The following is a 56,560-nucleotide window of genomic DNA, read 5'->3' as shown; positions in this document are numbered from 1 at the left end:
CACCGCGACATCAAGCCCGGGAACATCATGATCACCGACGACGGCGCGGTGAAGGTGATGGATTTCGGCATCGCCCGCGCGGTCGCCGACGCCAACAGCGCGATGACCCAGACGCAGGCCGTGATGGGCACCGCCCAGTACCTCTCCCCCGAGCAGGCCCGCGGGCAGATCGTCGACTCCCGCAGCGACATCTACTCGGCCGCCTGCGTGCTGTACGAGATGCTGACGGGGCGCCCCCCGTTCACCGGCGAATCGCCCGTGTCGATCGCCTACCAGCACGTGCGCGAGGACCCGGTCCCGCCGTCGACGTACAACCCGCGCCTGACCCCGGCGATGGACGCCGTGATCCTCACGGGCCTGGCCAAGGACCGCGACGAGCGCTACCCGTCCGCCGTTTCGTTCTCCCGCGACATCGCCGCGGTCGTCGCGGGCCGCGCCCCGCGCCTGACCTCGATCGTGGGGCTCACGCCCGCGCCGGACCGCCCCGAGAACGGCAGCGAGCGCACCACCGTGCTCGCGCCGATGGACCCCGCCACCGAGCTGCTCGGCGCGCCGGGCACCACCGTCCTGCCCGGCGCCGCCGCGGCGGGCGCGTATCCGGGGACCGGGCAGATCCCGGCGCAGGCCGGCGCCTACCCCGGAACGGGGCAGATCCCGGCGCAGGCGGTCGCGACCGGTTCCCAGCCGGTCGTCGCCGAGGCCGAGGATGAGCGCCGCAAGCGCCCCATCTGGCTGTTCGTGCTGCTGGGCCTCGCGCTCGCCGCCGTCGTGACGGCCCTGCTGCTGTACTTCCGCCCGTGGGACACCGCGCCGGACACGGTCGCCGTGCCCTCCGTCGTCGGGAAGACCGAGGCGCAGGCGCGCACGGCGCTCGAGGGGGCGGGGCTCTCGCCGCAGTTCACCCGCGAGGCGAGCACCGAGGTGCCCGAGGGCAGCGTCGTCAAGACCGAACCGACCGCGAACACGCAGGTGGCACTGAACTCGAAGGTCGCCGTCACCGTGTCCTCCGGGCCGGGGGCCGTGACGGTCCCGGACCTCGCGGGCAAGACGACCGACGAGGCGCGCGCCGAGCTCGAGGGCCTCGGGCTGGTCATGAAGGTGGGCGGCACCGAGGACTCCCTCGAGCGCGACGCCGGTCAGGTGACCCGCTCCGACCCGGAGGCGAGCGCGACCGCCAACCAGGGCGACACCGTGACGATCTGGACCGCCACGGGCAACGTGGCCGTCCCCAACGTCGAGGGCCAGTCGGAGAAGGACGCGAAGAAGACCCTCGAAGCGGCGGGGCTGACGGCCGAGGTGACCGACGCCGAGGATCCGACGATGGACCCGGGGACCGTCAAGAGCCAGAACCCGCCCGCCGGATCCAGCGCCGCCAAGGGCTCCGCGGTGCAGATCGTCGTCGTGCGCGAGGTCGGTCCGGTCACCATCCCGAACCTCACCGGGCACACCCCCGCGGAGGCGGAGCAGGCCCTGAAGGAGCTGGGGCTCGGCTTCACCCACCGCGAGGAGGCATCGGACGCCGTCCCGGCCGGAGCCGTGGTGGGCACGGACCCGGCGGCGAACCAGAAGGTCGACGCCGGCACCTCGGTCACGATCATCATCTCGACCGGCCCCACCCCGACGCAGGACCCCACCACCACGCCCGCGCCCACCGAGGACCCGACGACGACGGAACCGACACAGGAACCCACCACGCAGGACCCGACCACCACGCCGGCGCCCACCCAGGACCCGACCACGACGCCCGCGCCGGCGTCGGGCGGGACCGGGACCGAGCGCGGCAACAAGACGTCCAGCAACGGGAGCGCTCCCGGCTCCAACAGCGGCAACGGGAACGGGAACGGCTGAGCGCGCGTCCCTCACGGACCACTCCGGCCTCCGAGTTCGTCGATCAACAGCACCCCCTCGCTGACCTCCTCCCCGTCGATCAGCTGGAACCGACGGTTCCGTCGTTGAAGGGCATGTACGGGGCGATCGCCGGGAAGCCCCAGGCGAACAGCACGACGACGATCCCCGCGACGGCCGCGAGAAGGATCAGGACGCGCAGACAGAGCGGCCCGGGCAGACGGCGCAGCAGCCAGCCGTACATCACGCGCCCCCGTCGCCCGCGAGCTCGGCGGGGACGCCGTCGGCCTTGCGGGTCCAGGACGACAGCGTCCCGTGGACCACGTAGCGCTCCGCGGCCGAGTACATCGGGTGGCAGGCCGTCAGGGTGATCATCCGCTCCGTCGGCTGCCGCCCCGGGTGACCGGGCACCGGGGCGACCACGTCGACGCGGTCCGGGGTGACGATCTCGTGGTCGGTGACGGTGTAGACGTAATAGGCGTCGGCGGTCTCGAGGACGATCGGGTCCCCGGCCTGCAGCCGCGCGATGTCGTGGAAGGGCCGGCCGTACGTGGTGCGGTGCCCGGCGAGCGCGAAGTTCCCGACCTGACCGGGCATCGCCGTGCCGGGGTAATGGGCGGCACCGATCACGTTGAGCACGCCCTCGCGGGTGACGCCCTCCCCGACGGGGGTGACCGGCTCGTCGAACGCCGGGACGTGGAGGATCGCCCACACCGTGTTCTCGGGGGCGACGGGGACGAGCGGCGGGTCCCCCAGCTGGGGCGGCGCGATGGGGGCTGCGGCTCCCGAGCCCGACGCGCCGTCGGCTCCAGCGCCTGAGGCGCCGCCGGACCCTGCGTCCGCCGTCGCGTCGGCACCGGTCTGCGAGCCCGTGTCGGCGCCGGTCGCGCCGGCCTCGGATGCGGGGCTCTGAGCCTGCCACTGCGCCTCGAGCGCGGTGATCGCCGCCTCATGCTCCCCGCGTGCCTCGACATCCGTCCACCACAGCTGCCAGACGAGGAAGAGGGCCACGAGGGCGCCGAGGGTGATCATCAGCTCCCCGAGCACGCCGATCGCCCCGACGACGAGGCCACCGTGACGGCGGCGTCCGGTCGTGACGCCGGTATTCCGTGCGGACACGGTCCACCCCCTCCGCTCGGCGCTCCGAGCCTGCGGCTATACGCTAGTCCACGCCCGAGGCCGCCCGACCGCGCGGCCCGCACCCTCGTGGAACGGAGCCCCCGCATGGCGCGCAGCAAGCGCAGGCGCACCCAGACCGACCGCCCCTCGACGCGGCGCGCTGCCGACGACGCCCCCGAGGAGTCGCCGGACCTCGAGGACCTCGGCGACGCCGAGACGCCCGACGGCGATGCCGACGCGCTCTCCGCCGAGGCCGACGCGCTCTCCGCCGAGGCCGGCACCGAGGATGGGACCGACGCCCCGACCAGCGAGGACCGGGCGGGCCGCGAGAGCCCCGAGGTTGACGGGGACGCGGATGGAGACGCCGACGAGGCCTTCGACGGCTTCGACGACGAGATCCGCCCGACGCCGCGGAAGAAGCGCCGCCCGGCCGAGCCGACGCGCCGCAGCCGCAAGGACCGCGCGGGCTCCGCGCGCCCGGGCGCGAAGCGCCGCGACGATCGCGCCGAGGACGACGAGGACACGGACGACACGTCCCCCCGGGACTCCAGGCGCGGCCGCAAGGCCACCGTGCTGGACGTGCCGGAGAAGGCCAAGGACTCGTCCGCGACCGAGACCGCCCGCGCCCGCCGCGCCGCCGAGGCCGAGCGCACCCGCGCCGGTCGCCGCCGCGCCCCCGCCGCGACCGTGAACCCGGCCTGGCTCGCGCCCACCGCGGTGGCGCTGCTGATCCTGGGCCTCGTCTACCTGGTCGTCTACTACCTGTCCACCGGGCAGCTCCCCCTGCCCATCGGGAACTGGAACCTCGCCGCGGGCTTCGGGATCATGATGGCCGGCGGCGCCATGCTGATGTTCTGGAAGTGATGCTATGACCACCCAGCCCCCCGATGACCAGGCCCTGCGCAGCGACGACGAGGCCCGGCGCGCCGGTGAGCCCGCAGCGGAGCCGATCGTCGCGCCCCGCGAACCGCGGTCGGATGGCCGCGGCGATACCGAGGCGAACCCCACCCCGGGGTCGCATCCGTGGACCCGCATGGTGTCGATGGGCGACTCCTTCACGGAGGGGATCGGCGACCCCGATCCCGCGGTCCCGGGCGGGCACCGCGGCTGGGCGGACCGCACGGCCGAGCAGCTGGGCCGCGGCGTCGACGGCTTCTCCTACGCGAACCTCGCGATCCGCGGGCGGCTGTACCGGCAGATCCTCGACGAGCAGCTGCAGCCGGCCCTGGATCTCGGGCCGGACCTGGTGACGCTCTCCGCCGGCGGCAACGACGTGCTGCGCCTCGGCGACCCCGATGCGATCGCCGCCGAGATCGACAGCGCGGTCGAGCGGCTCCGGGCGGCCGGGGCGACCGTGGTGCTGTTCACCGCCCCGGACGTCGGCTCCACGCCGGTGCTGCGGGTGATCCGCGGCCGCGCCGCGATCTACAACGAGAACATGCGCATGGTCGCCAGCCGTCACGATGCGGCGATCGTGGACCTATGGTCTCTGCGCGACCTGACGCGCGAGTCCATGTGGGCCGAGGACCGTCTGCACTTCTCGCCGCTGGGCCATCAGCGCATCGCCGCCGAGGTGCTCGACACCCTCGGCGTGGACCACGACATCACCCCGGGCGACCCCGAGGACGGGCCCGGCCGCACCTGGCGGGCCGCGCGCCAGGACGACCTGCAGTGGGCGCGCACCCATCTGGGGCCCTGGGTGATGCGGCGCCTGCGCCACCAGTCCTCCGGCGACAGCATCCGGCCCAAGCGACCCGAGGCGTCGACGGTGTTCGGTCAGGGCATGCCGCCGGGGTCGGCCGCGTCCGCCCTGCCGGAGCACGAGGCCTGAGGATCCGGGGGACCTCGACCCGCCGCACGCCCTTCGGCGCGCCTCCCCCCTGCACCGAACGTCCATTCGACGTGGGACACCCGAGTCCTCCCGCATATGACCCCCATGGGCACTTCTCCCCACGGTGCGGAGGCCGCTCTCCCGGTATCGTGAGGTGAGCACGGCCACAGCCGCGGCCGACGCTGCAGACATCTCTATTCCCCGGGGGACCGCCATGGCCATCAGCACCTGGAGGCGCCGCATCGCGGCCCTCCTCATCCTTCCCTTCCTCCTCGTCCTCGCCGGCTGCGGCAAGTTCGACGGCACGATCGAGGTCAAGGACGCCGACACCCTGCACCTGACCTTCCTGATCGGCATCGACAAGAGCATGGGCGACATGGCCCAGATCACCTCGTCCCAGGCCATGTGCGACACCTTCACCGAGAACCAGGACGGCATCACGAGCGGCCCCGACCGGACCACCCCGGTCGACGATCCCGACATGTACGCGTGCGAGGTCGAGGGCACCACCACCCGCGATACCTGGGGCTCGGGCATCGAGCTCACGGAGTCCGACGGCGAGTACCACCTGGTGCTGGACGCGAGCTCGGCGGGCATGACGGGCGACGACGCCTCGATGCTCACGGGCCTCGACTTCAACCTGAAGATCACGTTCCCCGGCAAGGTCGTCTCCTCCTCGACCGGGACGATCGACGGCAACTCGGTGGTGTTCACCGACATCGACGAGCTCATGAACGGCGTCGACATCACCGCGAAGAAGAGCTCCAGCGGCCTGCTGTGGATCGTGCTCGCCGTCGGCGCGCTCATCGGCCTTGTGGTCCTCGGCGCCCTGATCCTCGGCGCCGTCCTGCTCCTGCGCCGCCGCGGCAAGAGCACTCCGGTCGCCGCTCCCGGCGGCTACGGCGCGGGCGCCTCGGCCCCGGCGGCTCCCGCCGCATACGGGGCGCCCTCGCCCGCAGCTCCCCCGGCCGCACCGGGCGGCTACGGCGCGTCCTCGCCCGGAGCACCGAGCCCGTACGGCTCGCCGCAATCGGCCCCGCAGACCGGTGGGGCCAGCTGGGCGGCCCCGTCCGCGCAGCCGCCCGCGCAGCCGCCGGCCTCCGGGAGCCACGCCGCTCCCCCGCAGGGCGGACAGGCCCCGCAGGCCCCGGGTATGCCGTCCGCGCCCGGCGCCCCCGCGGCGCCCGGTGCTCCGCAGCAGGGCCAGCCGTGGCAGAACCCGCCCCAGGGCGGGCAGGCGCCGCAGGCTCCCCAGCCCTGGGACCGCCCGCAGGGCTGACCGCTCCTCGCACCCCGTCGACTCCCCCGTCCGCCGCCGGGGACGGTCGGCGGGGTGCAGTGCGTCGGAGCACGGAAGGCGGCCGCGCCTCGGATCACGGGGACGGAGGGCAGTGCGCTGCGCGGGCGGCGCGGAGGATCGCTGGCGGGGTGCCTACCCCGTGGGCGTGTGAGGAGCCTCATGAGGCCGGGATTGGCGCCTCGGCCACCGTCGGACTACTATCGATCAGGTCGGCTTCGGCCGATGGGCGCCCGTAGCTTAACGGATAGAGCATCTGACTACGGATCAGAAGGTTGGGGGTTCGAATCCCTCCGGGCGCACCGAACGAAAGGCCCCTCACCAGCGGAAACGCTGTGGTGAGGGGCCTTTCGCATGCTCGGGTGCGGCACCCGCGGCCGCTGAGCCCACCCCTGCCGCCGAGCTTGCCCCTGCCGCTCCGTGCCTCCCATCGCCGCCGCTTCCGAGAACGCCTCGTCGAGAGGTGGCGGTATGGCGTGGGCTGCGACGATATCGTCGCAGCCCACGCCATACCGCCAGTGCTCGACAGCGGAGGTCGCCGACCGGTCGCCGGCGCAGACGGAAACGGCGGGGCGGGCGCCGTTGCCCACCCCGCCGTCCCCGCAGGTCCCCGGCCGGTGCGGCCGTGACCCACGACCGTGCCCCGTGCCCGCGGCCCGGTCGACGCCCCGCTCGCCATCCCCGGTCCAGCGGGACGCCGTCTCGCGTCCGCGGCTCAGCCGCGGACGGCCAGCTCCCGGCTCTCCGCCTCCGGATCGGCCGCACCGAACTCGGCCATCGCATCCACGAGCCAGCGGACGCAGAAGTCCGCGAAGGACTGGCGCGGGTACAGCCGCCACTCCTCCTCGCCGCTGCGATGCAGGTAGAGCGGCACGATGCCCAGCTGGGTGACCTCGGCGCGCCCGACGGGGAAGGCCCGCGGGTGCAGGTCCAGGTGGCAGCCCTTCTCCAGCACCGCCCGCGCGCTGGGCCCCGTCAGGACCAGGATCGTGCGGTTGGCCGAGAGGTCCACGGCCTGCCCGGCCGCACCCGGGGCGAGCGCCGCGGCGAACGGGGCCTCGGCGCCGGGGCGCTGATGCTCGGACACGTCGACGGCGAGGAACTCGTCGGGCGATAGCCACAGGACGTGCAGGCCCTGCGGATCGCCGGTGACCTCGCCGACGGCCGTCGGCAGGGGGAAGCCCAGCACGCCCTCGAGCGCCGCCGCACCCTCGGACCCGGGCACGGCCCGCATCCCGATCTGGGTGGCGAACGGGTGCTCCCGCACGGCCGCGCCGCGCTCCCCCGTCACCTCCGCGCCGGCCATGAGGTCGGCGAGGTGGGCCGCGGGCGAGACCCGCAGGCGGTCCAGCTCCTCGACGGACGCGATCTCCGGCACCCCGTCCTGGCCGGGCACGGAGGCATATGCCGGGGTCTCGGCCGTCCTCGGTGCTGTCTCGGTGGTGCTCTTCTCGTCAGCCATCTCGGCGCTCTCCTTCGGGGTCGACCAGGACGGGAGAGGTGATCTCCACGTCGATGAGCTCGTCGCCGAGCGGCGACTGGACGATCTCGCCGACGCGGTCGCGGCCGCGCTCGACGAGGGCGAGGCTGAAGGGGCTCTTCAGCTCCGCCGAGTCGTAGGACGAGGCGACCCAGCCGATCATCGGCACGGGGCCGTCCTGCGGCGTCACGGGCGTGCCGTGCTCGATGAGGTGGGCGCCCTCGGCCAGTCGGGTGGTGCGGTCCGTCGGCAGCAGCCCGACGAGCTGCTTGCGGTCGGTGCGCAGGTTGTCCTCGCGCTCGTAGGACCGCTTGCCGATGAAGTCCTTCTTGAGCTTGGAGACGATCCACTCCATGTTCGCGTCCTGCGGGGTGACCGTGCCGTCGGTGTCCTGGCCGACGATGATCAGGCCCTTCTCGGCGCGCAGCACGTGCATGGTCTCCGTGCCGTACGGGGTGATGCCGAACTCCTCGCCGGCCTCGGCGACCATCTCCCACACGGCGCGCCCGTAGAACGCCTCGACGTTGATCTCGAAGGCGAGCTCGCCGGAGAACGAGATCCGCGGGATCCGGGCCGGCACCCCATTCGCCAGCACCGTGTCCCGGAACTCCATGAAGCCGAAGCCCTCCTTCGAGACGTCCAGGCCCGGGGCGACCTTCGCGATGACGTCCCGCGAGCGCGGTCCGGCCACCGTGATCGTCGACCACTGCTCGGTCACCGAGGTGAAGACGACGTCGAGCTCGGGCCATTCCGTCTGCGACCACTCCTCGAGCCAGTCCAGCACCTTCGCCGCGCCGGAGGAGGTGGTGGTCATGAAGAAGGCGTCGTCGGCCTCGCGCAGGGTCACGCCGTCGTCGAAGATCATGCCGTCGGGCGTGCACATGACGCCGTAGCGGCCCTTGCCGACGGCCAGCTTGATGAAGCCGTTGGTGTAGATCCGGTTGAGGAAGGTCGCCGCGTCCTTGCCGCGGATCGCGATCTTGCCCAGCGTGGTGCCGTCCATGAAGCCGACGGACTCGCGGACCGCGGCGCATTCGCGCAGCACGGCCGTGCGCATGTCCTCGCCGTCCTGGGGGTAGTACCAAGGGCGCTTCCACTGGCCGACGTCCTCGAAGAGGGCGCCGTGCTCGACGTGCCACTCGTGCATGGCGGTGCGCCGCGCGGGGTCGAACAGCTCGCCGCGGCGACGGCCCGCGAGCGCCACGAACGACACCGGGGCGTAGGGGGCGCGGAAGGCGGTGGTCCCGAAGGAGCCGACGTCCTCGGCGCCGAGGATCGCGGCCATGACGCCGATCGCGGGGACGGCCGAGGTCTTGCCCTGGTCGTTCGCGGTGGAGATCGACGTGTAGCGCTTGATGTGCTCGACGTTGCGCATGCCCGCGCCGATCGCGCGCAGCACGTCCCGGACGCTCTGGTCGCGCTGGAGGTCGACGAGGTGGTCGCGCCACGCCTCCGGGTCCGCGCCCGGCTCGCTCGGCGAGCCCGTCGACGGTCCCGGCACGAGCCACAGGGGCGCCACCGGCCCGAAGGCCGGGGCATCCGCATCGCCCGCCGCGGGGACCTCGGCCATCCGCTCGTACCCGGCGGCCGTCGCGGCGGCGGCACCGGCCTCGGCACCGGCGCGCAGGGCGTCGGACAGGGAGACGGTGCCGGTCAGGGCGCCGGCGAGGTGCTGGTTCCTCATCGGCGCGGCGGGCACGAACGTCGCCAGGGCCTCGTCCCAGCGCAGGCGCCCCTGGGCCTGGGAGTGCAGGTGCACGACGGGGGCGATGCCGCCGGAGACGGCCAGCAGGTCGGTCTCGACGCTCTCGATGTCCGAGGCGATCGTCCCGTCGGCCGCGAGGTCGGCGACGCTGACGGAGCTCACGCGCCCGGCCGGCCCCTCCCCCGCGGTGTCGACGACGGCCGCGCCGAAGCGGCCCGCGACGCCGGTCGCCGCGAGGACGGCGCTCGCGCGCTCGCTCGGCGCGGTCCGGGAGTCGACGACGAGCGCGACCTCGGCGCCCGCGGCGACGAGGTCCTCGACGAGGTCGTAGGCGGTGTCGTTCGTCGTGGCGACCACCGTCCGCTCCCCGGCGAGGACGCCGTAGCGGTTGAGGTAGGTGCGCACGGCCCCGGCGAGCATGACCCCGGGCCGGTCGTTGTTCGCGAACACGATCGGGCGGTCGTAGGCTCCGGTCGCGAGCACCACCTGGGCGGCGCGCACGTGCCAGACGCGCTGGCGGGACACGCCCGCGCGCTCGGCGCGCGGCAGGTGGTCGGTGCGGTTCTCGAGCGCGACGACGTAGTTGGAGTCGTAGGAGCCGAACGCCGAGGTCCGCTGCAGGATGGTGACGTCCTCGCTCGCGCGCAGCTCGGCGAGGGTCCGATCGGCCCAGGCCATCGCGGCGGCGCCGTCGATCTCGGCGCTGCGGGTCGACAGCAGGGAGCCGCCGGCGACGCCCTGGTCGTCCATGAGGATCACGCGGGCGCCGGAGCGGGCGGCCTCGCGGGCGGCGGCCAGTCCGGCCGGTCCCGCGCCGATCACGAGCACGTCGGTGTGCACGTGCTTGTGGTCGTAGACCGCGGTGTCGGTGCGGGGGTCCATCGTGCCCAGCCCCGAGAGGTACCGGGCCTCGAGCCCGTCGACGGCCTCGACCGCGGTGGCCGACAGCATCGACTCGTCGACGCCGCCCTCGCCGCGCTGGGACACGTGGACGAGGGCATTGGGCTCCTCGATGCCGGCGGTGAGGATGCCGCGGGGGCGCGAGAAGTAGGTCGAGGGGCCGCAGTCGATGCGGCCGCCGGCGATCGCGGCGCTGGCGATGGTGTCCCCGGCGCACGCCTCGTAGGACGTGCCGTCGAGGGTGATGGTGACGGTGCGGCTGCGGTCGATGCCGTGGCCCGGTGCGCGCTGCGCGTCCAGACGGGTGCTCATCGCTGCCCTCCTTCGGGGGTCTGGGGAGCGGCGGCGGCCCGGGCGTCGTCGCGCCCGGGCTCGTCGAACCCGCGGGTGTGGAACGGCTCGGCGCCCTCGGCGGGGCGCTCGAGCCCGGGGATGTCGGGCCGCGGCTCGCCCATCCGGTAGACGGCGAGGAACTCGTAGGTGGCGGTGTCGCGCACCGCGTTGAACCACTTGCGGCAGCCGCCGGCGTGCTGCCAGCGCTCCGCGAAGGGGCCCTTGGGGTTGTCGCGGTAGAAGAGGTACTCGGCCCACTCGCGGTCGGAGAGGGCCGACGGGTCCTCCGGGTAGGCCACGTGGGCCTGGCCGCCGTAGTGGAACTCGACCTCGTTGCGGGGCCCGCAGTCCGGGCATTCGATGAGAAGCATGGGGATGACCTCCGGTGTCAGTGGGCCACGGCGGCGGCGCCGTGCTCGTCGATGAGGTGGCCGGACTCGAAGCGCTCGAGCGCGAAGGCCCGGTTGAGCTCGTGCGGCTCGTCATGGGCGATCGTGTGCGCGTAGGTGAAGCCGGAGCCCGGGGTGCCCTTGAAGCCGCCCGTGCCCCAGCCGCAGTTGACGTAGAGCCCGCCCACGTCGGTCTTGGAGACGACGGGCGAGGCGTCGAGGGTGACGTCGACGATGCCGCCCCAGGTGCGGATCAGGTGCGCCCGCGCGAAGATCGGGAACAGCTCGACGGCCGCGGCCATCTGCTCCTCGATGACGTGGAACGAGCCGCGCTGGCCGTAGCCGTTGAACGGGTCGATGCCCGCGCCCATCACGAGCTCGCCCTTGTGCGCCTGCGAGACGTACACGTGCACGTGGTTGGACATGACGACCGTCGGGTGGACGGGCTCGAAGAGCTCGGAGACGAGCGCCTGCAGCGGGTGGGACTGGATGGGCAGGCGCACCCCGGCCATCGCGGCGAGCACCGAGGAGTGCCCGGCGACGGCGAGCGCGACCTTGCCGGTGCCGATGCGGCCGTACTTGGTCTCGACGCCGGTGACGCGACCGCCCTCGACGACGATGTCGGTGACCTCGCAGTTCTGGATGATGTCGACGCCCATCGCATCGGCCTGGCGGGCGAAGGCCCAGGCCACGTGGTCGTGCTTGGCGATGCCGGCGCGCGGCTGGTAGGTGGCCCCCATGATCGGGTAGCGGATGTCGTCGGAGATGTTGACGATGGGGCACACCTCCTTGACCTGCTGCGGGTCCAGCCACTCGGCGTCGACGCCGTTGAGCTGGTTGGCGCGCACGCGGCGCACCGACTCGCGGACATCGCCCAGGGTGTGGGCGAGGTTCAGCACGCCGCGCTGGGAGAACAGGAAGTCGTAGTCGAGCTCGGCGGGAAGCTGCTCCCAGAGCTTGAGGGACTTCTCGTAGATCGCCGCGGACTCGTCCCACAGGTAGTTCGAGCGGATGATCGTGGTGTTGCGGGCCATGTTGCCGCCGGCGAGCCAGCCGCGCTCGAGGATCGCGACGTTCGTGATCCCGTGGTTCTTGGCGAGGTAGTAGGCGGTGGCGAGGCCGTGTCCGCCGCCGCCGACGATCACCACGTCGTACGTCTTCTTCGGCTCCGGGTTCCGCCAGAGGAAGTCCGGGTGCTCGGGGAGCATGTCTGCCATGTCAGGCCTCCTGCTGGGCGAGATGGGGGTACAGGGGGTGGGCGTCGGCCAGGGCGCTCACGCGCCGTCCGAGCTCGGCGAGGACGGCCTCGTCGGCGCCTCCCTCGGCGGTGCCGGCGATCAGCGCCTCGGCGATGATGTCGGCGACCTCGGTGAACGCATCGGCGTCGAAGCCGCGGGTGGCGAGCGCCGGGGTGCCGATGCGCAGTCCCGAGGTGACCATCGGGGGGCGCGGGTCGAAGGGCACCGCATTGCGGTTGACGGTGATGTCGATGCGGGCCAGGAGGTCCTCGCCCTGCTGGCCGTCGAGCACGGAGTCGCGCAGGTCCACGAGCACGAGGTGCACGTCGGTGCCGCCGGTCAGCACGGTGATGCCGCGCTCGGCGAGGTCGGGGCGGCTCAGGCGCTCGGCGAGGATCGCGGCGCCCTCGAGGGTGCGGCGCTGGCGGTCGGCGAACGCGTCGGAGGCGGCCTGCCCGAAGGCGACGGCCTTGCCCGCGATGACGTGCTCGAGCGGCCCGCCCTGCTGGCCGGGGAACACGGCGGAGTTGATCTTCTTGGCGATCTCCGCGTCGTTGGTGAGGATCATGCCGCCGCGGGGCCCGCCGAGCGTCTTGTGCGTGGTGGTGGTGACGACGTGCGCATGCGGCAGCGGCGAGGGGTGCAGCCCCGTGGCGACGAGCCCGGCGATATGAGCCATGTCGACCATGAGCAGGGCGCCGACCTCGTCGGCGATCGCGCGGAAGCGGGCGAAGTCGAGCTGCCGGGGGTAGGCGGACCAGCCGGCGATGATGAGCCTGGGCTGCGTCTCGCGGGCGATCGCGAGGCGCTCGATCTCGTCGACGTGCTCGCAGCCGCCGTAGTAGCGGCGCCCGGGGTAGCCCTCGGCGTACTTGTTGGTCAGGACGGATCCCTGGGCCTCCATGACGGCCCGGAAGGTGTGGTTCTCCGAGGCGATCATCTCGAGGCCGCCGCGCTGGCGGGCGAGCTCGGCGTCGATCAGGCGGGAGATCTCGGAGTCCAGCTCGGCGAGCGGGGCGGACAGGGCGGGATCGGCCGCGGCGGCCGTCGGCGGGGTGCTGGGCGAGCGCGTCTCGGGGCTGCTCGGATTCGACATGGACGCTCCTCATCGATGGTCGTCGAGCCTTGATATATCAAGGTGGGGCTCACGGTAGGATGCCCGAGGAAACAGTGTCAACAGGTTCCCGGACTCCGGATCTCCTCGCCGCGCCCCGAGCGCACCGGATCGAGGATCTCCCCAGGAAGGGCCTGACCGCCGAGACGAGGAGCAGACCCATGCGCCTTCCCGCGCCGCCCGAGGAGTCCACCGGGTCCGCCGCCGGCTCCTCCCTGTCCGCCCGCGCCTACCGGGAGCTGCGCGATCGGCTGATCCTGCTCGACATCGCCCCCGGCGAGCCGATCCACGAGTCGCACCTGATGGCGGAGCTGGGCCTGGGGCGCACGCCGCTGCGCGAGGCCCTCAAACAGCTCGAGCGCGACCACCTCGTCGTCTCCTACCCCCGCCGCGGCACGTTCGCCACCACCATCGACATCACCGAGCTCTCGAAGATCTCCGAGGTCCGCTCCGTGCTCGAGCCTTTCGCCGCGCGGCGCGCCGCCGAGAAGCGGGGCGGGGCCGTGCGCGGCGAGATCGAGCTCCTCGTGCCCGAGCTCTCCGCGGACTCGCTCGCCCGATCGGGATCGCGGCGCGATCTCATGCTCATGGGCATGCGCATCCACCGCCTGGTCCACCTCGCCACCGGCAACGACTACCTCGCCGAGACCCTGGGGCGGTACGCCGACATCGCCGCCCGCATCTGGTGCGTCTCGATCGACCGCCTGACGGACCTCACCGCGCACATCGCCGAGCACGCGGACCTGCTCGAGCAGATCCTCGACGGCGATGCCGAGGGGGCCGAGGCCACCTCCGCCGAGCACGTGGCCCACTTCGAGCGGGCGCTGCGCGCAGCCCTGTAGGCGCGCGCCGGACCGCGCGGAACCCCGCGACACCCCACCCGCCCCCGTCCGAGACGGGGGTGGGCAAAGCCGCGCGCCCTCGCTACACTTCAGCGCAATCGTGTTGCCTTCACCGCAACTTTGCAGGCTGGTATCCGACGATCGCACCGGAGACGTTCCCGCCCCGACCGCGCGACGACGCACGACGAACGGACTGGACATGACGCGCAAGCCTTCGCCCCCTCCCCCGACCACGGCCCCCGACTCCGCGTCGGGCCCACCCGGGGCGCCACCCCCGGCGGTGCCGCCGACAACGGCACCGGCCCCGCCGGAGCCACCGCCGAGGTCCCTCTCCCCCGCTTCCGCGGCCGGATCATCCCGCCTCTCGACCGCGCCGTCATCACCGCCGCGCCGCCGCTGCTGATCGTGGCCGCGATCATCGCCGTCGTGCTCGACCCCGGTGGTGCCGCCGACCTCATCTCGAGCGCCCGGACGCTCGTGACCCGGCACTTCACCTGGCTGTTCGTCCTCTACTCGATCGCCGCAGCCGGCGTGTGCCTGTGGCTCGTCTTCGCCAAGGTCGGGAAGGTCCGCCTGGGAGGCCCCCAGGCGAAACCGGAGTACTCGAGCTTCGCCTGGTACTCGATGCTCTTCGCCTGCGGGCAGGGAGTGGGCCTCATCTTCTGGTCCGTCGCAGAGCCGATCATGCTCAAGGAGGAGGCCCCCGTCATCCCCGCAGGCCCCAACCCCGGCACGGCGGGCATGGCATGGTCCTACTTCCACTGGGGCCTGACGGCCTGGGCGATGTACTGCATCGTCGCCGTGTGCCTGGCTTACTCCCACCACAACCTCGGCAAGACCCTCACCTTCCGCGAGGCCACCGTCGACATCCTCCCCCGCGCCGTGCAGCGGCCCGCGGGCGTGGTTGTCGAGCTGCTCGCGATCATCGCCACCGTCCTGGGCCTGGCCACCTCGTTCGGCTTCGCCGCGATCCAGTTCAGCTCGGGCCTGTCCGCGGCGCTGGGGATCTCCGCCTCCCCGGTGCTGTGGATCTCAGTCGTGCTCGCCCTCGGCGCCTTCGCGGCCTGCAGCGCCTTCCTCGGCGTCGACAAGGGCATGAAGAGGATCAGCGAGGCCAACTCGATCCTCTCGATCGTGCTCGTCGTCGGCGTGCTGGTCTTCGGCCCGATCGTCTACATCCTCTCGACCATGACGGAGACCTTCGGGGCGTTCTTCACGCACTTCGTCCCGATGAGCTTCTTCACCGACGCCTCTCTCGCACAGGGGTCCATCGCCTCCTGGGAGGACTCCTGGAGCGGCTGGTGGACCGTGTTCATCTGGTGCTGGGTGATCGCGTTCTCCCCGTTCGTGTCGGGGTTCATCGCCCGCATCTCGCGCGGCCGCACGATCCGCGAGTTCGTCCTGGGCGTGTGCATCGTCCCCTCGCTCATCGTCATGGTGTGGATCGGCGTGATCGGCTCCGCCGCCCTCTACTACGACTCCACGAGCTCCGGCTCGATCTCCGCGGACGTCGCCGAGGACACCTCGAGCGGCCTGTTCTCGATGCTCGGCATGATCCCGATCGTCGGGACCGTGCTGATGATCGTCGCGACCCTGCTGGTGGCCACCTACTACGTGACGAGCCTCGATTCGGGCACCTACGCGCTCGCCTCATTCGTCTCCGCCCCTAAGCGCGCCGGCGCCTGGTTCCGCGTGGTCCTCGTGGTCTCGATCAGCGCGGTCGCGATCTCCCTGCTGTCGATGGGCGGGACCTCGGCACTGGACACCGTCCAGACGGGCACCATCATCGGCGCCTTCCCCTTCACGTTCGTGATCCTGCTGATGATCGCCAACCTCGTCAGTCGCCTGCGCAAGCGCAACCGCGAGGTCAAGAAGCTGGAGAAGACCATCAACGATCCCCGCCCGCTGCCGGAGGACGAGCACGTGGACGCCGACGGGATCCCCCTCAAGCACGGGAGCGTGCAGTCATGACCGACCGGACCGGACCCGCCGCCTCCCCGACGTCGCCGGGCGCGGGCGCCGTCGTCGCCGCCGAGATCGATGCCGTGACGTTCGCCGAGCGCCTCGCCGCCGGCGCCCCCGTGCTGATCCCCGTCGGCGCGACCGAGCAGCACGGCCCGCACCTCCCGCTGGGGACGGACGCGATGCTGGCCGATGCCATGGCGCGCGGGGCCGCCGAGCACGTCGGAGGCCTCGTGATGCCCGCCTTCTCGTGGGGTTACAAGTCCCAGCAGCGCTCGGGCGGCGGCGACCACCTGACCGGGTCGACGAGCCTGGACGCCGCCGCGCTGATCGGCCAGACCCAGGATGTCCTACGCTCCCTGCTGCGCCAGGGCGCGCGGCGGATCGTGCTGGTCAACGGGCACTTCGAGAACACGCAGTTCCTGTACGAGGGGATCGATCTGGCCCTGCGGGAGCTCGATGCGGAGGCGCGGGACGCCTCCGCCGTCCTGCTCCTGTCGTACTGGGACTACGTGAGCGAGGAGACCATCGGGCGGGTGTTCCCGGACGGCTTCGGCGGCTGGGACGTGGAGCACGGCGGCGTGCTCGAGACCTCCCTCATGCTGCATCTGCATCCGCGCCTGGTGCGCATGGACCGCGCCCCCAGCCACGGGCCGGCGCAGCTGCGCCGCTTCGACCGCCTCCCGATCCACCCTGAGCGCACTCCCGCCTCGGGATGCCTGTCGAGCCCGATCGGGGCGAGCGCCGACAGCGGGCGCCTCCTGCACGAGCAGGTCGTCGCGGACCTCGGGGCGGAGCTGCTCTCCGAGCTCGGCGACGGGACGGCAGGGGCGGCCGCGGGCTGAGGCGCGACGCCGTCAGCGGCGGGGGACGTCGGCCCCCATGCGCCGGCTGACGGCGTCGGCGGCCGCGCGGGTCTGCATCCCGAGCTCCTCCAGCTGCGCGCGCGAGACGCGGAAGCGCGGGGCGGCCAGGAGCAGGGCTCCGACGCACAGACCGCGGTGGTCGAGGACGGGCGCCGCGGCCGCGGCCTCGTCGGGCAGGGTCTCGCCGTCGTTCAGGGCGAAGCCGGTGCGCCGCACCTCCTCGAGCCGCTCGAGGTAGACCTCCGCATCCATCGGCTCGTCGAAGCCCAGATCGCCGCGCGCGAGGAGCTCCCGCACGCGGGACTCCTCCTCCTGGGCGCAGAACACCTGCACGCTCGCGCTGAGGCCGGTCCCGTAGCGGGAGCCCAGCGCCGAGGTCTGCTTGACGTTGCGCTTGCTCGCGACCTGCTCGACCGACACGGACTCCTGGCCGTCCCAGACGGTCAGCGCCGCGGTCTCGCCGGTGCGGTCGCGCAGGGCCACGAGCTCGGGCACCGCGATGCGGCGCACGTCGAGCGAGGCGAGCAGCGGAGCGGCGATCCCGATCAGTCCGAGCCCCAGGCGGTAGCGGCGGGTCCGCTCGTCGCGCTCGACGATGCCCTCGGCCTCGAGGGTGGACAGGATCCGGGAGACGGAGGACTTGTGGAGGCCGACGCGGCGCGCGATCTCGGTGACACCCTGGTCGGGGGCGTCGCTCGTGAAGCAGCGCAGGACCTCGAAGACGTTGGCGATCACCGAGCCGCCGCGCTGGTCCTGGGCGCTGCGGGCGGTGGCGGTGGTGGGCATGGCGAGACCCTATCCCTCCTGGTCTGCGGGGCGGTGCGGAGAGCGCCTCGAGCGCGTCCGCCCCGGGATGCAGAGCCGCCCTCCGACAGGGGTCCGCGACGCGCCGCGGCCGCGGACGGAGGGTGATCCCGCTCCGTCCGCGGCCTCTCCTCATCCGGCCGCGGGGGCGTGTCCGCAACCGGTCGCTGCCCGGCGGCGGGGGCGTGTCCTCACCCGCCGCGGCCCCCGCAGCGCCTCAGGCGCTGATGATGTTGTGCTCGGGTCCGAAGGGGAACATCGTGATGTCCTCGGCCCCGTCCTCCCCGATCACGAGGATGTCGTGCTCGCGGTAGCCGCCGGCGCCCGGCTGCCCCTCGGGGATCGTGATCATGGGCTCCATCGAGACCACCATGCCGGGCTCGAGCACGGTGTCGATGTCCTCGCGCAGCTCGAGCCCGGCCTCGCGCCCGTAGTAGTGGGACAGCACGCCGAAGGAATGCCCGTAGCCGAAGGTGCGGTAGGGCAGGAGCCCGTAGCCGATGTAGATCTCGTTGAGGGCGGCGGCGATGTCCTTGCAGACGGCGCCGGGCTTGATGAGCTCGATGCCCGCCCGGTGGACCTCGACGTTGATGTTCCACAGGCGCAGCGACTCCTCGTCCGGCTCGCCGAAGAACAGGGTGCGCTCGAGGGCCGTGTAGTAGCCGGTGGGCATCGGGAAGCAGTTCAGGGAGAGGATGTCCCCCTTCTGGACCTGGCGCGTGGTGGCCCAGTTGTGGGCGCCGTCGGTGTTGATGCCCGACTGGAACCACACCCAGGTGTCGCGCACCTCGCGGTGGGGGAAGGTCTTGGCGATCGCACGGGTCATCGCCTGGGTCCCGGCGAGCGCCACCTCGTACTCCGGCACGCCCTCGTGGACCGCCGCGCGGACGGCCTCGCCGCCGAGGTCGCCGATGCGGGCGCTGTGCTTGATGACCTCGATCTCCTCGGCCGACTTGATCATGCGCCGGCGCATGGCGTCCTGGGAGACGTCCACCAGCTCCGCGCCCTCGAAGGCGTCCTGGAGACGCTGGCGGATCAGCATCGGGACGGTGTCGTCCTCGATGCCCAGGCGCTTCGGGCTGGTGATGCCGCGCTCGGCGAGGACCTGCTGGAGGGCGTAGTAGAAGTTGTCGCGCTGCCAGTCGGTGTAGACGATGTTCTCGCCGTAGCTGGTGCGCCAGGGCATGCCGGCATCGATGTTGGCGGTCACGGTGCAGGTGTCGTCGGCGGTGACGACCATGGCGTAGCTGCGGCCGAAGTACGTGAACAGGAAGTCGCTGTAGTACTTGATGCCCTGATAGCTGGTGAGGATCACCGCGTCGAGGTCCTTCGCCGCCATGATCTCGCGCAGGCCCGCCAGGCGGCGCTCGAACTCTGCGTCGGAGAACGTCAGCTGCTGCTTCTCGCCGATGTGCAGCACCTTGAGGCGCTCGAGGTCGGCGACGGACGTGGCGGGGGCGGTGTTCGGGTTCTGGGCGGTCATGGGTGTGCACCTCTTCCGGCTCGTGGCGGTCCGGCATCATCGCCTGACGCAACCGTGTTTCCTTCATTGCAACGCTAGGCGCCATGAGACCACGAGCCCCGAGGCCCGTCAAGAGCATCCGGAGCGCGGTCGCAGGGTTGACGCCAGAGACGTCAGAGTGCACTCTCGTGCAACGTCGTTGCCTTCTGCGCAACGCATACCGGATGCAGTGCCGCACCCACACCGAAGGAGGCGCCATGAGCGCCATGCCCCCTGGACCCGCACGCCCCTCCCCCGCGAGCCGGGTCCCCACAGCGCCGCCGCCGTCGGACGACGGCTACGACACGCTCAGCGGACGGCACATGCCGCATCGCATCGACCCCGCCACACGCCGCAAGGTGCTCCAGGCCAGCTTCATCGGCAACTTCGTCGAATGGTTCGACTACGCCGCCTACGGCTACCTCGCCGCCACGATCGGCGCCGCCTTCTTCCCCGAGGCCGACCGCGCCACCCAGCTCCTCTCGAGCTTCGCGATCTTCGCCATCTCCTTCATCGTCCGCCCCATCGGCGGCTTCATCTGGGGCTACCTCGGCGACCGCCTCGGGCGCCGCGCGGCGCTGGGCTGGTCCATCCTCATCATGAGCGGCGCAACGTTCCTCATCGCCCTCATCCCCAGCTACTCCTTGATCGGGATCCTGGCCCCGATCGCCCTGCTCATCCTGCGCCTGGTCCAGGGCTTCTCGGCCTCCGGCGAGTACGCCGGCGCCTCCGCCTTCCTCGTCGAGTACGCCCCGCCGCACCGTCGCGGCATCTACGCCGCGATGGTCCCCGCCTCCACGGCCACCGGGCTGCTGCTCGGCTCCCTCATCGCCGCCCTGCTCACGGCGACGCTGTCCGATCAGCAGATGGTCGACTGGGGCTGGCGCCTGCCGTTCCTGCTGGCCGCCCCGATGGGGCTCATCGGCCGCTACATCCGCACGCGCCTCGAGGACTCCCCCGCCTCGGTCGAGGCGATCCTGGCCGGGGAGCCGATGCCGTTCGTCGCCATCGGCGTCCCCGAGCTCGTGCGGAGGGAGTCGGCCTGACCGCACCTCGGGCCTCGGCCCCTCGCGCATGACGAAGGCCCCGCCCAGGGCGGGGCCTTCGTCATGCGGGCGTCGGGAGCGCCGCGTCAGGGCGTGATGATCTTGCCCGGGTTGAGGTTGCGGCCCGGGTCGCTCGCGGAGAACACGTCGTGCAGGATCGAGACCCCGACGGGCGTGATGTCGTCCTCGATCCACGGCTGATGCTCCGTGCCCACCGCGTGGTGGTGGCTCAGCGTGCCGCCGTGGTCGATGAAGGCCTGCTGCACCGCGTGCTTGAGGGTCGTGTACTCGGCCAGCGCCCGCTCCTTCGAGGAGTACGGGAAGGCGAACGTGAAGTACAGGCAGGCCCCGGAGTGGTAGCTGTGGCTCATGTGGCAGAACATGAAGCCCGTCAGGCCCATATCGTCGAGCGCCTTCTGCCCCGCCGCCATGACCTCGGTGTGCATCTCGTTCAGGCGCGACCACGGGGCCGCGGTGTCCGAGACGTCGCCGAACACGTCGTAGCTGAGCAGGAAGTCGCGCAGGTACGGGGTGTCGAACTTCTTCTGGTCGTAGATCGCGCCCGGGCCGGCGCCCAGCGAGATGCCGCCGTTGCGCTTGACGATCCCCCTGACCGTGCTCTCCTGGCGCGACACGGACTCCTTCGAGCCCTCGAAGCACACGTAGGCGATGCACATGTCCCCGTCGGTGTTCCAGCCCTTGCGCCGCAGGTAGGCGAACAGGCCGTCCTGCACCTTCCCGGCCACCTTGCCCTTGGTCGACGTCGGCTCCTTGACCATCGACAGCGAGAACGCGGTCTCGGGGCCGTCGGACAGGCGCGTGAACGTGGGGAACACGTCGGTGGCGCGGGCGATCGCGTGCATACCGCGGATGCCGTGCTCCCAGTCGGGGAACATGTAGGCGATCACCTGACGCTGCGCCGGCAGGCGGTGCACCTGCACGGTGACCTCGGTGATCACGCCCAGGCGCCCTTCGGAGCCGAGCACCAGCTCGCGCATGCTCGGCCCGTCGGACTGTCCCGGCAGGGCGGTGACGGCGAGGACGCCGCGCGGGTGGGCCAGGCGCAGGCCGCGGACGATGTCGGCGATGTCGCCGTACTTGTCGCTCTGCATGCCTGTCGAGCGCGTCGCGGCCCAGCCGCCGAGCGTCGAGTAGTTGAACGAGTCCGGGAAGTGGCCCAGGGTCCAGCCCTCGGCGTTGAGCTGGTCCTCGAGGTCGGGCCCGTAGGCGCCGGCCTCGACGCGGGCCAGCCCGGAGGTCTCGTCGATCGACAGCACCGCGCGCATGCGCCCCAGGTTGACGGTCACGACGGGGCGCTGCTCGGCGACATCCGGGGTGACGGAGCCGGAGATGCACGAGCCGCCGCCGAAGGGGATCAGCACCAGGTCCTCGTCGAGGACGAGGCGCAGGATCGCCTGCACGTCCTCCTCAGTGCGCGGGTAGACGACGGCGTCGACGATGCGCTCGAAGTCGCCCGTGCGCACCCGGAACAGGTCGGTGACGGAGCGGCCGAAGGAGTGGACCACGCGCATCTCGTCGTCCACCAGCACGTTGTCCTCGCCCAGCAGCTCGACCAGTCGCGCGCGCGTCTGCTCGCCCAGGCGGCTCGCGGGCACCTCGTACGCCGACAGCTCCGGCTCGGGGCGCTGCTCGAGCTCGTGGAGGTCCAGGCCGATCTTGTCCTTGGCGAACGGCGGGAACGCGGGCTTGTTGTCCCAGCGGAACGCGACGTCGTCCAGGCCCCAGCCCCACCACTTGTGGCGCTTGACCTCGCGGCCCGAGGCCGGGGCCGGCCAGGGGCCCGTGCTCGGGATAGCGGGCGTCCCCGCGGGAGCGGTCCTCGTGCTGCGGTCCATCGTCAGTCCGCCTTCCTGTCGTGCGGGTCCGGTGCGGGCGCCGGGCGCGGTCCGAGGACTGCGTCGCGGTGGGTGTCGTAGAGATCGGCGACGGCCGCGCGGATGCGGTCGTTGAAGTCGGTGACGGACTCGTCGGGGGCGGCCACGAGCGGCTCGCCGAAGACGACCTTCACCGGCGGGCGCCCCGGCTTGGGCCAGTTGCGGCCCTTGGGCATCGCCTCGTGGCCGCCGATGATCGCGGCGGGCACGAGGGGCACGCCCACGTTCGCGGCGAGCGCCGCGGCCCCCGGCTTGAAGCTCCCCATCACGCCGGTCTGCTGGCGCCCGCCCTCGGGGAACACGAGGATCGGCACGCCCGAGCGCAGCAGGCGCCGGGACGTGCCGGAGTTCTTGCGGGAGCCGTCGCGGTCGATCGGGAAGGCGTTGAGCATCCAGCGCACGAACGTGCGGCGATGCCAGACGCGGAAGAAGTAGTCCGCGGCGACGCCCGTCGAGAGCAGTCGGCCCTGGCTCCACGGGAGGCTGATCGCCAGCAGCGGCCCGTCGACGTGGCTGGTGTGGTTGGAGACCAGCACGAAGGGGCCGCGGATGGTGCGCACGCGGCGGTGGACCTCGACGCTCGGGGTGACCGCCGAGTTCAGCACCGCGCGGAAGACGACGCGCTGGATGAACCAGCGCACTCCCGCCCGCCAGCGCGAGCGGTAGACCGCCAGGCGCTCATCGGACAGGTCGAAGCCCTGTGCGCGCGCCGGCGAGGAGAGCGAGGGCTGCGGGGGGCGGGCCGCGGTCCCGTCGCCGGTCGCGCCGCGCTGGTCGGAGCCTGCCATCGGCGTCAGCGCTCCCTGCTGCGCCGCGAGGAGAGCACCGAGCTGACCCGGTGGATCGCCGCGCGCGGCGCCACCCGCGCGAGCGCCACGAGCACCTGGAAGCGCTTGGAGGGGATGGAGACGGCGCGGCCGCGGGCGACGTCGCGCAGGCACTCCTCGACGAGGCGCTCGGGCGTGAGCCACAGGAAGCCGGGGATCGAGGACCCCTTGATGCCGGCGCGGGAGTGGAACTCGGTGCGGACCCAGCCGGGGGCGAGCAGCGTGACCTGCACGCCCGTGCCCTCGAGCTGCACGTGGAGCGCCTCGGTGTACGAGTTCACCCACGACTTGATCGCGGAGTAGTTGTTCTGGGTGACGAACGCGCTCACGGAGCCGACGTTGATGATCCAGCCCTGATGCCGGGCCGTCATCGCGCGGGCGGCGGCGGCCGACAGGAGGATCACCGAGCGCATCATGACCTCGTAGCCGCGGTCGTGCTCGGTCATGTCCGCGCTGGTCAGCTCGGTGCGGACGGAGAAGCCTGCGTTGTTGACGAGCACGTCGATCGCGGGGTGCTCGGCATCCGCGGCCTCGAGGCGATCGGCCACGCGCTGCTGGTGGTCGCGGTCGGAGAGGTCGGCGGCGATGGTCTCCACGTCGATGCCGTACTCGCGACGCAGGGCGGCCGCGGACTCCTGCAGCCGGTTCTCGTCCCGCGCGACCAGGACGAGGTCCACGCCGCGGCGTGCGAAGGCGGTCGCGAATGCGGCTCCGATGCCGGATGTGCCACCGGTGATCAGGGCCCTGTGCATGCGGCTACGGTACACTAGCGCGGCGCTGACCAGCGCCGGGAGCGACTCCCGAGCAGCATCCGAGCAGCATCGCGCGGCGGTCCGTCAGCGATCGCGCAGCACCGTCCCCGGGAGCCTCCAGCATGTCGAAGACCACTGATCAGACCAGCGACGTCGCCCCCGCCGCCCCGCCCGCGGACCAGCAGATCCTGCTGACCGGCGTCACCGGGTTCCTCGGCCAGGCCGTCCTCCAGGCGCTCCTCGAGAGCTTCCCGCGCGTGCGGGTGACCGTCGTGATCCGCCCCAAGGGCGCGCAGACCGGCCGCAAGCGCCTCGAGGGCCTCCTGCGCAAGCCCGTCTTCGCCTCCTGGGACGAGCGCGCCGGCGAGGGCACGGCCCGCGCCGCCTTCGACGAGCGCGTCGACGTCCTCGAGGGCGATCTCACGGACATGCCTCCGATCACGCAGCACGTCGACACCGTCATCCACTCGGCGTCCTCGGTATCGTTCGACCCGCCGATCGACGAGGCCTTCCGCACCAACGTCGGCGGCGCCCGCAACCTCTACGAGGCGCTGCTCGCCTCCGGCCAGGACCCGCACGTCATCCACGTCTCCACCGCGTACGTCGGCGGCATCTCCAAGGGCCTGCGCCAGGAGGGCGCGCTCGTCCACGACGTCGACTGGCGCGCCGAGCACGACGCGGCCCTCGCCGCCCGGGAGCGCGTCGACGCCGAGTCCCGCCTGCCCGAGGCCCTGCGCTCGCAGATGCTCAAGGCTCGCGTGCGCGACGGGAAGATGGGCCCTAAGGCCGTGGCCGCCGCCGCGGAGGACGCGCGCCGCAGCTGGGTCCACGACCGCCTCGTCGACTACGGGCGCCTGCGCGCGCAGTCCGTCGGCTGGACCGACATCTACACGTTCACCAAGGCGATGGCCGAGCGCGTCGCCGAGGACCTGTGGGCGGGCTCCGGCCACCGCGTCTCCTTCGTGCGCCCCTCGATCATCGAGTCGGCGCTGCGCCGCCCCTACCCGGGCTGGATCGACGGCTACAAGGTCGCCGACCCGCTGATCATGGCCTACGGCCGCGGCCTGCTGCCCGAGTTCCCGGGCCTGGCCGACTCGATCCTCGACATCATCCCCGTCGACTTCGTGGTCAACGTGATCGTCGCGCTCGCGACCCAGCCGGTGTCACGCCGCGGCGACGACGCCTACTTCCAGGTGGTCTCCGGCAACACCAACCCGTTGCCGTTCCACGAGATGGTCACGGCCGTGCGCGGCTACTTCGTGGACAACCCCCTCGAGGACGACAAGGGCGAGCCGGTGATCGTGCCGGAGTGGGACTTCCCCGCCGTCGAGATGGTCGACGTCCGCTTCCGCCTCAAGGAGCTCGCGACGAAGGCCGGCCAGATGGCCGTCTCCCGCCTGCCCGCGACGCGGCGCACCCGCACCTGGACCTCCACTCTGCATCGCAACGCCTCGGGGCTGGCGAGCCTGCGCAAGTACACCGACCTGTACCGCCAGTACACGAAGACGGAGATGGTCTTCGACGATGCGAACACGCGCGCCCTGCGCGAGGAGCTGCCCGCCGCGTTCCTCGCCGGCGGCACGTCGGCCGAGGGCGTCGCCGGCGCCGTCGAGGGCGTGGACCGCGCCGCCTTCGACTTCGACATCGCGGACCTGGACTGGCAGACCTACTTCCGCGAGCTGCACCTGCCGGCCGTCACGGAGCTGACCAAGGCGTACTCGCGCCGCAAGGCCGCGCTGAGCACGCGCGCCGAGCGCCCCGCCGCCGCGATGCCCGAGGGCTCCGACGTCCTGGCCGTGTTCGACCTTGACGGGACCGTCGTCGCGACGAACATCGTCCAGCAGTACCTCGACGTCGTGAAGGCCACGAAGCCGCGCCGCCAGTGGCCGGCCGAGATCGGCAACCTCGCGGGCGCCCTCCCCGGCTACCTGCGGGCCGAGAGCCGCGACCGCTCCGAGTTCATCCGCTCCGTCAACCGCCGTTACCAGGGCTTCCGCACGGCCGAGCTGCGCGAGCTGCTCGCCGGGGAGCTGGGCCGGCGCATCCGCGCGTCGATCCGCCCCGAGGCGCTCGAGCTCATCGAGCAGCACCGGCGGGCGGGGCACCGCACCGTGCTGGTGACGGGCGCGCTCGACGTGCTGGTCGAGCCGCTCGCGGACCTGTTCGACGAGGTCGTCGCCACGCACATGCACGAGGACGAGAACGGGGTGATGACGGGCTACCTCGCCACCCCGCCGCTCGTCGACGAGGCCCGCGCGAACTGGCTGCGCAAGTACGCCGGCCGCGTCGGTGCGGACCTGAAGAAGTCCTACGGCTACGGCGACTCCCACGCCGACGCCGCCTGGCTCGAGCTCGTCGGCACGCCGTCGGCGGTCTCCCCGGACCTGGGGCTGTACGCGGTCGCGAAGAAGAAGCGCTGGGCCGTCCTGGAGTGGTGACGCTGCGGGCGCGCTGAGCCGGTCGGCGCCACCGTCGCCCCGGTCGCGCCCCGTTGAGCCGCCCGCAGCGTTGTGTCCGTTTCCGTGTACACGACGCGCGTCATGTACACGGAAACGGACACAACCGTGCGCAGGCCGCGCGTCGCCATGCCTCCACAGGCACCCGTTGTCCCCACCGCGTATCGCCCCCTGCCCGCGCAGCCGCCCTCCGCCGTAGCGTCCGGGACATGCCGCGCACAACCCCTCTCCCGCCCGGGGCACTCCTGAGCCGTGCCGACTGGATCGCCCGCGGGGTCTCGACGCAGCGGCTCTCCGGACCGGACCTGACGCGCATCTTCCCCGGCGTCTACACGCCCACCGCACAGCCCGCTTCGCTCACCGCGATGTGCCACCGGCTCCAGACGCATGTCCTGCCGGGGCGCGTCATCAGCCACAGCACGGCCGCCTCCCTGCACGGCCTTCCCCTGCCCTGGTGGTTCGACGGCGGCATCGGCCTGCTCGGGGAGCGCACACGACGCACGACCCAGGGTCGGATCACCCCGTCGCGCCTCCCCGAGGCCAGCCCCGACGCCCGGCGCGGCGAGGCGCTCCACCAGCCTGCCGCGTCCCCGCGCGCCGCGTCCCAGCCTGCCGCATCCCAGCCTGCCGCGTCCCCTCGCGCCGCGTCCTCGTCGTTCGAGCCCACGCCTGCCTGGACCCCTCCCCCGCTGCACTGCATCGTCCCGCCCGGCGGCTCCCACAGCGCGGGGCCCGGCGTCCGCGTGCACCGGTCACACCCCGGGCAGACGGTCTCCATCGAGGGCCTGGTCGTGTCGCACCCCGTCGAGGTGCTTCGGCAGCTGGGCACTGCTCTGCCTCTCGTCGACCTCGTCGCCGTGGCCGACCATCTGCTCGGTGAGGCGAGCCCCGTCCCGGACCTGCCGCCCGTCGACATGCGGGAGATCCTACGGCGCGAGCAGCGTCACGGATCTCCTGCTGCGCGGAACGCCCTCGCTCTGGCCCGACCGCGCGTCGCATCGCCCGGGGAGACCCGCCTGCGCCTGCTCATCACCCGAGCCGGCTTTCCTGAGCCGACGCCGGACATCGTCGTGCCCGACCCCGACGCCCCCGGGCACCTCCGCCGCATCGACCTCGGGTATGCGCACCTGCTGATCGGCATCGAGTACCAGGGCGAATACCATCGGACCGGTCGTGACCAGTGGCGCGCGGACGAGCGCCGTCGTGACGCCCCCGCATCCGTCGGCTGGGATCTGCGGTATGCCACGGCCGCCGACATCGCCCGGCCCCAGCGATTCCTCTCGGCGCTGCAGCGCTCCTTCCTCCGCGCCGGAGCCGAGGCACCGCCTGCATCGAACTGGGCTGGCTCGGCGGGAGCGGAGCTCGGCCGCGGCACGGCACCACCGGCGCATGCTGCGCGTCTAGCGCGTCCTGCGCGCTGATGAGCGCCGCGTCCAGAGGGGCCCCCCCTTCGGACAGGCGCGCCCTCCCTGACGCGAGTTGTGTCCATTCCCGTGTACATGCGCCTGAGCTTGTACACGGGAATGGACACAAACCGAGTTCCCCTCGGCGCGCCCAGGGACCACGCGCCCAGGGACCACGCGCCTCGGGGACGACACGCCCGGGAGCCCGCCCCGCGGAGACTCCCGACTCAGCCGGTGTTCTTCAGGCCCGCCGCGACGCCGTTGATGGTGGTCAGCAGCGCCCGCTGCAGCTGCTCGTCGGGCTCGAGGCCCTGCGCGTCGCGCGCCCGGACCCGCTGCAGCATCGCGACCTGCATGTAGCTGATGGGGTCGAGGTAGCGGTCGCGCACGGCCAGGGTGCGCTTGAGGATCGGCTGGTTGTCCAGCAGGCCCAGCACGCCGGTGAGGCGCTCGACCTCCGCGACGGTGAGCTCGTACTCCTCGCGGATCCCGTCGAACAGGTGCCACAGGCGCTCGGGCACGAGGGAGTGCACGTAATGCGCGGCGATGTCCATGTCGGTCTTCGCGAGCGTCATCTCGATGTTGGAGATGACGGTGCGGAAGAAGTGCCAGGACCGCAGCATGTCGTGCAGCTCGTCCTCGAGCCCGGCCTCGCGGGCGGCCTTCAGACCCGAGCCCGCGCCGAACCAGCCCGGGACGATCTGGCGCGACTGCGTCCACCCGAACACCCACGGGATCGCCCGGAGCCCGTCGAGCCCCTTCTCCGACGTGGTGCGCTTGGAGGGCCGCGATCCGATCTTGAGGTCGCCCAGCTGCTCGACCGGGGTCGACAGCACGAAGTACTCGGGCAGATCCGGGTCGTCGGCCAGCACCCGGTAGCGCGCGAAGGCGGCGTCCGAGACGTGCTGCATCACCTGGCCGAAGCGCTCGAGCTGCTCAGCGGACTGGCGCGGGGTCGTGTGCAGGGCGGTGCCCTGGAGGACCGCGGCGAGCGAGAGGTCGAGGTTCTCGCGGGCCAGCACCGGGAGCATGTACTTGTCGGAGATGACCTCGCCCTGCTCGGTGAACTTGATGGCGCCCTCGAGGACGCCGTAGGGCTGAGCGAGGATCGCGTCGTACGTGGGGCCGCCGCCACGACCGACGGAGCCGCCGCGGCCGTGGAACAGGCGCAGCGTGACGTCGTGCTCGGCGGCCACATCGCGCAGGCGCCGCTGGGCCTGGTGGATCTCCCACTGGCTGGTGACCACGCCGGACTCCTTGTTGGAGTCGGAGTAGCCGAGCATGATCTCCTGCCGGTCCCCGCGCAGGCGCACGATCTCGCGGTAGGAGGGGTCCCGCAGCAGCTGATCGAGGATCGCGCCGGCGTTGCGGAGCTCCTCGACGGTCTCGAGCAGCGGCACGAAGCCGATGTCGGCGCGCTTCTTCTCGGGGCTGGCGAGGTCGATGAGGCCGGCCTCGCGGGCCAGCAGGGCGACGGCGAGGATGTCGTCGGCGCCGCGGGTCATCGACACGATGTACGTCTCGATGCACTCGGGGCCGTAGACGCGGTGGGCCTCGCGGATCTCCCCGAACACCTGGAAGGTGGGGCGGGTGACATCATCGAGGATCCCGCTCTCCGGGGACGACAGCTCGGCGCCGGCCATCGGGCGGCGGCTCGCGAGCTCGGCCGACAGGACCCGCGTGCGGGTCTCGCGGTCGAGGTCGTCGTAGGCGCCGTCGAGCTCGCCGAGGCGGTCGAACAGGCGGGCGAGGACCTCGTGGTGCTTCTCGGCGTGCTCGCGGACGTCGAGGGTCGCGAGCGAGAGGCCGACGCCGGCGAGGACCTGCTGGGCGATCGCGAGGGAGCCGTCGGCGACGCGGTCGCCCTGATGGCGGGCCAGCGCCGCGCGGACGAGATCGAAGTCGTCCTGCAGCTCGGAGCCGCGCAGGTAGTCCCGGCCCGCCTCGTGGGCGAGGCCGTCGTGGATGCGGCGACGGGTGTTCTCGAGCTTGGAGCGCATGGCCCCGAGCTTGAGGCGGTAGGGCTCCTGCTCGTAAGGCTCGTACTGGTCGCGCTCGACGAGGCCGTGGCGCTCGATGTCCTCAACCAGGCTCGCCCGCAGCTCGGGATCGTCCCCGGTGAGCGAGCTCGAGACCGAGAGGTCCGCGATCGCGCGGGTGATGAACTCGATGGCGATGTCGATCGCGGTGTCGGCCTGCAGGCGCAGCACCTCGCGGGTGACCGCCGCCGTGACGAACGGGTTGCCGTCGCGGTCGCCGCCGATCCAGGAGCCGAAGCGCAGCGGGGTCGTGCGCTCGGTGAGGTCCGCGCCGGCCTCTCGCAGCTCGTCGCGGAAGTCGTCGAGGACGCCCGGCATCGTGTGCAGGTAGATCTGGCGCAGGTAGTACAGGGCGTTGCGGGACTCGTCGATCGGCGTGGGCTGCTGGCGGCGCAGCTCGTCGGTCTGCCACAGGGCCTCGATGACCTCGGACAGGTCGCGGTCCTGGCGGCGGCGCTCGACCGTGCCCTCCTCCGTCTCGGAGTCGAGGAGGTCCGAGACGCGCCGCAGCTTCGTCAGGACCGCGCGGCGGGAGGCCTCGGTGGGGTGGGCGGTGAAGACGAGGCGCACGTCGAGGGAGTCGACGGCCGCCTGCAGCGCCTCCGGGCCGAGCTCCTCGGAGATGGCCTTGACGGTGCGCGGGATCCAGGAGTCCTCCGCGGCCGCCTCGTCGAGGGCGCGCACGCGGTAGACCTGCTCGGCGGCGTTGGCCAGCAGGAAGTACTCGGTGAAGGCGCGGGTCAGCGCGGTGGCCTGCTCGATCGGCAGCTCCGCGAGGCGCTGCTGGATGCGGCGGGCGTCGTCCGCGTCGGTGGAGGACTTCGCCTCCTTGGTCTGGCGCCGCACGTCCTCGACGAGCTCGAGGAGCTCGGGGCCGTGCTGATCGGCGATGGTGCGGCCGAGCAGCGTCGACAGGCGCCGGACGACGGCGCGCAGGGGTGCGTCGATATGGGGGTCGTCGCCGACCACCGGGAACTCGGCGGTCAGGGTGGGGACGGGCGGTGCGGACTCGTCGCGCACGGGGCCTCCTGGGTCGTCTCGGCCGGATAGGGCGGCGCGAGCGACCGGCGCCGAATCAGCGTCACCAGCCGCATCGGCGCTGAGCGGACGGCGCCCACTCTACGCCCGGGGCACAGGACGGGCGGGGCGGGCCGGATGCTGGGCGGCCGTCAGGACCGGTGCGCGGATGCTTCCGACGGGCGGACGGCGGCACCGCCGGTGCGGTCCGGAGCGAAGGCGAGGTCGATCCCTCCGGCATGCGGTGGCCGCCCTGCCGACGACACGCCCGCAGGGGCTCCTGCACGCCAGATCCGCGCCTGCTCCGCGGAGCGGATCAGCAGACCTCGGCCGCAGGCGACAGCGCTCTTGCTCCAGAGGGTCCGACGCGGGCATGGAAGAAGGGCCGCGACCAAGCATTTCGCCTGTTCACGGCCCTTTTCTCGAGCGGAGACGAGAGGATTTGAACCTCCGAGGCGATTTTGGTCGCCTACTCCCTTAGCAGGGGAGCGCATTCGGCCGCTCTGCCACGTCTCCTCGTACGACTGAGGCGCACGATCGCTGCGCGAGGCAGCCGTTCTAGCGTACCGGAGGCGGGCGTGACGGGCCACACGGGGCGCTGCGATGTGAGCCACCCCTACATGAGATGCTCGGACGATGAAGATCGTCCTGGCCCCCGACTCGTTCAAGGAGTCCGTGACCGCCGCCGAGGCCGCGAGCGCGATGGCGCGCGGCGTGCGCACGGTCGTGCCCGATGCCGAGTGCATCGAGGTCCCGATGTCCGACGGCGGCGAGGGCTTCACCGAGGCCGTGGCCGCAGGGATCGGCGCACGGGTCATCGACGTCGACGTCCACGACGCGCTCGGCCGCCCCGCCCGCGGGACGATCGCCGTCGGCGAGGGCATCGCCGCGTTCGAGGTCGCCAGCGCCGTGGGCCTGGACATGGTCGAGACCGGCGAGCGGGACATCATGCGCTCCTCCTCGCGCGGCGTCGGCGAGCTGCTGCTGGCCGCCGTCGAGCACGTGGGCGAGGGCGGACAGGTGGTGGTCGGCCTCGGCGGCTCGGCCACGAACGACGGCGGCGCGGGCATGCTCGCGGCCCTCGGCGCGCAGTTCCTCGACAGCGAGGGCCACGAGCTCGAGCCGCACCCGGCGGGCCTGCGCGACCTCGCGCGCATCGACCTCAGCGGCCTCGACCCGGCCGTACGGTCCCTGCGGATCACCGCCGCCTGCGACGTGACCAACCCCCTGACGGGCGAGCGCGGGGCGAGCGCCGTGTTCGGACCGCAGAAGGGGGCCGACGCGGACACGGTCCGCGACCTGGACAGCCTGCTCGACCGCCTGGCACGGACGGCGCAGCAGGCGACGGACGCCGATGCCGGGGGCAAGGGTCCCGCGTCGGCGGCCGCTGCGGAGGGCGCCGGGGCGGCCGGCGGTCTGGGATGGGCGCTCATGGCCTTCCTCGGCGCCCTCATGGAGCCCGGCGTCGACCTCGTCTGCCGCACGGCGGACCTCGCGGGCGCGGTCCGCGGGGCGGACCTGGTGCTGACCGGCGAGGGCAGCGTCGACGCGCAGACCCTCGACGGGAAGACCCCGGCGGGGGTGGCCCGGGTGGCCGCGGCGGCCGGCGTCCCCTGCGTGGTGCTCGCCGGCCGGGTGGTCGCCGATGCCGATGTGCTGCTCGAGCACGGGGTCAGCGCCCTCGTCGGGATCGTCCCCGGGGCCGTCGATCTGGAGACCGCGCTCGCGGCGGGCGCCGAGAACCTCGAGCGCTCCGCCGCGACCGTCGTGCGCCTGGCCCGGCTCGGCATCTGATTCCAAAGACCGGACGCCTCATGGGCAAGTGCCGCCCTGTCTCACACCCCCAGCCGCTCGCGCAGCATCGTGATGTGCGAGGGCGTGCCCACCCGGTACTTCACGAGCGTCAGCACTCCGTCGGCGTCGATCGCGAACGTGGACCGGATCGTCCCCTCGACCAGCTTCCCGTACATGTTCTTGGTGCCCCAGGCGCCGTACGCCTCCATGACCTCATGGGTCTCGTCCGAGGCGAGGTCGTAGGGCAGATGCTGCTCGGCGATGAAGCGGTCCAGCTCGGGCACGGGATCCGGGGAGATGCCGACGATCCGGTAGCCGGCGTCCGCGAAGACGGCGTGCTCATCGCGGAGTCCGCACGCCTGCTTGGTGCACAGGCTCGTGTTGGCCGCCGGGTAGAACCACAGGATCGCGGGGGCGCCGCGGAGATCGGCCAGGGAGATGCGGCCTCCTCCGGCGGCGGGGAGGTCGAAGTCGGGGGCGCGGTCGCCCACGGCGAGCTTCACGGGAGCGGGGGTCGCGGAGGCGGAGGCGGAGGCGGTCTGCTTCTCAGTCATGGCCTCATCGTGCCAGGGCTGCACGCCATCACGCCCTCCCCGGCGACCAGCACTCGAGCATCCGGTGACGTCTGGGCGACACGTCGCGCGCGATCGTCTCCGCGCGCCTCGGCCGCCCTAGGGTGAGGCCATGAGCGCCTACGATGCCCATCCCGCCACCGACGCCGCCCCCTGGGACCCCGAGGCAGACGCCGCACAGCCCTCCGGCCTGCGCATCCCCGAGACCCTGATCCCCGCCGAGCTCGAGCGGACCGTCCGCGACGGAGCCTGGGCGGAGATCGTCGCTGGGGAGACCGACGAGCTGGAGATCGCCGCCGAGGTCATGCTGCTGTCCGACGGCGGCGTGGAGCTGGACGCCGCCGAGCGGATCGCCGCGTTCCTCCTGGACGCACGACGGAAGCAGACGCGAGCCTGAGTCCGACCGCTACTGGAGCACCGCCCACGCGATGAGGGAGTCGATGCGCCGGACATCGACTCCCTTCCCGAGCTGGAGCTTGATGTGCCCGGCCTTGGTCCACAGCTCAACCTCCGAGTTCAGGTCGAACATCCCCCCGGCGTTCTCAGACGACCACATCACGATGTTCTTGTAGGGGAGCGAGTACATCTCGACCTTCTTACCGCTCAGCCCCTGAGCGTCTCGGACGATCAGCCGCTTCGTTGTGAAGATGGCGGAGTCCCGGAAGGTCTTGAAGGCAGCAACCGCTTGCTCTCCCTGGACAAGTATCTGAGTGACATCGTTCGGCACAGGGATCTCCTGTTGGAGTGTCCACGACGTGATTGCAGCGATCGATTCCATGGGCACATGTTCACACGCACCCCCGACGAACGGAACACCAGTTCAGCACGGAGCCCCGCTCCCCCGGTCATGCCGGGCGGGCGGGGCTCCGTGGCGCGTGCCGCGCACCCGTCAGTCGGGCGCGCGCACAACGGGATCTGCGGCGATCAGGCCGCGGCGATCGCAGTCTCCTCGTTGTTCTCGATCTGCTTGTCGTCGGCGCCGAACAGCGCCGAGTAGAGCAGACCCGCCACGGCGGCACCGGCGAGCGGAGCCACGAAGAAGGCCCACACCTGGCCGAGCGCGTCCGCGCCGCCGTAGACCGCCATGCCCAGCGAACGGGCCGGGTTCACGGAGGTGTTCGAGACGGGGATCGACACGAGGTGGATCAGCGTGAGGGTGAGGCCGATGGCCAGGGGCGCGAAGCCCACGGCGGCGCGGCCGTCGGTGGTCCCCAGGATCACGAACAGGAAGATCGCGGTGAGCACGAACTCGACGATGAGCACGGACAGCAGCGAGAAGCCGCCGGGCGAGAGCTCGCCGTAGCCGTTGGTGGCGAAGCCGTCGGTGGCGACCGACCACTCGGGCTTACCGCTCAACACGGCGGACAGGGCCGCACCGGCGGCGATGCCGCCGAGGAACTGGGCGAAGGTGCCGAGGAACTCGGCCGCGAACGTGGAGAGGGTGGAGGGACGACCCGCAGTGCTGCCTTTCGATGGGGATGCGCCGCCATCGGCGGCGCGTTGGCTGTCGGCGCTCGTGCCGCAGCTCGGGGATGGGAACGGCATCGGAAGGCGCGAAGCCCACGGCGGCGGCCCACCCGGACCGGCGCTGTCCACCAGGCACGTTACCGGCTGGTCGCGCGGACGAACAGGGGCGATCCGTGCGGAGTCGCCCGTCGCGCTCTGGAGGTCGGCCAGGTCACGCCGTTCCCGTGACGGCCATCACGGGATCGGACTGGCGGGTCCCCTGCCGGTCGGTTCCGCGGCGGCATGGCGGGTCGATGCGGCGGGCCGATGCGTCGGCGAGGCTCGGCATCCCGGCAGGTCAGTGCGGCCCGGCGCCCCGGCGCCCCGGCAGGTCAGTGCATCGGGTCGGTGCGGCGCATCGATGCGGACACGCGGCTCCCGCCTCAGGCCATGTGCGGCGAGATCGCGCGCCAGGCCCACCAGGTGCAGGCGCCGATCACGAGCGCGTACGACAGGGTCCAGGCCCAGGCCGGGACGCCGGTGAGGCGGGCGAGCTGCTGGGGATCGTCCTGCGCGCGGCCGTGCCCGATCACGGCGCCGAGGTGGCGCCAGGCCCCCAGGAGCAGGAGCACGCCGACGGCCAGAACCGCAGCGGCCAGCACCGTCGGCCCGGCCAGCCACCAGAGCGCCCCGGTCGCTGCGAGGGCCAGCAGGACGGCGCCGAGCGTGTGGGCGGAGCGGACGAGGACGAGCGAGAGCGCGAGGACCACCAGGATCGCGGTGACGACGGGGCGGGCCCTGCCGCCGAACGCGACCTGCACGAGAAGCGCGCCGACCAGTGCGGGCGCGGGATAGCCGGCCCAGGCCGACAGGACGCGGCCGAGCCCGCGGGAGGGGCCGACGGTCTCGGCGTGCCCGGACATGTCGCCGCTGACGACGAAGCCCGTGAAGCGCCGCCCGCAGGCCATGCCGACGATGCCGTGCCCGAGCTCGTGCACGATGGTGACGGCGGGCCGCAGCAGCCTCCAGGTCAGCGGCAGCGCCACGACGACGCAGGCGACGGCGAGCGCGAGCAGCGTCCACCACCCCGGGGGCGCGGCGTCGGCGGGTCGGGCGTGCTCGATCGCCTGGTCGAGGATGTCGTTCCAGTCCACCGCGGCATGGTGGCAGGCGGGCCTGGGAGCGGCGGTCCCGGCCCGATAGCGTGGGGCGATGATCCGCCTGCAGCGCTCGTTCGCCGCCGCGATGCCCGACCTCGCCGTCCCGCATCGGGCCGCCCCGTGCCCGGATCCGCGCATCATCGCCCGGTCCGACGACCTGGCGCGCGAGCTGGGGATCGACCCGTCCTGGCTGGACACGCCCGAGGGCCTGGCCCTGCTAACGGGCCGGATCAGGGCCGACGGCGCCCCATGCTCCCCGGCCGGTGAGGACGCTGCGGGCGGTGCGGCTGCGGACGGGATCCCCCGGTCAGCGCCCGTCTCCTCCCGCGCGACGCCCGTCGACGCCACCCCCGGGACCCCTTCCGGCGCCCCGCGCCTTTCGGGCGAGCCGTTCACGGTGGCCCAGGTGTATGCGGGCCATCAGTTCGGCCAGCCCAATCCGCAGCTGGGCGATGGCCGCGCCCTCCTGCTCGGTGACCTCGTCGATGCGCACGGGAACCGCCGCGATCTGCATCTCAAGGGCATCGGCCCCACGCCCCTGGCCCGCGGCGGCGACGGCTGGGCACCGCTGGGCCCGATGCTGCGTGAGCTGCTGATCGGCGAGGCGATGCACGCCCTGGGCATCCCGACCACGCGCGGCCTGGCCGTGGTCGAGACGGGGCGGCCCGTGCTGCGCCGAGGCCCCGTGCCCGAGCGCGGCGCGATCCTCGCACGCGCGGCCGCGAGCCATCTGCGGGTCGGCTCGTTCCAGTACGCCGCGTGGCATCTGGGCCCCGATGCCGTGCGGGATCTGGTCGAGCACGCGATCGACCGCCACTGGCCCGAGGCCCGTGAGGAGCCCGTCCCGGCGCTGGGCCTGCTGCGCTGCGTGATGCGGGCGCAGGCGCACCTGGTCGCGCAGTGGATGCTGACGGGTTTCGTCCACGGGGTTATGAACACGGACAACATGACGATCTCCGGGGAGACGATCGACTACGGGCCGTGCGCCTTCGTGGACCGCTTCGCGACCGATGCGTGCTTCAGCTCGATCGACGTCCAGCGCCGCTACGCCTACGGCAACCAGCCGGGCATCGCGCTGTGGAACCTGTCGCGCCTGGCCGAGGCGCTGCTCCCCGTGATCGACGCCGATGCCGATGCCGCCGTGTCCGCGGCGACCGCCGTCCTCGAGGATTTCGAGGGCGCGTACCTGCGGGCATGGACCGACGGCATGGCCCGCAAGCTGGGGATCGCGCTGGGCGAGGACGCGGACTCCCTGCGGCGAGGCGACGGGGCGGACAAGCACGGCACGACCGGGCAGGGCATGGGCGCAGGCACGAACGCCGATGACGCATCGTCCGCTGCGACGACGCGGCGCGCCGCAGTCCGGGCGCTGGGCGAGGACTGCCTGCGGATGCTGCAGCGCCACCGTGTCGACCTCACGCTGTTCTTCCGGGCTCTCACGGACGCGGAGCTCGCGGCGGCGAGCATGGGCACCGGCACCGAAGCGGGCACGAACACGGACGCGAACACGGACACGGACACGGACACGGACACGGACACGAACACGAACACGAACACGACGATGAGCGGCTCCGTCCCCGCTCTCGCGGGGCTGTTCCCTGACTCGCAGGCCCGGGCCGAGCTCGATGCCTGGCTCGCGCGGCGACGTCATCTGATCGACACCTCGGCGAACGGCATCGCCAGCGGCATCGGTGGTCCGCGCGACGAGGGCGACACCCGGTCGGCAGAGGACGAGGGCCACGCCCGATCAGCAGACGATGAGGCGGCGGGTGATCAGGGCGACGCCCGGTCGGCGGGCGACGAGGATGACACCCGGGAACCCGACGGCTCCCCCGCGCCCGCCCGTCGACGGTCCGCCGAGCTGATGGCGTCGGCGAATCCCGTGGTCATCCCCCGCAACCGGCACGTTGACGCCGCGCTGCGGGCGGCGGAGCTGGGCGACATGGCGCCGTTCGAGCGCCTGCTCGCGGCGGTGCGCGACCCCTTCGTGCACCACCCCGGGCTCGAGGACCTCGAAGGCCCGGGCGAGGACGACGGCACCGCGTTCATCACCTACTGCGGGACGTGATTCCTCAGGGCACCAGCCCTCGGCGTCCAGAATCTGCAGTCCAGCGGCATGCGCCTCGCATATGACAGGGCAGATGCCGCCTCGATGCATCTTCTGGACGCCCACCGCCCGCCTCCGTCATCGGTCGGCGCCGCGCCCACCGGTCGGCGCCGTCACTGCGACCCACACCGGTCGGCCGGTGCCGCCACGGCCGGTCACGCCCACCGTCCGCCCGGCCCCGCGCGTCAGGCGCTCGCGGCGACCTCGCGCACGAATCCGGCCACGCGCGTGCGCAGCTCCTCGATCCGCAGCGATGTCCAGTACGCCTTCTCCTCCTCGCTCGCCCCGCTGACCTCGGTGATCGACGGGGCGCGGCGCACGTTCGCCGAGCAGCGGAACCCCGCGCACACGGCGGTTCCGATCGTGTCGCCCTTGCGCCCGGCGGCACCGGCCCGGCGCGCGACGTACAGCACGGCCGGATCGGCGATCGTCACGTCCTGGCACCAGGCGCACATCATCTTGCGCCGGTGGGCCGACGGCGGCTGGGTGCGCAGGCAGATCCCGACGACCTCCCCGTCGACCTCGGCGACCACGTAGGCCACGAGGTCGCGCTTGGGATCGCGCCACCCGAGGTACTCGATCTGGTCCCAGCGGACGGCGTCGAGGTCGGGCAACACGGCCTGGCGGGTCTCCCGCACGGTGGTGTTGACGAGGGAGTCGCGGATCTGGGTCTCGGTGAGGGCGCGCATCAGGTGGCCGAGTGTAGGCCCGGGCGGTGCGCGCCGGCGACGGGATTCTACGAGGCACCCTTCACACGCTCCCGCGTCGACCGTCACTCCCCCGCGTCGACCGCCCGGAGCGAGAGGATCCCCTCCTCGCCCTCACCTGGGTCCTCTCCGCGGGCGAAGGCGCTCCAGGCCGCCCGCAGCACCTGCCCGGAGTGGACGAAGTCCTCCCAGCGGGAGCCCCGTAGCAGCGCGGACCCCTCCCACACCTCGCGGGAGCCAAACTGCAGCAGCACGTCCAGGCCGTGGGGGCTGCGGAAGGCGTTGCCCGGGGCGGACCAGGTGATCTCGCCGCGGCGCACGTCCCCGCCGGCGGCGGCCCAGTCGCGGGCGAACTCGTCGATCGCGCGGGTGAAGATTGCCCGGGAGAACCAGCCCTCGAGGGGCTCGAGCACGCGGCGGTCGAAGCCGGCGGCGCGGCCGGCGCGCTCGATGAGCCCCACCTGGCGGGAGAAGAACGAGAACTCGGTGCCCATCGTCGTGATGATGATCGGCACGCGCGGGGCGACCTGCGCCCACGCGGCCTCGACCTCGTCCTCGGGCGGCATGGGGTCGCGCCCGTACTCGACGCCGAAGGGCATCGACCCGACAAGGCCGTAGCGCAGGGCCACGGCCGTCACGGGCTTCTCGATCGCCAGGATGTCCTCGTGGGTCGAGGACTCGTCGAGGGCGGCGACCACGCGCGCCGTGGCCCGGGCCATCCGCTCGCGGCGCCGACGGATCCCCAGCGGCGGGCTCTGCAGGACCGCGCGGTCGACCAGCGGCTCGTCGGGGAAGGCCGCGAGCAGGTGCACGATCGCGTCCGCCCCGGCGGACTCCCCGATCGCCGTCACGTTCTCCGGGTCGCCGCCGAAGGCTACGATGTTCCGTCGCACCCAGCGCAGCGCCAGCGCCTGGTCGAGCAGCCCCAGGTTCGCGGGACGGGAATCGGTGCCGATGTAGCCGAGCGCGCCGAGGCGGTACGTGACCGTCACGGCGACGACGCGCTGCTCGCGCACGAGGTCGTCGGGGTCGGTGATGGAGGAATCGCCGGTGCCGAAGATGTAGGAGCCGCCGTGGATCCAGACGACCACGGGCAGGGCCTCGTCATCGGCGACGTCGGCGGGCGCGAGGATCGACAGCCGCTGGCAGTGCTCGTCGACATCGAGGTCGCGCCGCAGGGGGCTGTAGAGCGCCTCGCCGGTGGCGTCGGTGGTCTGCGGCGGGGCGGCGGCCCAGCGGGTCGCGGCCAGCGGCTGCGTGTGATCGGGCTCGGGCTCCGGGACGCCCCAGCGCTCGGCGCGGGCGTAGCGGATGCCGGTCGCGCGCCACAGGTCGCCGTCGCGCCAGGCGTCGATCGGGCCCACCCGGGGCGTGAAGCGGCGGCGCTCGGCGTCCTCGGGCGCGCCCTGGGCGGTGGGGTGGTCGAAGAGTCCGATTCCTGTGCTCACGGGTCCATCGTGCACCCGGCTCCTGAGCGGTGGCGCAGTCCGCCTGACGCCTGCCCATCTCTCCCTGCCCAGCTTTCCCTGCCCACCTTCCCCCTCCGCGGCCGACATCTCCGCAGCCGCTCCTCCACGTCTGACTCCCACCCATCCGCCCCTCCGCGTCCGCCTCTCACCCCTCCGCTCCCCCGAGCCCGACGAGCCCAGCGCTCGACGCCACAGACATTAACGTTAGTTTTGACCTTCCAAAGTTCTGCGTATGCTTGTCGGCATCGAGCACCGCTCCCCATCACCACGCGGCGCCCGAGACCGGACCGCAGACCCCCACCCGGAAGGACCGCCCGCCATGGCGCTCACCATCGAGGACCTCCTCACCCGCGAGGAAATCCGGGACACCCTGAACGACTACTCCCAGGGCCTCGACCAGAGGAACTGGGAGCTCTTCGACCGCGTCTGGACGCCGGACGCGACCTTCGAGGCGCCCGACGAGGGCATCGACACGCTCCCGGCGTCCGAGCTCAAGGCGAGGCTCATCAGCCGCAACGACCCCGATCGCCTCTCCGGCCAGCATCTGCTCAACAACACCCACTTCCAGATCGACGGCGATCACGCCCGCACGATCACCGAGGTCACCTGGGTGACGCTGCAGACCACCGACAAGCCGAACATCCTCTTCGAGGTCCGCGCTGGCGGCCTCTACGTCGACGACCTCGTGCGCACCGCGGAGGGGTGGCGCATCTCCCACCGCACCCTGGTCACGAAGTCGAAGACCACGCAGGGCGTGCTCTACCCGCCCGAGCGCATCGAGTCCATCCGCGAGCACTCGCTGAACACCGACTGGTTCCTCTGATGAGCACGGCGATCGAGGCTCCGGACGCCCCGGAGCTCACCACGCCGCGCCGCGGCCTCGGGATCGAGCGGCGCCAGCTGATCGGCGCCGGCATCGGCCAGGTCATCGAGTGGTTCGACTGGACCGCGTACGCGCTCCTCGCCGTCTACTTCGCCCCGCAGTTCTTCCCCGCGGGCACCTCGGGCCTGGTCGCCCTGCTGGGCACGTACGGGATCCTGGCCGTCGGCTTCATCGCCCGGCCCCTCGCGGGGCTCGTGGTCGGGGCCGTCGCCGACCACTTCGGCCGCAAGCGGGCGCTCATGCTGACCGTCTACGGGATGGGCGGCGCGAGCCTCGTGATCGCCCTGGCCCCGACGTACGAGCAGGTGGGGGCCCTGGCGCCCCTGATCCTGCTGCTGGCGAGGATCGTGCAGGGCATCTGCATCGGCGGCGAGTTCGCCTCGGTGTCCGCGCTCGCGATGGAGTCGGCCGGACCGGGCCGCCGCGGCTGGGTGGCCGGCCTCATGAACCTGTTCGGGAACCTGGGCGGGGTGCTGCTGGTCGGGATCGTCACGGGCCTGGCGTTCCTGATCGGGGACGACGCGATGGCCGCGGGCGGCTGGCGCATCGTCTTCCTCCTCGGGGCGCTCCTGGCGCTCGGCGGCTGGTTCCTGCGCCGCCACATGGCCGAGACGCAGGCGCCCGAGGCCGCCGACCACCGTGTCACGCTCCGCTCGCTCGTGCGCCCGATGCTGCTCCACCCCCGGCAGAGCATCCAGGTGATCGGCCTGACCCTCGGCTTCACCGCGATGGTCTACGCCTGGGGCACCTACTTCCCCGCGTACGCCTCGACCTACCACGGGCTCCCTCTGCAGTGGTCGATGCTGTCGCTGCTGGTCACCCACCTGTCGCTGATGGTGCTCGTGCCGCTCGCAGGCCTCGTGTCCGACCGCTTCGGGCGCCGGCCCACGATGATCGTCGGCGGCCTGGCCCTCACACTCGGGACGGTCCCGGCGCTCGGGCTCCTCACCGATTCGGTCGCGCGCCTGCTGGTGATCCAGGTGGTCGGCAACGCGTTCATCGCGCTGCTGCAAGCCTCGAGCATGCCCGCGTACGCGGAGCTGTTCCCGCGGCGCTTCCGCGCGACCGGCTTCGGCTTCCCCTACTCGCTGACGGTCGGCCTGATCGGCGGAACCGTGCCGCTCGTGGGCACCGAGCTGAAGAACCTGGGGGCGCCCGACGCCTTCCCCTGGTACCTCGTGGCGCTCATGGGCATCTCGACGCTGTTCTACCTGCGCATGCGGGAGACGGCGTTCGACCCCCTGCCGGAGTGACGCCGGAGGGGCGGTGGGCGTGTGGCGCACCAGCCATAACCCGAGCTATGCGCATCCCAAAGTCAGGCATATCGTGGGGTCACCATCCCCGCCCGACTCCGAGGACGCCATGACCAGCCCCGCTCCCATCGCCTCGCCCGCGTCCGCCACCGCGCCCGCAGCCTCCGCCGCGCCCGACGCTGCGGCCGCGACGACCCCCACCCCCTCCCCGCAGTCCCGGCGACGCCTCGGCGCCGCCCTCATCGGCAGCGCCGTCGAGGTCTTCGACTGGACGATCTACTCCACGTTCGCCGCCTTCTTCGCCGCCTCCTTCTTCGGCCAGGGCGGCGACCGCACGGCATACCTCGAGACCCTCGTCGTCTTCGCGGTCGGCTTCATCGCCCGCCCCTTGGGCAGCCTGGTCTTCGGGCGCATCTCCGACGTGCACGGACGCCGCGCCTCCCTCCTCGCGACCTCCGCCACGGCGCTGATCGGCACGCTGCTCATCGCCGTCGCCCCCACCGCCCAGACGATCGGCCTCGGCGCCGCGATCCTGCTCGTCGTCGCCCGCATCGTCCAGGGCCTCGCCCACGGCGGCGAGCAGCCCGCCGCCGGCGCCTACATCTCCGAGATCGCCTCGCCGGGCCGCCGCGGCGCCTGGTCCTCGCTCATCTACGTCTCGATCATGCTCGGCGGCGTCGCCGGCACGCTCCTGGGCGCGATCCTGTCCAGCACGCTGGGACCGGATGCGCTGACCGCCTGGGCCTGGCGCATCCCGTTCCTCGTCGCCGGGGTCGCCGGCGTCATCGCCGTCGTCCTCGTGTCGCGCCTCGAGGAGACGAGCGTCTTCGAGGCCACCGCGGCGGGCCCGCGCCCCAGCCTCCTGCGCGAGATGCTGCGCTCCTGGCGCCCGGCCCTGCAGATCATCGGCCTCACCCTCGGCATCACCATCGCCTTCCAGAACTGGGCGGCGATGGCCGGCTACCACATCGCGATCTTCGACGCTGATCCCACGGCCGTCATGTGGGCCTCCGTCGCCGCGAACGTCCTGGCCATGATCACCCTGCCGCTGTGGGGCCGCCTGTCCGACCGCATCGGGCGCCGCCCCGTGGTGCTGATCGGCTTCATCGGCGTCGCCGTCACGACCTGGCCCCTCATGCGCCTGCTCGACGGCTCCTGGCAGCACATGCTGCTGGCGATGGGCGTCTCGCTCGTGCTGCTGGCCGCGCCGCTGTCGATCCTGCCCGCCCTGATGGCCGAGCTGGTCCCGACGTCCGTCCGGACCATCGGCGTCGGCTTCAGCTACGCGCTCGCGACCGCGATCTTCGGCGGGACCGTGCCCGCGCTGCAGGCGTGGATCGCCGGGACCTGGGGGCCGCAGAACTTCGGCGTCTACGTGACGCTGGCCGTGCTCGTCTCCCTCGGCGTCGCCCTGACGATCCCCGAGACCCGCGCCAAGGACCTCACCGACCGCCCCACCACCGAGGAGCTGCCCGCATGACCGCACGATCCGCCAAGGACACGTCCGTCCACCTCGATGCGGAGGCGGGCGCGGGCGGCGAGTTCCGCCGCCAGACCAACCGCTTCACCACCCCGTTCGGCGACGGACCGGGCGAGCTGCCCGTCGAGGCGGGCCGCTACCGCCTGATCGTCGGGCTGCTGTGCCCGTGGGCGCACCGCCAGCTGATCGTCCGCGAGGTGCTGGGGCTGCAGGACGTCATCTCCGTGGGCGTCGTCGACCCGATCCGCGGCGACGACGGCTGGCAGTTCACCCTCGACGAGGGCGGTGTCGACCCCGTGCTGGGCATCCGCACCCTCGCCGAGGCCTACCGGCGCTCCGACCCCGAGTTCACGGGGCGCCCCACCGTCCCGGCCGTGATCGACCTGACCACCGGCGGTGTCGTCACGAACGACTACCACCATCTGTCCACGCAGTTCGAGACCGTCTGGCGGCCGCTGCACGCGCCCGGAGCCCCGGACCTGTACCCCGAGGAGCTGCGCGGCGAGATCGACGAGATCAGCGCGCTCGTCTTCGACCGCGTCAACAACGGCGTCTACAAGGCCGGGTTCGCCCGCACCCAGGAGGCGTACGAGCAGGCCTACGAGGAGCTCTTCGCGACCCTCGACGGGCTCGAGGAGCGCCTGGCCACCCGGCGCTTCCTCCTCGGCGACCACGTTACGGACGCCGACGTCCGCCTCTACCCCACGCTCGCCCGCTTCGACGCCGCCTACCACGGCGCCTTCCACTGCAACCGCCAGCGCCTGACGGAGTTCCCGCACCTGTGGGGATACGCCCGCGACCTGTACGCCCTGCCGGGCTTCGGATCCACCACGGACTTCGACCACATCAAGCGCCACTACTACTCGATCCCCATCGTCCGCAGCGAGTACGGGATCGTGCCCGCCGGGCCCGACGAGAGCGCCTGGCTGGTCCCCGCGGACCGCGCGGCGCTGTCGTCCACGCCCGATGAGCCCTACCGCCGTCCCGCCGCCTGAGGAGGCCCGCATGACCGACACCGCCGCATCGGCCCGGGGAGAGATCCCCGAGACCACGACCGAGACCGACGGGAAGGGCGGGTTCTCCCGCCAGACCAACGCCTTCACGACGCCGTTCGGCGACGGGCCCGGCGAGCTGCCCGTCGAGGCCGGCCGCTACCGCCTGATCGCCGCCCTCATCTGCCCGTGGGCGCACCGCCAGCTGATCGTCCGCGAGGTGCTGGGGCTGCAGGACGCCATCTCCGTGGGCATCGTGAACCCGCGCCGCGACGATCGCGGCTGGAACTTCTCCCTCGACGAGGGCGGCGTCGACCCCGTGCTCGGCATCGAGTTCCTCATGGACGCCTACCGGGCCGCGGACCCCGACTACGACCGGCGCGCGACCGTCCCCGCCGTGGTCGACGTCACCACCGGCAAGGTCGTCACGAACGACTACCACCACCTGTCCACCCAGTTCGAGACCGCCTGGCGGACGCTGCACGCGCCGGACGCCCCCGACCTCTACCCCGAGGAGCTGCGAGGCGAGATCGACGCCCTGAGCACCTGGCTGTTCGACACCGTGAACAACGGGGTCTACAAGTGCGGCTTCGCGACCGGGCAGGAGGCGTACGACGCGGCCTACGACGCCCTGTTCGCCGGTCTCGACGAGCTCGAGGAGCGCCTGGCCACCCGGCGCTTCCTGTTCGGCGACCACATCACCGACGCCGACGTGCGCCTGTACGTCACGCTCGCCCGCTTCGACGCCGCCTACTACGGCGGCTTCAAGGCCAACCGGCAGCGCCTCGTGGACTTCGAGCACCTGTGGGTGTACGCGCGCGACCTGTACCAGACCCCCGGCTTCGGCTCCACGACCGACTTCCAGGCCATCAAGGAGGGGTACTTCGGCTCCCAGGGCGTCACCAGCGCCTACGGCATCATCCCCAAGGGGCCCGACCAGTCGGGATGGGACGCCCCGCACGGGCGCGAGGCGCTCTCCGCGACGCCGCAGGAGCGGTTCCGGAGGCGGTGACGGGCCGCTCGTGACGGGCGGGGGCCGCTCGTGACGGGCGGCTGTCGGCGAGCCCGCCTCAGACCTCCGAGATCCGCAGGACCGGCTTGATCACCTCGCCCGAGACGCTGTCGGCGATCGCCTGCTCGACGTCCGCGAGCTCGTACATCCGCGCCAGCTCGTCGAACGGGAAGCGCCCCTGCCGGTAGAGGCCGATCGCCGCGGTGGGCGAGTTGCGGGCGGCCATGATCGCGGCGAGTCCGACGGCGCCGACGCCGAACACCACGACGGCGTCCCCGGCCTGGGGCTTCGCGGTGTTCATGATCGCGCCGGCCCCCGTGCTGAGCCCGCAGGCGAGCGGCCCGAGGATCTCGAGGGGGAGATCCGCATCGACCTTCACCAGCGAGCTCGCGAGCGCGATCGAGTAGGTGGCGAAGGACGACTGCCCGAAGAAGTGGCCCGAGACAGGGGTGCCGTCGGGGCGCGAGTAGGCGCTGGTCCCGGCGTTCGGGCCCATGAACCGCACTCCCGCGCCGACGGCGGGGCCGAGCAGGTCGCAGTACTTGGGCTCGCCGCGCCGGCAGTTGCGGCAGCTCCCGCAGGAGGCCCAGCCCATGACGACGTGATCGCCGACGGCGAGCCGGTCGACGCCCTCGCCGAGCTTCTCGACGACACCCGCGCCCTCGTGCCCGAGCACGCCGGGCAGTGGCAGCGGGAGGTCGCCGTGACGGGTGATGGTGTCGGTGTGGCAGACGCCGGTGGCGACGAGGCGGACGAGCACCTCGCCCGGGCTGGGTTGGCGAGCTCGAGGGTCTCGACGGCGAGCTCGGCTCCCGTGTGGTCGGCGACGACGGCGGTGATCTCCATGGTGTTCCTCCTCGGCAGGGCACGCGCGCGGCGGACCCGGGCCGGGCCGCTCTGCCGTGGCGTGATGCGCTTCACGGTACGTCCGCTGCGGGCGGGTCGAACGGGCCTTTCGGCCGGACGCCGGATCAGGACACGGGGCTCCTGTGGTCGGGCGGCGCCCATATGGTCGGCAGATGCACGCAGGAGTCCCGCTTCCGGCGGCACCGCTGACAGAACCGGTAGCCATGCGTGCAGACGCTCCTCCTGCGAGGGCCGTCTGCACGCATGGCTACCGGTTCTCGCAGGAGCCCGCCCCTCAGATCACCTGCGGGCTCGGGTATCCCATCGCCGCCCACTGCGCACCGGTGAGCTTCACGGTGATCCCGGCGCCCTGGTAGTAGATGTCCGGCGAGGACGCGTAGCGGAACACGCGGTCCCCGCTGATGCGGGTGACGCTCATCGGCGTCGGGAAGCTCAGGTCGCGCCAGTCGCCGTAGCTGAGCTTGTAGCCCTGGCCGGCGGCGACGTCGGTGAGCATGAGGATGTCGCCCGACCAGGAGAGCTTCACCAGCCCCTCGTTGCGCCGCACCTCGGGTGCCGGGTAGCCGGCCGCGGCCCACTCCTGCGGGGTGAGGCGGTGGCGGGTGCCGTCGGGGGCGAGGACGAAGATGTCGCTGTTGAGCTCGAGCCGGTAGTAGTACGAGCCCTCGATCCACCCGGCGATCCGCGGCGCCGGCTTGCCCGCCCGCGTCCACTCGTCGTACTCGATCTTCTCCCACATCCAGTCGTCCCGGTCCGGACCGAAGTACGTCACCGCGTAGATCGACGGCGACCACGGGTACTTCACGAAGTCGCTGGAGGCACGCCGCGCCGCCGGGAAGCCGAGGTCGCGCCAGCCCGCGTAGTCGAGGGTGTAGAAGCAGTCGCAGGCGGTCGACGCGTAGACGAGGTCGGAGCTGTAGGACAGCGAGTAGACGCCGGTGCGGTCCACCCGCGCGGAGGCGGGCCCGGCCCCGGCCAGGATCAGCACGGCGGCGAGGGCGGGGGCGAGGAGCGCGGTGACGGCGCGTCGGGCAGCGAGCATGGGGACCTCGAGCGGGAGAGGGCGCAGGGAGGAGCAGAAGCACGGCGGAGGGTGCGGGATTCGAACCCGCGGTACAGGGTCACTGCACAGTGGTTTTCAAGACCACCACATTCGGCCGCTCTGTCAACCCTCCCGGCCCGCCGGAGCGGGCCGATCCAGGATACCCGGCGTCTCCAGGTCGTCCGCGGGTCCGACAGCAGCTCCTCTCTATCCGCCCTGCAGCACTCCACCATCTCCTGCACCGTCCCCGCCCGGCCACCGCCCGGCCTGCTCTGCCGCGCTCTTCGCCGCTGTCCCCATCTCGTCGGTCGGCCCTTGCGCCTAGAGTCGACGAGAGCGGCGGGACCTCCCCTCCGCACAATACCCCGGGGGCAGCCATGCCGCAGGAGCACCGCGACCGCCACGGACGCAGCTGGCACGAGGACGACTACGCGCAGATCATCACCGGGCTGCGTGAGGGCCTCGACGACGATGCCCTCGCCGGCCGCCTCGGACGCACCACCGGTGCCGTGCGTGCACGGGCGAAGTACCTGGTGAGCACCCCCGAGGACATGGTGCTGGGGCGACTCGACACCGAGACCATGGCCGAGCTGCGCGAGCGCGTCTGTTCCGACCCTTCCTTCGCATGGCATCGCCACGCACGGGCATGGCACGAGTTCCGGGACCTGCCGTTCCTCGACGCCGCCCTGGACGACCTCCTGCGCACCGCCTGGGCCGATGGGGAGCCGCGCCTGCCGCGGATCAGCGCCGATACCGGCGTGCGCGAGCAGGAGCTGGCCGAGCGCATCATCGACATGGACCTCGCGGCAACCCGGGAGGAGGTCGTGGACCGTCTGGGTTGCACGCCGGGCAACGCGCTCGCCCGGTCGCTGTCGCGGCCGCCGGCACAGCTGGCTTCCACCCGGGCAGAAGCAACAGGGCCCCGCGCCGCGCTCGACGCCGGGACCACGCGCGACGGAGCGCCCGACGACGCAGACGGAGCGCACCTGTCGTCGCCGGCCGACGAGGAGCCGCAGCGACCGGGCGTGAGCCCCGTCGACGAGGCATGGGTGCTGATCGTCCACTCCCGCGAGGGGATCCAGCATGTCTCGCTCCACCCGTCGCGTGAGGCCGCTGCCCTGGCCCTCATCGACGCCGACACCACGGCCGCGGCGGCGTCGGGCGCCGTCCCCTACCGGTGGGCGATCGCGCACCGCACGCTCGGCGCCGGGGACGCCGGGACCGTCGAGCGCGGCATGCACCTGCGCGACATCGACTGACCCCGCGCGCACAGCAGCCACCCCGTCGGGCCGCGCTCACCTGCCGCGTAGCCTGGCGTCCATGCGCGCGATGACCATCACGGACGACCACCGCCTCATGCCCGTCGACGTCCCCGAGCCCGTCCCGGGACCGGGCGAGGTGCTGGTCGATGTAGCGGCCTCGGGCGTCAACCGCGCGGACCTCGCGCAGGTCGCGGGGCACTATCCGCCGCCTCCGGGCGCCTCGGAGCTGCCGGGACTGGAGGTGTCCGGCCACCGCCGCGACACCGGCGAGGCCGTGGTCGCGCTGCTGGCGGGCGGCGGGTACGCCCACACCGTCGCCGTCCACGAATCCCACCTGCTGCCCGTCCCCGCGGGCATGGACCTCGTGACCGCCGCGGGGCTCGTCGAGGTCGCCGCGACCGTCGTCTCGAACCTGACGCTCGAGGCCGGCCTGACCGCGGGCGAGACGCTGCTGGTCCACGGGGGCACGGGCGGGATCGGGGCGTTCGCGCTGCAGTACGCCTCGGCGCTCGGCGCCCGCGTGCTCGCGACCGTCGGCTCCGACGACGCGGTCGCGACCGCCCGCGAGCTGGGCGCGGAGCTCGCCTGGAACCGTCGCACCACGGACGTGGTCGCCGCCGTCCGCGAGGCGGGCGGGGCCGACGTGATCCTCGATGTCGTCGGCGGTCCGGCCCTCGGGGACAACGTGCGGATGCTCCGCGAGCACGGGCGCCTGGTGGTGATCGGCACGATCGGCGGGCCGGTGGGCGAGCTGGACCTGGGGCGCCTCATGGCGCGTCGCGCCCGCGTGATCGGCACGACGCTGCGCTCCCGCGGGATCGAGGACAAGGCGCGGATCCTCGCGGCGACGCGCGAGCGGGTGTGGCCGCTGGTCGAGGCCAGACGCATCCGCGTGCCGGTCCATGCGGTGCTGCCGCTCGAGCAGGCCGCCGACGCCCACGCGATCCTGCGCGCGGGCGGTCACGTGGGCAAGGCGGTCCTGACGGTGGACGGGAAGCGCTGAGGCGCGACCACGCGGGACGACGAGCCCTGCCCGGATCGTGACGGACCCGGCGTACCGGCGCGGGTCAGGCGCCGAGAGCCTCGAGCACCTCGGCGGTGCCATCCTCCCAGACGGTGCCGGTGCGCAGGTCCGCGGCCTCGGCCACGCCGTCCAGGGCCTGTCCCATCGCGAAGCCGACGCCTGCCCAGCGGAGCATCTCGACGTCGTTGAAGCCGTCGCCCACGGTCACGGTGTCGCCCTCGGGGATGTCCAGGCGCTCGCGGATGGCCTCGAGCGCGGTCGCCTTGGAGACGCCGGGCGCGGCCATGTCGAGCCAGGCGGTGGTGCCGATGGCGTACTCGACGCCGTGGACGCCGGCGGAGCGGACGATCTCGCTGAACTCCTCGGCGGACAGCGCCGGGTCGTGGACGACGACGCGCACCGCCTCCATCTGCGTGAGCTCGTCGAACGGGGTGGGCGTCGCGCGCACGCCGAAGCTGTTGTCCTGGAACTCGCCGGTGGAGAAGAACGACCCGTCGGGGGCCTCGAGGGCGAATCCGGCCCGGGGTGCGACCTCGCGCAGCGCGGCGAGCGCGGCGCCGGGCTGGAATGACTGCACGTCGACCACGCGGAAGCCGTCGCGGGCCTCGGCGTCGATCTGCAGCGTCACGCCGCCGTTGGAGCAGACGGCGAAGCCGCGCGTCACGCCCGCGGCGCGGACGATCGGCAGGGTGGCCCCGATGGAGCGGCCCGTCGCGATGACGACGTGGTGCTTCTCGGCGGCGCGCTGCAGCGTGCGGTGCATGCGCTCGGTCATCATCCCGTGGTGGTCCACGAGGGTGCCGTCGACGTCGAGGCCGATGAGGACCTCGCGCTCCCCCCTGTCCCCCACGGCGGCGCGGATGCGGTCGCGGAGAGCGGGATCGAGGTCGGTCGAGGTGGCGGTGGCTGCGGTCATGGCGCCCACGGTGCCCTGTCCGCGTGACGCCCGCGTGAACGATGCCCGACGCAGGCGTGCGAGGGAGCGGCGCAGGCGGCCGACGCGCTTGTCGTCGGGCGCTGGGGCACCCTTGCCCGCCCCCTGCGTCGACGTGTCGTCAGCGCGCTCGCCCGCGTCGTCCGTCGGATTGCTCCCAGCGCCCTCGGGCGCACCATGCGTCGACGTGACCTCGGCGCCCTCGTCCGCGCGGTGCTCGCCGGTGCCCTCAGCGCCCTCGTCCGGGCTCATCGGTCGACGGGCTCGAAGACCTCGCGTCCGCCCAGGAACGGGCGCAGGCCCTCGGGCACGACGACGGAGCCGTCGGGGAGCTGGTGGTTCTCGAGGATCGCCGCGATGAAGCGCGTGGTCGCGAGCGTGCCGTTGAGCGTGGCGACGGGACGCAGGCCCTCGGCGGTGCGCTCGCGGATGTTCAGGCGTCGCGCCTGGAACTGCGTGCAGTTCGAGGTCGAGGTCAGCTCGCGGTACGTGTCCTGGCTGGGCATCCACGCCTCGCAGTCGAACTTGCGGGCGGCGCTCGTGCCGAGATCCCCGGCGGCGGTGTCGATGATCCGGTAGGGAACGTCGATGAGCGCCATCATCTCCTTCTCGTAGCCGAGCAGGCGCTCGTGCTCCGCGTAGGACTCCTCGACGCTGCAGTAGCTGAACATCTCCACCTTGTTGAACTGGTGGACGCGGATGATCCCGCGGGTGTCCTTGCCGTAGCTGCCGGCCTCGCGGCGGTAGCAGCTGGAGTAGCCGACGTAGCGCACGGGCCCCTCGGACACGTCGATCACCTCGTCGCGGTGATAGCCGGCCAGGGCCACCTCGCTGGTGCCGACGAGGTAGAGGTCGTCGCCCTTGTCGAGGTGGTACACCTCATCGGCGTGCTCGCCGAGGAAGCCGGTGCCGTCCATGGTCTCGGGCAGCACGAGCGTGGGCGTGATCATGAGGGTGAAGCCGTTGGCGGTGGCCTTGGCGATCGCCGCGTTGGTCAGCGCGAGCTCGAGCTCGGCGCCCACGCCGCGCAGGAAGTAGAAGCGGGCACCGGACACCTTCGCTCCGCGCTGCATGTCGATCGCGCGCAGTCCCTCGGCGACCTCGAGGTGGTCCTTGACCTCGAACTCGAACGCCGGGGTCTCGCCGACGGTCTCGCGGGTCTCGAAGTCCTCCTCGAGACCGGCGGGGGCGCCCTCGGCGATGTTGGGGATGGCGCGCAGGGCGGCATCGCGGGCGGCGGCGTCCTCCGCCGTCTGCGCCTCGAGGCGCTTGACGTCCTGGGACAGCTGCTTGACCTGCGCCAGCAGCGCCTGCTTCTCCTCGCCCTGGGCGGCGGCGACCTTCTTGCCGAAGGACTTCTGCTCGGCGCGCGCGGACTCGAAGGCGGTGGTGGCCTCGCGCCAGCGGGCGTCGGCCTCGAGCACGGCGTCCACCGCGGAGGGGTCGCGACGGCGCGCCGTCAAGGAGTCGCGGACGACATCGGGATTCTCGCGCAGGAGCCGCAGATCGATCATGCGCCCCAGGGTACCGGGCGCCTCCGACGGACGAGGCGTCGGCACGGGGGCACCGGTTCCAGGCAGTCATCGGCGCAACGCCAGCGAAGCGCCAGCGGACATCGTCCCGTCGGCGACCATGCCCGGGACTCTGCTCTCGGCCCGCGAACCGTCCGGTCGACGCGCACCCCGTCCGTCCGTCGGAGCGGGGAACTATCCTGTCGGCATGGATGCGGCCCTGATCCTCCCGCTCGTCTCGTGCGCGCTGACCCTCATCGCGCTCGTGATGCTCGGCGCCGTCCTGCACCGCCAGGGCACAGACCGGGCCACGCTGCGCGACATCGACCGACGCACCCGGGCGGGCGCCCGCGCCGCATCGACCGCGACGCCGGACGCAGCCCCCGCCCGTGCGACGAACGCGGCGGGCGCGGCGGGCGCCGACGACGATGAGCCGACGGAGTCCGATGCGGCCGCCGAGGGCGCGCACCTCCCCCACATCGCCGTCGTCCTGAACCCCTCCAAGCACGCCGATCCCGAGCGCTACCGCGAGTACCTGCACCAGAGCATCGAGCGCTTCGAGGGCAGCCAGGCGCGCTTCTACGAGACCACGCGCGAGGATCCCGGCTACGGGCAGGCGCTGCAGGCGGTCCGCGACGGCGCCGACCTCGTGATCGCCGCCGGCGGCGACGGGACGGTGCGCACGGTGGCCGCGGCCCTCGCGGGCACGGACACAACCATGGCCGTACTGCCCGTGGGCACCGGCAACCTGCTGGCCCGCAACCTCGACGTCCCCCTCGAGGATGTCGCCGGGGCGCTCAAGGTGGCCCTCCACGGCCGCGACCGCATGGCGGACGTCGGCTGGATGCGCTCGGGCCGCACGCCGCAGGAGCTCGAGATCGCCCGCCCGGAGATCTTCCTGGTGATGGCGGGATTCGGGGCGGACGCGGAGATCATGGGCGCCACCAGTCCGACGATGAAGCGCCGCATCGGCTGGATGGCGTACGTGGTCGCGGGCGCGAAGTACGTGGCGGGGCGCTCGCAGGACGTCCACATCACCCTGCCGGGAGGGACGCGCCGCACGATGCTCGCGCGCACCGTGCTGATCGGCAATGTGGGCAAGCTGCCCGGCGGGATCGTGCTCATGCCCGACGCGGAGATCGACAACGGGCGCCTCGAGGTCCTCGCGCTCGGCTGGCGCGGCGCGGCCGGGCTGGGACAGATCATCGCCCAGCTCGTGACGCCGCGCATGAGGGTGCAGACGCCGCGCACCACCACGGTCGAGCGCTTCCTCGTCTCGCGCGTGGAGATCGTCTCGGGCAAGCCCCTGCCCGTGCAGTACGACGGGGACCCGGACCGCGAGGCCACGCACATCACGGCGTGGGTCGAGCCCGCCTCGCTGCGCCTGCGGGTGCCGCAGGACGCCTGACACCGCGTGAGCACCCGCAGGACCAAGAGCGCACCTGAGACGCCTCGCATGGGGGACCGCGCATGGGGGACCGCGTGCGCTCCAACCGCGTCCAGCCCGGCACGGCATCGCACTGGGCTCGCGGTGCCCGAGCCGGCAGGGGGCCGCCGCTCAGGCGAGGGAGAGGAAGAGCTTCTCCATCTGCGCCAGGGTGCGCTCGCGCTCGTCGGCGTCCGCCTCGGCCAGGCAGTGCTGCAGCCCGGTGGCGATGATCGCGAAGCCGGCGCGGTCGATCGCGCTCGAGACGGCCGCGAGCTGGGTGACCACGTCGGCGCAGTCGCGCCCCTCCTCGATCATCCGCAGGATCCCGCCGATCTGGCCCTGGGCCCGCTTGAGGCGGGCCACGGCTCCGGCGAGCTCATCGGCCTCGAGCTGCACGCTCAGCGTCCCAGGATGCGCTGGAGGAAGCCCTGCTTGGGGGCGCTGCCCGCGCTCGCACCGGCGCCGTCGGCGTGCTTGCCGTCGCACCACTGCGAGGCCGGCACGCTCTTGCGCACCGCATCGATGTGGTTGCCGCAACCGGCCCAGGTGGTCTTGCCGCAGGTCTTGCAGGTGACGGGACGACACATGTCGGCCTCCTCCTCCGACGGGCCCCGGGGCCGCGCCGATCGATCAACAGGTCGAGGCAAGCATACCCCCGGGGGTACCAATGCTGGGCTGGAACGCACGGCTTCGCCGCGAGGGGCCCCATGTTCCGAGTGAACGCGGACAGGCCCGGGCCCAGGACGGCGAGACGGGCCCGGTGACAGTGAGACGGGCTCGACCCCGCGTTCGGCGCGCTCACCTTCCGCCAGTGGAACGCCAGCGCGCCGGACGCACAGACGCACAGGGACACGGGCACACGGACAGCCCTCGCACTCGGTCGAGCATCCCCGGTCGCACCCCGCGGGTCGTCACGCCCCGCCCGCCGTCACTCCCCCGCGGACTCCCCCGGCGTGATCATCTCCGACAGCGCGTCCACCCAGGCCCGGGCGTCGTCGTAGGCGGCATCGTCGGTCGCCTCGGCCACGGTGGAGCGCACGCCGTCGGCCCGCGGATAGGAGCCGAGGTAGTGGACGACGGGGCACACCCGATGCAGCGAGCGCAGCGCCGCCGCCACGCGCCGATCCTCGAGATGCCCCTCGACGTCGAGGGAGAAGGAATAGCGGCCCAGGGCGTCGCCGATGGGCCGCGACTCGATGCGCGAGAGGTTCACGCCGTTGGCGTTGAACAGCTCGAGCATCTCCAGCAGGGCGCCCGCCCGGTTATGCGCCAGGTGCACGACCAGCGTCGTCTTGTCGGCCCCGGTGCGCGGGGGGATGCGGTGGTTGCGCGTGACGAGCACGAAACGGGTCTGCGCACCGCGGTTGTCCTCGATCCCGCGGGCCAGGATGTCCAGCCCGAAGTGCTCGGCGGCCAGGGGCGAGCAGACCGCGGCGCGGCCGTGCGCCTCCTCCTCGGAGGCCTCTGCGAGGGACTGCGCGGCGGCGGCCGTGGACGAGGCCGGCTCGACGGCGGCGTTCGGCAGGTGCGCGCGGATCCACCCCTGCACCTGGGCCTGCGCATGCGGATGGGAGGCGACGGCGCGGACGTCGGCGAGCGCCGTCCCCGGCCGGGCCGCGAGCACGAAGGTGATCGGCACGACCTGCTCGGCCACGATCGTGATGCGCTTGGTCGCCGCGAGCACGTCGAGGGTGCCGGAGACCCCGCCCTCGACCGAGTTCTCGATGGGCGCCATGATCGCGTCGATCTCGCCCTCGACCAGGGCGGTGGTCGCGGCGGCGACGCTCGGGAACGGCCGCAGCTCGGGCGCATCCTCCGCGGTGCGGGTGCGCGGCGTCTGCGCGAGGGCCTGGAGCAGCGCCTGATGGGTGAATGTGGTCTCGGGGCCCAGGAATCCGTAGCGCATGAGCATGAGGCTAGTCCCGTCAGGCCGCGGGCCGGGTCGGGCGGGCCGCGGCGCCGATCCAGTATCGGCGCATCCCGTCACTCCCGCTTTCTCCCCCGCCGTCGAGCCGCCCGTCTGCTCCGCCACCGTCGAGCCGCCCGCCGTTGGCCTCGATCGTGCGGCGCGATCCCTCGTTGTCCTCGCGGCAGGTGACGAGCACGGGGTCGATCCCGAGGGCGCGGGCCTCCTCGACGCCGGCGGCGAGGGCCGCGGTCGCGACCCCGCGCAGGCGGGCGTCGGGCCGCACGCTGTAGCCGATGTGCCCGCCGACGTCGAACAGGAAGCGGTTCAGGGCGTGACGGATCGCGAGGAAGCCGACGAGGCGACCGTCCTGCTCGATCCAGCGATCGGTGCAGTGCACCCGTCCGGGAGCGGGTTCGCGCGCCGTGTCCGCCTCGCCCAGACGATGCTCGAGGTATGCGCCGAACCCCGCCTCCGAGGTATCGATCTCCTCGCCCGCGTCGAAGCCGGAGCCGTCCACGGCACCGCCGTCGAACGCGGCGATGAGCTCGGCCCAGTCGGCGCGGCGGGAGGGATCGAGGGCGATGAGGCGGATCATCGCCTCACGATAGCGACGGGCGCGGCCGCCGCGAGGAGTCGTCCCAGATGCGCGTCCGGGGCGGGGACATCGCCGACGAGACCCACAAGGTCGCCCCGGACGCACACCCGGGGCCGTCTGCCGCGGCGGCCGCGACAGATATGGGCGCAGGAGAGCCGGTCACCTGCATATGTGCGGGTGACCGGCTCTATGACGCCCACATCTGCGGACGCCATGCCGAAACCGCCCCTTCGACTCGGTCCCAAGGCCCCTTCGGCTCGCCCCGGTCCGCCCTCGGCAGCCCTTGGCCTCCGCACCGCGGCAACGAGCAGCCGACGCTCAGCGCAGCTTCCAGACCGGCTTCCGATGCCGCCGCTCAGCCCAGCCGAGTCCTGCCCAGTCCTGCTCAACCCAGCTCAGCTCAGCTCAGCTCAGCTCAGCTCAGCTCAGCTCAGCTCAGCTCAGCTCAGCT

47 protein-coding genes, 3 tRNA genes and 1 pseudogene (1 of these 51 cut by a window edge) are annotated in these 56,560 nt (G+C 72.6%); 22 read left to right on the top strand and 29 right to left on the bottom strand.

Features of this window, described 5'->3' with window-relative positions; genetic code table 11:
• Positions 1-1,848, top strand: partial view of a Stk1 family PASTA domain-containing Ser/Thr kinase gene (gene pknB / locus FM110_RS11925; protein ID WP_143276383.1) — the 3' portion only. It extends 423 nt beyond the left edge of the window; only the last 1,848 of its 2,271 coding nucleotides appear in the window; its start codon lies off the left edge, out of view; it ends in the stop codon at positions 1,846-1,848.
• Between the two features lie 79 nt (positions 1,849-1,927).
• Here the strand turns inward: pknB and FM110_RS14170 are convergent, their stop codons facing one another.
• A complete protein-coding gene (locus tag FM110_RS14170; RefSeq protein WP_159458077.1) occupies positions 1,928-2,092 on the bottom strand; it encodes a hypothetical protein in 165 nt (54 codons plus the stop codon).
• Positions 2,089-2,964, bottom strand: a complete 876-nt coding sequence (locus FM110_RS11915) for a class E sortase (RefSeq protein ID WP_143276382.1) — start codon at positions 2,962-2,964, stop codon at positions 2,089-2,091. The genes FM110_RS14170 and FM110_RS11915 overlap by 4 nt, the downstream gene beginning before the upstream one ends.
• A 105-nt stretch (positions 2,965-3,069) precedes the next feature.
• Here FM110_RS11915 and FM110_RS14325 point away from each other — a divergent pair, with 105 nt between their 5' ends.
• From FM110_RS14325 to FM110_RS11895, 4 genes are all read left to right on the top strand, one after another.
• Positions 3,070-3,828, top strand: coding sequence for a cell division protein CrgA (locus FM110_RS14325; RefSeq protein WP_087104970.1), 759 nt, complete (start codon positions 3,070-3,072; stop codon positions 3,826-3,828).
• A 169-nt stretch (positions 3,829-3,997) separates the two neighbouring features.
• Positions 3,998-4,795 (top strand): SGNH/GDSL hydrolase family protein, encoded by a 798-nt coding sequence (locus tag FM110_RS11905; RefSeq protein WP_087104986.1) that lies wholly within the window; start codon positions 3,998-4,000, stop codon positions 4,793-4,795.
• A gap of 214 nt (positions 4,796-5,009) precedes the next feature.
• Complete coding sequence (locus tag FM110_RS11900; protein ID WP_087104969.1) at positions 5,010-6,074, top strand: proline-rich domain-containing protein; 1,065 nt, start codon at positions 5,010-5,012, stop codon at positions 6,072-6,074.
• Between the two features lie 247 nt (positions 6,075-6,321).
• Positions 6,322-6,394, top strand: a tRNA-Arg gene (locus FM110_RS11895).
• A gap of 413 nt (positions 6,395-6,807) precedes the next feature.
• Here the strand turns inward: FM110_RS11895 and FM110_RS11890 are convergent.
• From FM110_RS11890 to glyA, 5 genes are read right to left on the bottom strand one after another with little or no spacing between them, the layout of a single operon-like run.
• Positions 6,808-7,554, bottom strand: coding sequence for a sarcosine oxidase subunit gamma (locus FM110_RS11890; RefSeq protein ID WP_087104968.1), 747 nt, complete (start codon positions 7,552-7,554; stop codon positions 6,808-6,810).
• Positions 7,547-10,489 carry a 2Fe-2S iron-sulfur cluster-binding protein gene (locus FM110_RS11885; protein ID WP_087104967.1) on the bottom strand — a complete coding sequence of 981 codons (2,943 nt, stop codon included), beginning with the start codon at positions 10,487-10,489 and terminating at the stop codon, positions 7,547-7,549. The genes FM110_RS11890 and FM110_RS11885 overlap by 8 nt, the downstream gene beginning before the upstream one ends.
• A complete protein-coding gene (locus FM110_RS11880; protein ID WP_087104966.1) occupies positions 10,486-10,881 on the bottom strand; it encodes a sarcosine oxidase subunit delta in 396 nt (131 codons plus the stop codon). The genes FM110_RS11885 and FM110_RS11880 overlap by 4 nt, the downstream gene beginning before the upstream one ends.
• A 17-nt stretch (positions 10,882-10,898) precedes the next feature.
• A complete protein-coding gene (locus FM110_RS11875) occupies positions 10,899-12,116 on the bottom strand; it encodes a sarcosine oxidase subunit beta family protein (protein WP_087104965.1) in 1,218 nt (405 codons plus the stop codon).
• Position 12,117: 1 nt separating this feature from the next.
• Positions 12,118-13,233, bottom strand: coding sequence for a serine hydroxymethyltransferase (glyA, locus tag FM110_RS11870; RefSeq protein WP_087104964.1), 1,116 nt, complete (start codon positions 13,231-13,233; stop codon positions 12,118-12,120).
• Between the two features lie 179 nt (positions 13,234-13,412).
• Here glyA and FM110_RS11865 point away from each other — a divergent pair, with 179 nt between their 5' ends.
• The 3 genes from FM110_RS11865 to FM110_RS11855 all read left to right on the top strand — a co-directional run bounded on the left by FM110_RS11865 (position 13,413) and on the right by FM110_RS11855 (position 16,900).
• Positions 13,413-14,093 (top strand): GntR family transcriptional regulator, encoded by a 681-nt coding sequence (locus FM110_RS11865; protein WP_087104963.1) that lies wholly within the window; start codon positions 13,413-13,415, stop codon positions 14,091-14,093.
• Positions 14,094-14,213: 120 nt separating this feature from the next.
• A complete protein-coding gene (locus FM110_RS11860; RefSeq protein WP_234992417.1) occupies positions 14,214-16,064 on the top strand; it encodes a BCCT family transporter in 1,851 nt (616 codons plus the stop codon).
• A complete protein-coding gene (locus tag FM110_RS11855; protein ID WP_087104962.1) occupies positions 16,061-16,900 on the top strand; it encodes a creatininase in 840 nt (279 codons plus the stop codon). Before FM110_RS11860 ends, FM110_RS11855 begins: the two co-directional genes overlap by 4 nt.
• Before the next feature lie 12 nt (positions 16,901-16,912).
• Here the strand turns inward: FM110_RS11855 and FM110_RS11850 are convergent, their stop codons facing one another.
• Both FM110_RS11850 and FM110_RS11845 read right to left on the bottom strand, forming a co-directional pair.
• A complete protein-coding gene (locus tag FM110_RS11850) occupies positions 16,913-17,707 on the bottom strand; it encodes an IclR family transcriptional regulator (protein ID WP_087104961.1) in 795 nt (264 codons plus the stop codon).
• A 235-nt stretch (positions 17,708-17,942) separates the two neighbouring features.
• Entirely contained in the window at positions 17,943-19,208 is a 1,266-nt protein-coding gene (locus FM110_RS11845) for a M24 family metallopeptidase (RefSeq protein WP_087104960.1), read from the bottom strand.
• A gap of 341 nt (positions 19,209-19,549) precedes the next feature.
• Between FM110_RS11845 and FM110_RS11840 the strand changes: the two are divergent.
• A pseudogene (locus FM110_RS11840) lies at positions 19,550-20,188 on the top strand (MFS transporter); the annotation flags it as partial.
• A gap of 170 nt (positions 20,189-20,358) precedes the next feature.
• On the opposite strand, the gene FM110_RS11835 reads toward FM110_RS11840, so the two are convergent.
• From FM110_RS11835 to FM110_RS11825, 3 genes are read right to left on the bottom strand one after another with little or no spacing between them, the layout of a single operon-like run.
• A complete protein-coding gene (locus tag FM110_RS11835; RefSeq protein ID WP_087104958.1) occupies positions 20,359-22,128 on the bottom strand; it encodes an FAD-binding oxidoreductase in 1,770 nt (589 codons plus the stop codon).
• Positions 22,129-22,130: 2 nt separating this feature from the next.
• The gene (locus tag FM110_RS11830) at positions 22,131-22,955 is read right to left on the bottom strand and encodes a lysophospholipid acyltransferase family protein (RefSeq protein WP_087104957.1); all 825 of its coding nucleotides are present in this window, start codon (positions 22,953-22,955) and stop codon (positions 22,131-22,133) included.
• A gap of 5 nt (positions 22,956-22,960) precedes the next feature.
• Positions 22,961-23,746 carry an SDR family NAD(P)-dependent oxidoreductase gene (locus FM110_RS11825; RefSeq protein ID WP_087104956.1) on the bottom strand — a complete coding sequence of 262 codons (786 nt, stop codon included), beginning with the start codon at positions 23,744-23,746 and terminating at the stop codon, positions 22,961-22,963.
• 122 nt (positions 23,747-23,868) lie between these two features.
• On the opposite strand from FM110_RS11825, the gene FM110_RS11820 reads away from it, so the two are divergent.
• Both FM110_RS11820 and FM110_RS11815 read left to right on the top strand, forming a co-directional pair.
• On the top strand, positions 23,869-26,184 hold the full coding sequence (locus FM110_RS11820; RefSeq protein WP_087104955.1) for an HAD-IB family hydrolase: 2,316 nt from the start codon (positions 23,869-23,871) through the stop codon (positions 26,182-26,184).
• Between the two features lie 227 nt (positions 26,185-26,411).
• Positions 26,412-27,623, top strand: coding sequence for a hypothetical protein (locus FM110_RS11815; RefSeq protein ID WP_087104954.1), 1,212 nt, complete (start codon positions 26,412-26,414; stop codon positions 27,621-27,623).
• A 209-nt stretch (positions 27,624-27,832) separates the two neighbouring features.
• Here the strand turns inward: FM110_RS11815 and ppc are convergent, their stop codons facing one another.
• Together ppc and FM110_RS11805 are read right to left on the bottom strand one after the other, a co-directional pair.
• Entirely contained in the window at positions 27,833-30,613 is a 2,781-nt protein-coding gene (ppc, locus tag FM110_RS11810) for a phosphoenolpyruvate carboxylase (protein ID WP_234992423.1), read from the bottom strand.
• Positions 30,614-31,088: 475 nt separating this feature from the next.
• Positions 31,089-31,177, bottom strand: a tRNA-Ser gene (locus FM110_RS11805).
• A gap of 120 nt (positions 31,178-31,297) precedes the next feature.
• On the opposite strand from FM110_RS11805, the gene FM110_RS11800 reads away from it, so the two are divergent.
• Entirely contained in the window at positions 31,298-32,455 is a 1,158-nt protein-coding gene (locus FM110_RS11800; protein WP_087104952.1) for a glycerate kinase, read from the top strand.
• 41 nt (positions 32,456-32,496) lie between these two features.
• On the opposite strand, the gene FM110_RS11795 is transcribed toward FM110_RS11800, so the two are convergent.
• Positions 32,497-33,009, bottom strand: a complete 513-nt coding sequence (locus tag FM110_RS11795) for a peroxiredoxin (RefSeq protein ID WP_087104951.1) — start codon at positions 33,007-33,009, stop codon at positions 32,497-32,499.
• Positions 33,010-33,139: 130 nt separating this feature from the next.
• Here FM110_RS11795 and FM110_RS11790 point away from each other — a divergent pair, with 130 nt between their 5' ends.
• Positions 33,140-33,424, top strand: coding sequence for a hypothetical protein (locus FM110_RS11790; RefSeq protein ID WP_087104950.1), 285 nt, complete (start codon positions 33,140-33,142; stop codon positions 33,422-33,424).
• Positions 33,425-33,433: 9 nt separating this feature from the next.
• Here FM110_RS11790 and FM110_RS11785 read toward each other — a convergent pair whose 3' ends face one another.
• The 3 genes from FM110_RS11785 to FM110_RS11775 all read right to left on the bottom strand — a co-directional run bounded on the left by FM110_RS11785 (position 33,434) and on the right by FM110_RS11775 (position 35,627).
• Positions 33,434-33,805 carry a PH domain-containing protein gene (locus FM110_RS11785; protein WP_087104949.1) on the bottom strand — a complete coding sequence of 124 codons (372 nt, stop codon included), beginning with the start codon at positions 33,803-33,805 and terminating at the stop codon, positions 33,434-33,436.
• Positions 33,806-33,951: 146 nt separating this feature from the next.
• Positions 33,952-34,572 carry an aquaporin gene (locus FM110_RS11780; RefSeq protein ID WP_087104948.1) on the bottom strand — a complete coding sequence of 207 codons (621 nt, stop codon included), beginning with the start codon at positions 34,570-34,572 and terminating at the stop codon, positions 33,952-33,954.
• Positions 34,573-34,916: 344 nt separating this feature from the next.
• Positions 34,917-35,627 carry a M50 family metallopeptidase gene (locus tag FM110_RS11775; RefSeq protein WP_234992415.1) on the bottom strand — a complete coding sequence of 237 codons (711 nt, stop codon included), beginning with the start codon at positions 35,625-35,627 and terminating at the stop codon, positions 34,917-34,919.
• Positions 35,628-35,685: 58 nt separating this feature from the next.
• Between FM110_RS11775 and FM110_RS14675 the strand changes: the two genes are divergently transcribed.
• The gene (locus FM110_RS14675) at positions 35,686-37,701 is read left to right on the top strand and encodes a protein adenylyltransferase SelO (RefSeq protein ID WP_234992407.1); all 2,016 of its coding nucleotides are present in this window, start codon (positions 35,686-35,688) and stop codon (positions 37,699-37,701) included.
• Positions 37,702-37,925: 224 nt separating this feature from the next.
• Here FM110_RS14675 and FM110_RS11765 read toward each other — a convergent pair whose 3' ends face one another.
• A complete protein-coding gene (locus FM110_RS11765) occupies positions 37,926-38,429 on the bottom strand; it encodes an FBP domain-containing protein (RefSeq protein WP_087104947.1) in 504 nt (167 codons plus the stop codon).
• 83 nt (positions 38,430-38,512) lie between these two features.
• Positions 38,513-39,895 carry a carboxylesterase family protein gene (locus tag FM110_RS11760; RefSeq protein ID WP_159458076.1) on the bottom strand — a complete coding sequence of 461 codons (1,383 nt, stop codon included), beginning with the start codon at positions 39,893-39,895 and terminating at the stop codon, positions 38,513-38,515.
• Between the two features lie 340 nt (positions 39,896-40,235).
• On the opposite strand from FM110_RS11760, the gene FM110_RS11755 reads away from it, so the two are divergent.
• The 5 genes from FM110_RS11755 (at position 40,236) to FM110_RS11735 (ending at position 45,536) form a co-directional block, all read left to right on the top strand.
• On the top strand, positions 40,236-40,739 hold the full coding sequence (locus tag FM110_RS11755; RefSeq protein WP_087104945.1) for a nuclear transport factor 2 family protein: 504 nt from the start codon (positions 40,236-40,238) through the stop codon (positions 40,737-40,739).
• On the top strand, positions 40,739-42,052 hold the full coding sequence (locus FM110_RS11750; RefSeq protein ID WP_087104944.1) for an MFS transporter: 1,314 nt from the start codon (positions 40,739-40,741) through the stop codon (positions 42,050-42,052). Before FM110_RS11755 ends, FM110_RS11750 begins: the two co-directional genes overlap by 1 nt.
• A 109-nt stretch (positions 42,053-42,161) precedes the next feature.
• Positions 42,162-43,532: an MFS transporter gene (locus FM110_RS11745; protein WP_087104943.1), complete on the top strand. Its 1,371-nt coding sequence runs from the start codon at positions 42,162-42,164 to the stop codon at positions 43,530-43,532.
• Positions 43,529-44,527: a glutathione S-transferase family protein gene (locus tag FM110_RS11740; RefSeq protein ID WP_087104942.1), complete on the top strand. Its 999-nt coding sequence runs from the start codon at positions 43,529-43,531 to the stop codon at positions 44,525-44,527. The genes FM110_RS11745 and FM110_RS11740 overlap by 4 nt, the downstream gene beginning before the upstream one ends.
• A gap of 10 nt (positions 44,528-44,537) precedes the next feature.
• The gene (locus FM110_RS11735; RefSeq protein ID WP_087104941.1) at positions 44,538-45,536 is read left to right on the top strand and encodes a glutathione S-transferase family protein; all 999 of its coding nucleotides are present in this window, start codon (positions 44,538-44,540) and stop codon (positions 45,534-45,536) included.
• Positions 45,537-45,594: 58 nt separating this feature from the next.
• On the opposite strand, the gene FM110_RS11730 is transcribed toward FM110_RS11735, so the two are convergent.
• The 3 genes from FM110_RS11730 to FM110_RS11720 all read right to left on the bottom strand — a co-directional run bounded on the left by FM110_RS11730 (position 45,595) and on the right by FM110_RS11720 (position 47,578).
• Positions 45,595-46,296, bottom strand: coding sequence for an alcohol dehydrogenase catalytic domain-containing protein (locus tag FM110_RS11730; protein ID WP_234992400.1), 702 nt, complete (start codon positions 46,294-46,296; stop codon positions 45,595-45,597).
• A gap of 381 nt (positions 46,297-46,677) precedes the next feature.
• Complete coding sequence (locus FM110_RS11725) at positions 46,678-47,445, bottom strand: hypothetical protein (protein ID WP_087104940.1); 768 nt, start codon at positions 47,443-47,445, stop codon at positions 46,678-46,680.
• Between the two features lie 45 nt (positions 47,446-47,490).
• Positions 47,491-47,578, bottom strand: a tRNA-Ser gene (locus FM110_RS11720).
• Positions 47,579-47,822: 244 nt separating this feature from the next.
• On the opposite strand from FM110_RS11720, the gene FM110_RS11715 reads away from it, so the two are divergent.
• A complete protein-coding gene (locus tag FM110_RS11715) occupies positions 47,823-48,704 on the top strand; it encodes a hypothetical protein (RefSeq protein ID WP_087104939.1) in 882 nt (293 codons plus the stop codon).
• Between the two features lie 61 nt (positions 48,705-48,765).
• Entirely contained in the window at positions 48,766-49,710 is a 945-nt protein-coding gene (locus tag FM110_RS11710) for an NAD(P)H-quinone oxidoreductase (RefSeq protein WP_087104938.1), read from the top strand.
• A gap of 64 nt (positions 49,711-49,774) precedes the next feature.
• Here the strand turns inward: FM110_RS11710 and FM110_RS11705 are convergent, their stop codons facing one another.
• Complete coding sequence (locus FM110_RS11705; protein WP_234992398.1) at positions 49,775-50,917, bottom strand: HAD family hydrolase; 1,143 nt, start codon at positions 50,915-50,917, stop codon at positions 49,775-49,777.
• Entirely contained in the window at positions 50,914-52,179 is a 1,266-nt protein-coding gene (gene serS / locus FM110_RS11700) for a serine--tRNA ligase (protein ID WP_087104937.1), read from the bottom strand. Before serS ends, FM110_RS11705 begins: the two co-directional genes overlap by 4 nt.
• A gap of 205 nt (positions 52,180-52,384) precedes the next feature.
• On the opposite strand from serS, the gene FM110_RS11695 reads away from it, so the two are divergent.
• On the top strand, positions 52,385-53,584 hold the full coding sequence (locus FM110_RS11695; RefSeq protein ID WP_087104936.1) for a diacylglycerol/lipid kinase family protein: 1,200 nt from the start codon (positions 52,385-52,387) through the stop codon (positions 53,582-53,584).
• Positions 53,585-53,734: 150 nt separating this feature from the next.
• Here FM110_RS11695 and FM110_RS11690 read toward each other — a convergent pair whose 3' ends face one another.
• The 4 genes from FM110_RS11690 to FM110_RS11675 form a co-directional block, all read right to left on the bottom strand.
• The gene (locus tag FM110_RS11690; protein WP_200810237.1) at positions 53,735-54,001 is read right to left on the bottom strand and encodes a metal-sensitive transcriptional regulator; all 267 of its coding nucleotides are present in this window, start codon (positions 53,999-54,001) and stop codon (positions 53,735-53,737) included.
• A 2-nt stretch (positions 54,002-54,003) separates the two neighbouring features.
• Positions 54,004-54,192, bottom strand: coding sequence for a hypothetical protein (locus tag FM110_RS11685; RefSeq protein ID WP_087104935.1), 189 nt, complete (start codon positions 54,190-54,192; stop codon positions 54,004-54,006).
• 341 nt (positions 54,193-54,533) lie between these two features.
• Entirely contained in the window at positions 54,534-55,511 is a 978-nt protein-coding gene (gene pheA / locus FM110_RS11680) for a prephenate dehydratase (RefSeq protein ID WP_087104980.1), read from the bottom strand.
• Between the two features lie 19 nt (positions 55,512-55,530).
• On the bottom strand, positions 55,531-56,109 hold the full coding sequence (locus FM110_RS11675; RefSeq protein WP_087104934.1) for a GNAT family N-acetyltransferase: 579 nt from the start codon (positions 56,107-56,109) through the stop codon (positions 55,531-55,533).
• Between the last annotated feature and the right edge of the window lie 451 nt (positions 56,110-56,560).

This window comes from Brachybacterium nesterenkovii (genome assembly GCF_900163655.1).
GTDB classification, from domain to species: Bacteria; Actinomycetota; Actinomycetes; order Actinomycetales; family Dermabacteraceae; genus Brachybacterium; species Brachybacterium nesterenkovii.
This window is presented reverse-complemented; position numbering and strand designations above follow the sequence as displayed.

Excerpts from the sequence above, each read along its gene's own strand:
- glyA (WP_087104964.1), bottom strand. The coding sequence starts at position 13,233 with ATGTCGAATCCGAGCAGCCCCGAGACGCGCTCGCCCAGCACCCCGCCG.
- FM110_RS11880 (WP_087104966.1), bottom strand. The coding sequence starts at position 10,881 with ATGCTTCTCATCGAATGCCCGGACTGCGGGCCCCGCAACGAGGTCGAG.
- FM110_RS14675 (WP_234992407.1), top strand. The coding sequence starts at position 35,686 with ATGATCCGCCTGCAGCGCTCGTTCGCCGCCGCGATGCCCGACCTCGCC.
- FM110_RS11855 (WP_087104962.1), top strand. The coding sequence starts at position 16,061 with ATGACCGACCGGACCGGACCCGCCGCCTCCCCGACGTCGCCGGGCGCG.
- FM110_RS11780 (WP_087104948.1), bottom strand. The coding sequence starts at position 34,572 with ATGCCGTTCCCATCCCCGAGCTGCGGCACGAGCGCCGACAGCCAACGC.
- FM110_RS11735 (WP_087104941.1), top strand. The coding sequence starts at position 44,538 with ATGACCGACACCGCCGCATCGGCCCGGGGAGAGATCCCCGAGACCACG.
- FM110_RS11800 (WP_087104952.1), top strand. The coding sequence starts at position 31,298 with ATGAAGATCGTCCTGGCCCCCGACTCGTTCAAGGAGTCCGTGACCGCC.
- FM110_RS11885 (WP_087104967.1), bottom strand. The coding sequence starts at position 10,489 with ATGAGCACCCGTCTGGACGCGCAGCGCGCACCGGGCCACGGCATCGAC.
- FM110_RS11850 (WP_087104961.1), bottom strand. The coding sequence starts at position 17,707 with ATGCCCACCACCGCCACCGCCCGCAGCGCCCAGGACCAGCGCGGCGGC.
- serS (WP_087104937.1), bottom strand. The coding sequence starts at position 52,179 with ATGATCGATCTGCGGCTCCTGCGCGAGAATCCCGATGTCGTCCGCGAC.
- FM110_RS11745 (WP_087104943.1), top strand. The coding sequence starts at position 42,162 with ATGACCAGCCCCGCTCCCATCGCCTCGCCCGCGTCCGCCACCGCGCCC.
- FM110_RS11875 (WP_087104965.1), bottom strand. The coding sequence starts at position 12,116 with ATGGCAGACATGCTCCCCGAGCACCCGGACTTCCTCTGGCGGAACCCG.
- FM110_RS11715 (WP_087104939.1), top strand. The coding sequence starts at position 47,823 with ATGCCGCAGGAGCACCGCGACCGCCACGGACGCAGCTGGCACGAGGAC.
- FM110_RS11835 (WP_087104958.1), bottom strand. The coding sequence starts at position 22,128 with ATGGACCGCAGCACGAGGACCGCTCCCGCGGGGACGCCCGCTATCCCG.
- FM110_RS11790 (WP_087104950.1), top strand. The coding sequence starts at position 33,140 with ATGAGCGCCTACGATGCCCATCCCGCCACCGACGCCGCCCCCTGGGAC.
- FM110_RS11825 (WP_087104956.1), bottom strand. The coding sequence starts at position 23,746 with ATGCACAGGGCCCTGATCACCGGTGGCACATCCGGCATCGGAGCCGCA.
- FM110_RS11795 (WP_087104951.1), bottom strand. The coding sequence starts at position 33,009 with ATGACTGAGAAGCAGACCGCCTCCGCCTCCGCCTCCGCGACCCCCGCT.
- FM110_RS11685 (WP_087104935.1), bottom strand. The coding sequence starts at position 54,192 with ATGTGTCGTCCCGTCACCTGCAAGACCTGCGGCAAGACCACCTGGGCC.
- FM110_RS11900 (WP_087104969.1), top strand. The coding sequence starts at position 5,010 with ATGGCCATCAGCACCTGGAGGCGCCGCATCGCGGCCCTCCTCATCCTT.
- FM110_RS11815 (WP_087104954.1), top strand. The coding sequence starts at position 26,412 with ATGCCGCGCACAACCCCTCTCCCGCCCGGGGCACTCCTGAGCCGTGCC.
- FM110_RS11765 (WP_087104947.1), bottom strand. The coding sequence starts at position 38,429 with ATGCGCGCCCTCACCGAGACCCAGATCCGCGACTCCCTCGTCAACACC.
- FM110_RS11820 (WP_087104955.1), top strand. The coding sequence starts at position 23,869 with ATGTCGAAGACCACTGATCAGACCAGCGACGTCGCCCCCGCCGCCCCG.
- FM110_RS11845 (WP_087104960.1), bottom strand. The coding sequence starts at position 19,208 with ATGACCGCCCAGAACCCGAACACCGCCCCCGCCACGTCCGTCGCCGAC.
- FM110_RS11710 (WP_087104938.1), top strand. The coding sequence starts at position 48,766 with ATGCGCGCGATGACCATCACGGACGACCACCGCCTCATGCCCGTCGAC.
- FM110_RS11785 (WP_087104949.1), bottom strand. The coding sequence starts at position 33,805 with ATGGAATCGATCGCTGCAATCACGTCGTGGACACTCCAACAGGAGATC.
- FM110_RS11740 (WP_087104942.1), top strand. The coding sequence starts at position 43,529 with ATGACCGCACGATCCGCCAAGGACACGTCCGTCCACCTCGATGCGGAG.
- FM110_RS11675 (WP_087104934.1), bottom strand. The coding sequence starts at position 56,109 with ATGATCCGCCTCATCGCCCTCGATCCCTCCCGCCGCGCCGACTGGGCC.
- FM110_RS11905 (WP_087104986.1), top strand. The coding sequence starts at position 3,998 with ATGGTGTCGATGGGCGACTCCTTCACGGAGGGGATCGGCGACCCCGAT.
- FM110_RS11755 (WP_087104945.1), top strand. The coding sequence starts at position 40,236 with ATGGCGCTCACCATCGAGGACCTCCTCACCCGCGAGGAAATCCGGGAC.
- FM110_RS14325 (WP_087104970.1), top strand. The coding sequence starts at position 3,070 with ATGGCGCGCAGCAAGCGCAGGCGCACCCAGACCGACCGCCCCTCGACG.
- FM110_RS11830 (WP_087104957.1), bottom strand. The coding sequence starts at position 22,955 with ATGGCAGGCTCCGACCAGCGCGGCGCGACCGGCGACGGGACCGCGGCC.
- pheA (WP_087104980.1), bottom strand. The coding sequence starts at position 55,511 with ATGCGCTACGGATTCCTGGGCCCCGAGACCACATTCACCCATCAGGCG.
- FM110_RS11705 (WP_234992398.1), bottom strand. The coding sequence starts at position 50,917 with ATGAGCCCGGACGAGGGCGCTGAGGGCACCGGCGAGCACCGCGCGGAC.
- FM110_RS11725 (WP_087104940.1), bottom strand. The coding sequence starts at position 47,445 with ATGCTCGCTGCCCGACGCGCCGTCACCGCGCTCCTCGCCCCCGCCCTC.
- FM110_RS11865 (WP_087104963.1), top strand. The coding sequence starts at position 13,413 with ATGCGCCTTCCCGCGCCGCCCGAGGAGTCCACCGGGTCCGCCGCCGGC.
- FM110_RS11695 (WP_087104936.1), top strand. The coding sequence starts at position 52,385 with ATGGATGCGGCCCTGATCCTCCCGCTCGTCTCGTGCGCGCTGACCCTC.
- FM110_RS11750 (WP_087104944.1), top strand. The coding sequence starts at position 40,739 with ATGAGCACGGCGATCGAGGCTCCGGACGCCCCGGAGCTCACCACGCCG.
- FM110_RS11890 (WP_087104968.1), bottom strand. The coding sequence starts at position 7,554 with ATGGCTGACGAGAAGAGCACCACCGAGACAGCACCGAGGACGGCCGAG.